This window comes from Vibrio sp. R10-SG-ISO4 (assembly GCF_059834135.1).
In genome coordinates, this window is sequence record NZ_JCBDHJ010000020.1 from 115,343 (window position 1) to 159,267 (window position 43,925).

Genomic DNA, 43,925 nt, shown 5'->3' on the forward strand with positions numbered 1-43,925 from the left:
GTCAAACTGCTCGATGAGCGACTGAGCATGCCGCAAATTGGCGTCATGATTGAAGTGCCTTCGATGATTTATCTGCTTCCGATGATTGCTGAGAAAGTCGATTTTGTCTCTATCGGGACGAACGACTTAACTCAATACCTGTTGGCGGTGGATCGCAATAACTCACGCGTGGCCGATGTCTACGAATCTATGCATCCATCGGTGGTGATGGCTCTGGATCACATTTGCCGTACCTGCGATGAGTTAGGCATTCCGGTGTGCATCTGTGGTGAGTTGGCGGGCGATCCGATCGGGGCGATGTTGATGGTGGGGTTGGGGTATCGAAGCCTGAGTATGAATACCTCGAATGTCGCTAAGATCAAATATCTCCTCAGACATACTCAAGTCGATGAGCTGCAACATTTGGCGCAAAATGCGCTGTCACAAGCTTATGGAAAAGACATCTATGCTATGATGCAGGCCTTTTTTGAGCAGAAAGGTTTTGCCGGCTTTATTCGCGCAGGTAAACGATAGGATAGGCAGTGTTTGTAGTATTTCTTGGCTTATTGCTGGTACTCGGTGCCTTTGTCGGCATGATGGCTGGCTTACTTGGTATTGGCGGCGGTTTGATTGTCGTTCCCTCATTGCTTTTCTTACTCCCGTTGGCGGGGATTGATCCAGATATCGCCATGCACATGGCCCTCGCGACCTCGCTTGCGTCGATTATCATCACTTCCGGTTCATCGGCCCTCAACCACTTTAAACTCGGTAATGTCGATATGTTCGTCATCAAGTGGCTGATGCCTGGTGTGGTGATTGGCGGCTTTCTTGGCGCGCACGTCGCAGAGTGGATACCGGCCGCTTACTTACCCAAAGTGTTTGGAGGCATTGTTCTGATGCTCTCTTTGCAAATGCTGTTTTCTCTCAAAGCGACTCAAACGAGAGAAATGCCGGGGCAGGCGGCAACGCTCTCGACGGGGATGGGAATTGGTGTGGTGTCGAGTCTGGCCGGGATCGGTGGTGGGTCGTTGTCGGTACCGTTTCTCAATCGTCATGGGATTGAAATGAGAAAAGCGGTCGGGTCGTCATCGGTCTGTGGCTGTGTATTGGCCATCTCGGGCATGTTGGGGTTTATTCTTAACGGCATGCAGACACAAGCACTGCCCGCGGGCAGCCTGGGCTACGTCTATTTACCAGCCTTAGTGGCGATCGCCTCCACCTCAATGTTGACCACTCGTTTTGGCGCGACATTAGCGACCAGTATGCCAACCACGAGGCTGAAAAAAATATTTGCACTGTTTTTAATGTTCGTTGCGGGAACTATGCTACTGTGACGCACTCTCAACTTCTATCTTGAACTCATTGAACACCACAAGAGAATCTCTCCTATGTCCCAGGGATATCTAGACTTTCCAAATATTGATCCGGTATTACTCTCCATTGGCCCACTCTCTATCCGTTGGTACGGTTTGATGTACTTGGTGGGATTTGCTTTTGCTCTTTGGCTAGCGAACCGCCGCGCAGATAAGCCCGGCAGTGGCTGGACACGAGAGCAGGTGTCCGATTTGCTGTTTGCTGGTTTTCTCGGTGTGGTCATTGGTGGCCGAGTTGGCTATGTGCTGTTTTACAACTTTGACCTCTTCCTTCAAGACCCGCTCTATCTGTTTAAAGTATGGACCGGCGGTATGTCATTCCACGGTGGCCTGCTGGGAGTCATTAGCGCGATGTTCTGGTACGCGAAAAAGAACGGTCGAACCTTCTTCGGTGTGGCCGACTTCATCGCCCCGCTGGTGCCGTTTGGTCTCGGTATGGGCCGTTTAGGTAATTTTATGAACAGCGAGCTGTGGGGGCGTGTGACGGATGTGCCTTGGGCGTTTGTCTTCCCAAATGGTGGTCCACTGCCGCGTCACCCGTCTCAGTTATACGAAATGCTGCTCGAAGGCATAGTGCTGTTCTTTATTCTCAACTGGTTTATTAAAAAGCCGCGTCCGCTTGGCGCTGTATCAGGGCTCTTCCTTGCCGGTTATGGTACCTTCCGTTTCTTGGTCGAGTACGTACGTGAGCCTGATGCGCATTTGGGCCTCTTTGGCGGGTTTATCTCTATGGGGCAAATCTTGTCTCTACCAATGGTGATCATTGGTGCCTTGATGGTCGCTTGGGCATATCGACGTGGGCTTTATAAAGACGAATTACCACAACAAACGAAGTAAGGATTGGCTGTGAAACAGTATTTAGATCTTTGTCAGCGCATCGTTGACCAAGGAGAATGGGTAGAAAATGAGCGCACGGGCAAGCGTTGCCTAACGGTGATCAATTCCGATCTCACTTATGATGTGGCGCAAAATCAATTCCCACTCGTGACCACTCGTAAGAGCTTTTGGAAAGCCGCTGTGGCGGAGCTGCTTGGATACATCCGAGGGTATGACAATGCCGCTGATTTTCGTCAGTTAGGCACAAAAACTTGGGATGCCAATGCCAACTTAAATACCGCTTGGCTTGAGAACCCTTACCGCAAAGGTGACGATGACATGGGACGCGTCTACGGCGTTCAAGGTAGAGCTTGGGCCAAACCCGATGGCGGTCATATTGATCAGCTGCGAAAAATTGTCGATGACCTGACTCGAGGCGTGGATGATCGCGGTGAAATCCTCAATTTCTATAACCCGGGTGAGTTTCATATGGGCTGTTTACGTCCGTGCATGTATAGCCACCATTTCTCTCTGCTTGGGGATACCTTGTACCTCAACAGCACACAGCGTTCGTGTGATGTACCGTTGGGTCTGAATTTTAATATGGTTCAAGTGTATGTCTTCTTGGCGATCATGGCGCAAATTACGGGCAAGAAAGCCGGACAAGCCTACCACAAGATTGTCAATGCACACATCTACGAAGACCAGTTAGCCCTAATGCGAGATGTTCAGTTGAAGCGTGAACCTTTGGCCGCGCCCACGTTCCACATCAACCCAGAGATCAAAACCTTGGAAGATTTGGAAACGTGGGTCACCTTGGATGACTTTTGGGTGGAAGGGTATGAGCACCATGACCCAATCCACTATCCGTTCTCAGTGTAATAGCCATTCGCACTGTAATGATTAACAAGAAACCAGCGTACTCGCTGGTTTTTTTGTATAAAAAAAGCCCTCAACCGAGGTCGAGGGCTTAGTATGCGATGGCAAGTGTGTTTAGGTTGTCAGTGCAAGGATAGCGCCTGGTAGGACTAAAAATACTGTCACCAAATAGGCGGCGACGACCGCTTTGTTCTTCACCGCCATGTCTGAAATCATGTCGGCGGCTTTGACCGGTAGCTCACGTAAGAACGGAATACCGAAGATGAACACGGTGGCCAATACGTTAAATGCGAGGTGCACTAAGGCAATCTGCAGTGCAAAAACCGCGAACTCACCCGAGGCTGCCGTTGCAGCAAGCAAGGCTGTGATACAAGTACCGATGTTCGCACCCAGAGTGAATGGGTAGACGTCACGGACTTTCAGCACGCCAGAGCCTACAAGCGGTACCATCAAGCTGGTCGTAGTAGATGAAGATTGAACCAGTACGGTCACTACAGAGCCAGACACGATGCCGTGGATAGGACCACGACCGATAGCGCTTTTCAAAATCTCACGAGCACGGCCAACCATCAAGCTCTTCATTAATTTACCCATAACAGTAATGGCCACGAAGATGGTCGCAATACCTAGAACAATCAATAGCACCCCACCCATGGTGTCGCCAAAGGTTGCCAACGGCTCCTTAACGGCATTCACAACAGGCTTAGTGATAGGTTTGATGAAGTTCAAGCCTTTCATGCTCATGTCGCCCGTTGCAAGGAACGGAGAGACCAGCCAGTGGGAGATCTTCGCAAGAATGCCAAACATCATTTCCAACGGAAGGAAGATAGCAACAGCAAGCAGGTTGAAGAAGTCATGAATCGTGGCACTGGCGAACGCACGTTTGAACTCTTCTTTATTGCGAATGTGACCAAGAGAGACCAAGGTGTTGGTGACTGTTGTACCAATGTTGGCACCCATGATCATTGGAATGGCGGTCTCAACAGGTAAACCACCTGCCACCAAACCGACAATAATAGAGGTGACGGTACTTGAGGATTGGATCAAGGCGGTGGCCGTCAAGCCAATCATTAATCCAGCAATAGGGTGTGACGCAAATTCAAATAGGACTTTAGCTTGATCGCCGGTTGCCCATTTAAAGCCGCTACCTACCATAGAAACAGCAAGTAGTAGTAGGTATAACATGAATGCCAAGTTAGCCCAGCGTAACCAGCGAGTCGTACTCGAGATTGGTGCTGCTGTAGTAGTAGCTTGGTTCATAATTTTCTCCGTGGACCGTTTAATACTTATTGGTCGGTTGTTGAAATTGAGGCTGATGTTAGAGAGGAAATATTTCAGTAATATTACATTTCTATGTAATGCGGTCTTTTTTGAGGGATAGCGAGGCTTATCGGTGTAATTCTTACGTTACGATTGAGTTAACTTATTGAAAATTATTAATTATTTCTGTATTGATAAAACTGTGCACGAGCGCATTTTTTGACAAAAAATTCAACTGAACGGCTTTCTCTCGTCAGCTTTATGACAGAATAGTGTCATAAAGTTATTGTAAAATTTCGGTATTAGTAGTGAAAAGTCAATGATCATTCGGTTTTGACGAGTTATTGTTGTCATCAACGAGTTTTGATATAACCCATATCTATTGTGCGCTTATTGAAGTTGTTCCCCCTATGTCTCATTTGAACTATAACCACCTCTACTATTTTTGGATGGTGTGCAAACAAGGCTCAGTGACGAAAGCTGCAGATGCCTTGTTTTTAACGCCGCAAACGGTCACTGGCCAGATCAAAGCGTTAGAAGAGCGCATGGATGGAAAGTTGACTAAGCGCAACGGACGCAGCATCGAGCCCACTGAACTGGGTCAATTGGTCTATAAATATGCGGACAGGATGTTTGGTCTAAGCTATGAGATGTTGGATATCGTCAATTACAGCCAACGTTCCAACCTGCTGTTTGATGTGGGGGTGGCGGATGCGCTCTCAAAGCGTTTGGTTAGCAAGATCCTGATGACCACGGTGCCGCAAGACAACAGTATTCATTTACGCTGCTTTGAATCGACGCATGAAATGTTGCTTGAGCAATTGTCGCAGCACAAGTTGGATATGATTTTGTCTGATTGCCCGGTGGACTCAAGCCAAAGTCCAGGTCTGTACAGTAAAAAACTGGGTGAGTGCAAGATGAGCTTTTTCTGCAGTGGCCAAGTGGCTGGGGCGAGTTTTCCCAGTGTGTTAGAGCATCGAAAACTGCTGATCCCCGGTAGTCGCACGGCAATGGGGCGCAAAGTGCTGCAATGGTTTGATCGTCAGGGTTTACAACCGAATATTTTGGGCGAGTTTGATGACGCTGCGCTCATGAAGGCGTTTGCTCGTTATCATCAAGACGTGATCTTTTTGGCGCCTTCTTTATATGTCTCGGAAGTGGATAGCGATCTGCCGCTGCAACACATCGGTGATATTGAGGAGCTAAAAGAAGAGTACTACGTGATATTTGCTGAGCGAATGATTCAACATCCGGCGGTGAAAAATGTGTGTGACGCAGATTTCAATTCTTTGTTTAATTTATAACCTTGCCTAAATGAGAATAGATTACTGTTCTTATTTAGATTACTATCAGCAGCCTGCGGCAAATGGGCCGAAACAGCGATAAAAGAGTATCACGTGCGGGAAGTGAGGGCTTCTTTGCTCATCGGGTTTAGGGGTAGGTAGTGATGAATCTGGAAGAGATGGAAAAGAACTCTGCTCAAGCAGTTGTCTTACTCAAAGCGATGGCGAACGAAAGACGTTTGCAGATTTTGTGTCTTTTGCATAACCAAGAGCTGTCGGTTGGGGAGCTATCCGCGCAGTTGCAGCTAAGTCAGTCTGCGTTATCTCAGCACTTAGCGTGGCTACGTCGTGATGAACTCGTGGTGACGCGCAAAGAAGCGCAGACGGTGTATTACACTCTTCTCAGCGAAGAAGTGAAGAAGATGATCGAGCTGTTGCACCATCTTTACTGTTCTTGATGCATGGCTTACCACAAGAACTGGTGTAAGGTTCGACAAATTTCAGATATAAAAAAACCGGCAATAGCCGGTTTTTTCTTCACTGGGAAATCAGAGTTCTATTATAGAGCTTTGATTGCAGCAGCGAAACGAGACTTATGACGAGCAGCTTTATTCTTGTGAATAAGGCCTTTAGTTGCCATGCGGTCTAGGATTGGTGTAACTGCAGCAAATGCTTCAGTTGCAGCAGCTTTGTCGCCTGCTTCGATAGCAGCAACAGTTTTCTTCATGTAAGTGCGCATCATAGAACGACGGCTAGCGTTGTGCTGGCGACGTTTCTCAGCTTGGATAGCGCGCTTCTTAGCAGATTTACTATTTGCCAAGGGTCTAACTCCCAAAAACTTTAGTTCGGTGACAATTTAAGGGCGAGGAATATCCCTCATTTGCGCCTAAATGTCAAATGATTTGTGCAAAAACCCATCGCAGCCAAACAAATTTTGGATTAGAAAGGTCTTCACGGTTAAGATGGCGGGGATTCTATCAGTATTTTTTTTTCAATGCTAATACTAATCTGCTCTCAATGAGTTATTCCCTAATAACCCAAGCACTGAATTGTTAGTATGAGCGAGTTCTTGAGGTAGTCGTGAGTAAACGTCTCTTAAAATCAGGCATGATTGTCAGTGCTATGACATTGATTTCTCGAGTGTTGGGCCTTGTGCGCGACGTCGTGGTCGCAAATTTGATGGGGGCAGGGGCGAGTGCTGATGTCTTCTTCTTCGCCAATAAAATTCCCAACTTTTTACGCCGCCTGTTTGCTGAAGGCGCGTTTTCTCAAGCCTTTGTGCCGGTATTGACCGAATATCACGCCAGTGGTGATGAGGAGAAAACCCGCCAACTGATTGCCCGCGCGGCCGGAACGCTCGGCGTCATTGTTTCTATTGTGACACTGCTTGGTGTGTTGGGCTCGGGTGTTGTCACGGCTCTGTTTGGTTTTGGCTGGTTTCTCGATTGGCTGAGTGGCGGACCATCGGCAGAAAAATTTGAGCTGGCCAGTCTGATGCTCAAAATTACCTTTCCTTATTTATGGTTCATCACCTTTGTTGCGTTGTCTGGCGCGATCCTCAATACGCTCGGTAAGTTTGCGGTCTCCTCTTTTACCCCGGTGTTTCTCAATGTAATGATCATCGCTTCGGCATGGTGGATCGCCCCTCAATTGGCGCAGCCTGAAATTGGCCTGGCGATTGGGGTGTTCTTGGGCGGTTTAGTCCAGTTTCTTTTTCAACTGCCGTTTCTTATTAAAGCCGGTGTGATGGTCAAGCCCAAGTGGGGATGGCGTGATCCCGGGGTCGTGAAAATTCGCACCTTGATGATCCCTGCGCTCTTTGGGGTATCGGTCAGTCAAATCAACTTGTTGTTTGATACCTTTATTGCCAGTTTTCTTCAAACAGGCTCGATCAGTTGGCTTTACTATTCGGATCGATTGCTGGAATTTCCTCTCGGCCTGTTTGGCATTGCCATTGCGACCGTTATTTTGCCGGCGCTATCTCGCAAACACGTTGACGAGCAGCGTGAAGGGTTTGCCCACACCATGGATTGGGGGGTAAGAATGGTCACGCTACTTGGGATCCCGGCAATGCTAGGGTTGATGGTGCTGGCCAAACCGATGCTGATGGTGCTATTCATGCGCGGTGAGTTTTCAGCGCAAGACGTCCAGTTTGCCTCGCTGTCTCTGGTGGCGTATGCCTCAGGGTTGCTGAACTTTATGCTTATCAAGGTGTTAGCTCCTGGTTACTACTCGCGTCAAGATACCAAAACGCCGGTCAAATACGGCATCATCGCCATGGTTTCCAACATGGTGTTTAACGCCATTTTTGCTTGGTTTTATGGTTATGTGGGCCTTGCTATGGCGACCGCGCTCTCTGCGTTTGTCAATATGGCGCTGCTCTACCGAGGCTTGCATCGCGCGGGGGTCTACCAATTGACCAGTAGAACGTGGTGGTTTGTTGGCAAGCTTATCGTTGCCGGCGGTTTGATGGTCGCGGCGATAAGTTCACAACTGGACAGCATGTCGGTGTGGCTGGAGTGGAGCCTTAGTGACAGAGTGGTGTCACTGGCGTTGTTAATCGGTCTTGGCGCAGGGGTTTACCTATTGTCACTACTGGTGATGGGCGTGCGAGCAAAAGATTTAAAAGCAGCGACAGAGTAACGCGGATTAGTATATAATCCGTCAGTTTCACGCTTTAGTAATCACAAATACACAGGTTTTATCAACGTCCAATGGAATTAATTCGAGGGATTCATAACATCAAAGCCCAGCATTATGGGTGTGTGTTGACGATAGGAAACTTCGACGGCGTACATTTAGGCCACCAGGCTGTGCTGCGTCAAGTGTCGCAACAAGCGAGCATGCTAGGCTTGCCGTCAACCGTGATGACTTTTGATCCGCAACCATTGGAGTTGTTTGCCAAGCACAATGCGCCAGCGCGTTTAACGCGTCTGCGTGACAAATTTGTCCAGTTAAGCAAATTGGGCCTTGAGCGACTGCTATGCGTGAACTTTAATCAAGAGTTTGCCAACCTGACGGCTGACGAGTTTATTAGCGACTTGTTGGTCAAGCGTTTGGGTGTTAAGTTTCTGGTCGTAGGCGATGATTTTTGCTTCGGTCGCGGCCGTCTTGGTAACTTTGAGATGCTGAAACTAGCGGGTAAAATCCACGGTTTTGAAGTGGTGAGTACGCAAAGCTTTTGTCTGCAAACCGACCGTGTCAGCAGCACCTTGATTCGTGATGCGCTTGCAAAAGATGACTTAGCGCTTGCCGCGACGATGCTTGGACGCGATTACAGTATTAGTGGGCGTGTATCCCACGGCCGAAAATTGGGAAGAACGATAGGTTTTCCTACCGCAAATATCCCTTTGAAACGTTGCGTATCGCCGGTCTCTGGCGTTTACGTCGTTGAGGCACGAGGTCTAGGCACGCAGCCGATTGGCGGCGTGGCCAACATAGGCAATCGCCCGACCGTCAACGGAGTTCGGCAACAACTCGAAGTGCATTTATTCGACTTTCAAGCCAACTTGTATGGCAAGCAGCTAGAAATCGTACTTTTACATAAGCTGCGCAATGAGCATAAATTTGAGTCATTCGACGCTTTAAAACAACAAATTGAATTGGATGCTGAGGCAGCAAGGGTGTGGCTGCGTCAGCATAACCGCTAAACGGTTTAGTCCACCGTTTGGCCTAATGTCTAACTTTCGCCCAACACAACGGAATTAAGAATCGATGAGTGAGTATAAAGATACCCTGAACCTTCCTGAAACAGGGTTTCCAATGCGCGGCAACCTGGCGAACCGTGAGCCAGAAATGCTCGAGCGTTGGTATAAAGAAGACCTTTACGGTGAAATCCGTAAAGCGAAGAAAGGCAAAAAATCTTTCGTTCTACACGATGGCCCTCCATACGCCAACGGTGACATTCATATTGGTCACGCACTAAACAAGATTCTTAAAGACATTATTATTAAATCGAAGACGCTTTCCGGCTTCGATGCGCCTTATATCCCTGGCTGGGACTGCCACGGTCTACCTATTGAATTGATGGTGGAAAAGAAAGTGGGTAAGCCTGGGCAAAAAGTATCGGCGGCGGAGTTCCGTGACAAGTGTCGTCAATACGCACAGGGCCAAGTAGAAGGTCAAAAAGAGAGCTTTAAGCGCTTAGGCATCATGGGTGAGTGGGACAAACCATACCGCACCATGGACTTTGCGACAGAAGCAAACATCATTCGTGCGTTGGGTAAGATTGCCGACAATGGCCACCTGCTAAAAGGCTTTAAACCGGTTCACTGGTGTACAGACTGTGGCAGTGCGCTTGCGGAAGCGGAAGTGGAATACAAAGACAAAGTCTCTCCTTCTATTGATGTGCGCTTTAAAGCGGCGGATGAAGCTGCACTGCTGTCGAAGTTTAACCTCAATGAAGGCCACGAAGGCGAAGGTGAGATTTCGATTGTTATTTGGACGACCACGCCGTGGACGTTGCCGGCGAACCGCGCGGTGTGTCTACGTGACGATCTAGAGTATGTCCTTATTCAAGTTGAAGGCGAAACAAAAGAGCGCATCATCGTCGCCGCTGAACTGGCGAAAGACGTGATGGACCGTGCTGGTATCGAGCATTTCCACAACCTAGGCTTTGCGAAAGGTGCGGATCTTGAACTGACTCAATTCCAACATCCGTTCTACGATTTCACTGTGCCAGCTATCCTTGGCGATCACGTGACTACTGAGTCGGGTACGGGTGTGGTACACACTGCGCCTGGTCACGGTCAAGAAGACTTCGCTGTGGGCAACAAGTACAACCTAGAAGTGGCAAACCCAGTAGGTTCAAACGGTGTTTACCTACCGGATACCGAGCTTTTTGCCGGTCAACACGTCTTCAAAGCGAACGATGCCGTGGTGGAAACGCTGAAAGAGAAAGGCGCACTTCTTCATCACCATGCTTACGAGCACAGTTACCCACACTGCTGGCGTCATAAAACGCCCATCATCTTCCGCGCGACTCCACAGTGGTTTGTGTCGATGGATCAAGCTGGTCTGCGTGCTAAGGCGCTGGAATCCATCAAGGGTGTTGAGTGGATGCCAGAGTGGGGCCAAAGCCGTATTGAAGGTATGATTGAAGGTCGTCCGGAGTGGTGTATCTCTCGTCAACGTACTTGGGGTGTGCCAATTGCTCTGTTTGTACATAAAGAGACCGCAGAGCTTCATCCAAATACGATTGAACTGGTTGAGAAAGTCGCTCAGCTTGTTGAACAGAAAGGCATTCAGGCTTGGTGGGATCTGGAGATTTCAGAACTGCTTGGCGAAGAAGCCGATCACTACGAAAAAGTACTGGATACGCTAGACGTATGGTTCGACTCTGGTGTCACCCACTACTCAGTGGTTGATGCTCGTGAAGAGTACAACGGCAACAGTGCAGACCTTTACCTTGAAGGTTCAGACCAGCACCGTGGTTGGTTCCAGTCTTCACTGATTTCATCGATAGCGATGAAAGGCGAAGCGCCATACAAACAAGTATTGACGCACGGTTTCGTGGTTGACGGTCAAGGCCGTAAAATGTCGAAATCCATCGGTAACGTTGTGGCACCGAAAGATGTGACCAACAAACTGGGTGCAGATATTCTGCGTCTCTGGGTCGCATCGACAGATTACACAGGTGAAGTGGCGGTTTCAGACGAAATTCTAAAACGTTCAGCGGATGCCTACCGTCGTATTCGTAACACTGCGCGTTTCTTCTTAGCGAACCTCAGTGGCTTTAACCCAGCGACAGACATTGTGCCAGCAGAAGAGATGGTGGCACTGGACCGTTGGGCTGTGGGTCGCGCATTGGCGGCGCAAGAAGAGATTGTAAAAGCGTACGGCGAGTACAACACGCACGCGGTGACACAGCGTCTGATGCAGTTCTGTTCTATCGAGATGGGCTCATTCTACCTAGACGTGATTAAAGACCGTCAATACACGGCGAAACGTGGTGGTCACGCTCAACGCAGCTGTCAGACGGCGCTGTACTACATCGTCGAAGCTTTGGTTCGCTGGATGGCACCAATCATGTCATTCACTGCCGATGAAATTTGGAATGAAATGCCAAGTGCTTTGCCAAGCGGTGAGTCACGCGACAAGTTCGTCTTTACCGGCGAATGGTTTGATGGCCTGTTTGGTCTTGCACAAGGTGAAGAGCTCAACAACGCGTTTTGGGCGGACATTCAAGCCGTTCGCGGTAGCGTGAACAAGCTGCTTGAAGATGCACGTAAAGAGAAAACCATCGGTGGTTCATTACAAGCGGAAGTTACGCTGTTCGCAGACGACGCGTTGGCCGCGAAAATCAATAAGCTGGAAGATGAACTTCGATTCGTACTCCTGACCTCTGCTGCTGTGGTGAAACCACTGAGCGAGAAAAGCGATGCGGCGCAAGCAACAGAGCTGGACGGTTTGTTCGTTGAAGTGCATGCCACTGATGCGAAGAAGTGCGATCGCTGTTGGCACCACACGCCAGACGTGGGCACGATTGCGGGTCACGAAGCCATTTGTGGTCGCTGTGTCTCCAACGTAGAAGGCGATGGTGAAACGCGTAAATTCGCGTAATTCATTGAACTGTAAGTCAAATAAACAGCCCCAGTATACACTGGGGCTGTTTTTAGGTAAGAGCATGAGTGAGCACGCATTGACATTAAAACAATCTGGCCTGCGCTGGCTGTGGTTGGCATTGGTGATTTTTGTCGCAGACATTGCGATTAAATTGTTGGTGATGGACAACATGGGGTATGGCTGGGCAAATCGTATCGAAGTCTTACCCTTCTTCAATCTTCTGTACGTTCATAATTATGGCGCGGCATTCAGTTTCTTGAGTGATCAGGCTGGCTGGCAGCGTTGGTTCTTTACTGCGATCGCGGTGATAGTGACGGGGCTACTTAGCTACTGGATGAGCAAGCTGCCGAGCACAGAAAAGTGGAACAACATCGCCTACGCGCTGATTATTGGTGGTGCGGTAGGGAACGTTTTTGATCGTATAGTCCACGGCTTTGTGGTCGATTATCTCGATTTCTTCTGGGGTGATTACCATTGGCCTGCGTTCAACTTGGCAGACAGTGCCATTTGCATTGGCGCCGCGATGATCATTTTGGACGGTTTTCGTAGCAAAAAGAGCCAAGCATGAGTCGTAAAGGTCTGTGACAGCAATAACCTTAGGCGTCGTCCGTTGATTCGGGCGGCGCTTTTTACTATAACTGGACGCAGAGCTAGAAACTGGACGCAGAACGAGAAAAGTGGTCGCAGAGTGAGACCGAAGAATGACAATAACAAGGAAGCCGTAACGAGATGACAATCGCCCAAGACAGCGCAGTAACGCTGCACTTTACCATCAAGATGAAAGATGGCTCTGTTGCCGACAGTACCCACAACATGGGCAAGCCCGCCAAGTTAGTGATTGGTGATGGCAGTTTGAGTGATAATTTTGAGCAATGTTTGCTTGGTCTCAAGCAAGGGGACAGCAAATCGATAGAGCTCGCCGCTAGCGATGCATTTGGCGTGCCCAATCCAGATAACATTCATCACATGGACCGAACAAAATTCGTTGGGGATGCTGAAGTTGAAGTGGGCACCATCATGGCATTTTCAGGCCCTGATGGCATGGAAATCCCCGGCATCATCACTGAAATCGCGGGCGACTCCGTCACGGTGGATTTCAACCACCCATTAGCTGGGCAAGATGTGACTTTTGAAGTTGAAATTTTATCAGTAGAATAACTGCCCAATTGAAGACGATGACTCGATGAGCAATGAAATGAAAATTCTGTTAGCGAACCCCCGTGGCTTTTGTGCTGGTGTTGATCGCGCAATCAGCATAGTTGAGCGTGCATTGGAGATGTATCAACCGCCAATCTACGTTCGCCATGAAGTGGTACACAACCGATTTGTGGTTGAAGGCTTAAAGCAACGTGGGGCCGTCTTCGTTGAAGAACTGAGTGAAGTGCCTGATGACAACATCGTCATCTTCTCCGCTCACGGCGTGTCGCAAGCGGTACGCAAAGAGGCCAAAGAACGTGCTCTGACTGTGTTTGATGCCACCTGTCCTTTGGTGACAAAAGTCCATATGGAAGTGGCGAGAGCGAGCCGCAAGAACATGGAAGTGGTGCTCATCGGCCACGCCGGTCACCCTGAAGTGGAAGGCACCATGGGCCAGTATGCCAGTCAAACAGGGGGCATGTACTTAGTTGAGACCCCAAGTGATGTGATGGCGTTGAAGGCGAAAGTCAAAGACCCTTCGCATCTTCACTATGTCAGCCAAACCACCTTATCGGTGGATGAAACCGCCGATGTGATTGATGAGCTGCGTCGCGTGTTTCCCGATATTCAAGGACCGCGCAAAGACGACATCTGCTACGCAACCCAGAACCGCCAAGATGCGGTGCGTGAAATGGCGCAAGATGTGGATGTGGTGATTGTTGTGGGTTCGAAAAACTCCTCGAACTCCACTCGCCTCAAAGAGTTGGCGGAAAAGCTGGGTACCCCTGGTTACTTGACCGATTGCCCTGAAGATGTGCAGCCGCAATGGTTAGAAGGTAAAGCGAAAGTCGGCGTCACGGCTGGGGCATCAGCCCCTGAAGAGTTGGTGAACCAAATCCTTGATCGCATTAAGACCCTTGGCGGCGCAAAAGAGATCGAAGAGATCCAAGGCCGCGAAGAGAACATGTTCTTTGAAGTGCCGAAAGAGTTGCAGATCAAACAAGTCGATTAAGGCAACGGACGGCTCTCGCGCTAATCCAACCAGCAGAAACATAACTAAGGCTCCCATTAGGAGCCTTTTCTTTGGCTGGCCATTCAGGCCAGCAGTGCGAAGCGAAGGTGGATTGAATTAGGCAGTCTTGGTGACGGTTTGCGGCGTTTTTTCATCCGCAAGCTCAGATTCCCCTTTGCCTTTTGAGGTTTTAATCACGTACACGGTCACGGCCAGTGCGAATAGGATACCCGCAATGGTAGACACTTGAATCGGCAGACCAAAGCCTAGCGTACTGTTGTTTAAGATAAAGGTGACACATACCGTGGTCATGAAGACCGCTGGTACTGTGGTAATCCAGTGCAGTTTGTTGTGACGAAGCAGATACGCCGACGCTGTCCAAAGCATCATCACCGCAGTGGTTTGGTTTGCAAAACCGAAGTAGCGCCAGATGATACCGAAGTCTACTTGAGTCAACACGCCACCAATCACGAACAGAGGCAAGGCCATCAGTAGGCGGTTGCGCAGTGTTTTCTGTTCCATGTTGAAGTACTCAGCCAAGATCAGACGGCTCGAACGAAACGCAGTGTCACCGGAAGTGATAGGCAGAATCACCACACCTAGGAAGGCGATGATGCCACCAAAGACGCCAAGCAGACCAAAAGAGGCGCTGTAGACAACGTTACCTGGGCCACCGTTTTTCACTGCTTCTGACAGTGACTCTAGCGAACCGAAGAATGAAAGCGCAATCGCACACCAGATGAGGGCAATCACACCTTCACCGATCATGGCTCCGTAGAAAACAAAGCGACCGTTTTTCTCGTTTTCCATACAACGTGCCATCAGTGGTGACTGAGTGGCGTGGAAACCTGAAATAGCGCCACATGCGATGGTGATAAACAGTGCAGGCCAGAGCGGCATGTCATTCGGGTTGAGGTTACTAAGCATGTCAGAGACTTGGAAATCACCCATGACAGTATGCTCGCTAGAGAAGGCGATTGCTGTCATGAGGCCGACAGACATAAAGATAAGTAGCGCGCCGAACAGTGGGTAGAAACGACCAATGATCTTATCTACCGGAACGATAGTCGCGATGATGTAGTAGGCGAAAATCGCAATCACCATGGTCGTCATGCTGACACTGAGGCTTGTTTGGTCGTTGATCAAATTGGTGATCATACCGGCTGGCGCAGAAACGAAGACCACACCCACAAGCAGCAATAAGACAATGGCAAAAATGTTCATGAAATGTTTGGCGCCATTACCTAGGTAGCGACCGGTAATCGTCGGTACGGAAGCACCGCCATTACGAATCGACAGCATACCTGAGAAGTAGTCATGGACAGCGCCGGCGAAGATACAACCGATGACAATCCACAGCATCGCAGCAGGGCCGTACAGCGCACCCATGATCGGACCAAAAATCGGGCCGACACCAGCGATATTAAGAAGTTGGACTAGATAAACTTTAGGGGTGGACATGGCCACATAGTCGACACCGTCCGCTTTGGTATGGGCTGGCGTCTGACGCTTTTCATTGATTCCGAATACTTTTTCGACGAAAGCGCCGTAGATAAAGTACCCGCCGATGAGTGCGGCGACACAGGTTAAAAACCACAACATAGCTCGTTCCTTAGTGTTAGTTTTATTGATACACCCTGTATGTTACTCCGCTGTTTGGCGAGTTTCGTGTGCTGGTTAGGTCAGTGGTTGTTTGGTGAGTTAAGTGGTCTGTATGGGTAATGAGTGGTTTTTTCGCGGCGGGAGTGGCTATTTATCGGCTTTAGTGGTGTAGTAGGTGTGTCTAGCTACTAATAATCATCATCAAAAAGGATATCGAGTGAGAATCGGACTGACGACGCTTTTCAGTGTCACTTCATTCAGTGCTATCGCGCTACTCATTGGTTGCAGTGCGTCTGTGGAACAGCTTGCCCAGCAGGGCGATTGGTATGAAATCGGCTATCAAGATGGTGTGCGAGGGAATAGCCAACGCACGCTCAAAGAGCTGTCTAGCTTGGGCGTTGTTAAACAGCACGATTACGATCAAGGCTATGGCGAGGGTGTACAAGAGTACTGTAACCCCAATTTTGCTTACCAGATTGGATTATCAGGCCAATATTACCAAGGTGCCTGTGAAGGCACCGAGTTTGCCCAGCAGTTTCGCATGGAGTGGAAGCGAGGCTGGGACGAATACAATAATTGATGATGGATAAGCAAGGTTCATCCACGATCGAGTGCACCGTGTTTACTCTTACATTCAATAATCCTTTACTGAATCGCCCTTTACTGAATAACCCTGCGCGCTACTGGTGTTTCTCGACGGCCGCGCGCAGAAAGCCTTGTTGGTAATGCAACTGCTCACGAGCCTCTTGAATACCCAGCCCAGTTAGAATCATTAAAATGGCCAGTTTGACATCAAACTCGGTCTCTTCGAGCGTACTTGTGGCCTGTGCTTTATCACAATCTGTCGCTTGCATGACGATGCGTGTCGCTCGCGCTAGCAACTTCTTGTTGGTGGCTTTTACGTCTACCATCAAATTCTGATAGCTTTTTCCAAGTCGGATCATACTGGCGGTGGTCAGCATATTGAGCACCAACTTTTGCGCCGTGCCGGATTTTAGCCGCGTTGAACCCGTCAGCGCTTCTGGCCCCACGACTGGGCTTATCGCAATCTCTGCGATCTCGGCAATGGGGGAGTCAGGATTGCAAGAGAGTGCAACGGTCGTTGCGCCCAACTCATTGGCGTAGGTCAGCGCACCGATGACGTAAGGTGTACGACCACTGGCAGCAATGCCCACCACCACATCACCTGGAGTTAAGTTGAGGGATTGCAAGTCACTTTCGCCAAGCTGCGGGTCATCTTCCGCACCTTCTTTGGCTTTAAACATGGCGTCTTGGCCGCCTGCAATTAAGCCGAGCACCATCTGATCCGATACGCCAAAGGTGGGCGGGCATTCGGAGGCATCAAGCACACCAAGGCGGCCACTGGTACCCGCGCCCAAATAGATCAATCGACCACCGACTTGAAACGCCTCGACGATTTTGTCGACCGCTTGAGCCACCTCGGGCAGCACTTTCTCCACGGCAAGCGGTACGCTCTTATCTTGTTGGTTTAAGCGTTTGACGATTTCAATCGACGGTTGTAGGTCAATGTCCATGGTGTCAGGGTTGCGCCCTTCAGACACAAGATGAGACAAGGCGGCAATCAAAGCATCGTTAGTCATAGTGTTCCTATTTTTCTGCCCAGTACATCACGCCAAGCGAGGCTGAGCGCTGAGCACCGGTGACATCGGGTAAATTACTCGGTAATCCATGTAGGCGGCGATAGGCTAGCCAAGCAAACGCCATCGCTTCCATATTATCACTGTCGACCCCTTTATCGCTTGTGGAGCACACTTGCCATTGTGGCAATAATGCGGCCAGTCTGCGCATCAACAGCGGATTGCGAACACCGCCGCCGCACACCAGCAACTCAGGATGGGGGCCTTCGGCGTATCGTGTGACTTCATTGGCAATGCTAACGGCGGTGAACTCACACAACGTACGCTGCACGTCTTCGGTGGGCAGTGAAAAAGGAGTGAGTTGTGCCATCAGCCAAGGCAGGTTGTAATGTTCTCGCCCGGTACTTTTCGGGGCAGGTTGGGTGAGGTAGGGATCGGTTAGTAAAGCGTCAAGTAAAGGGGGATGTACTTGACCTTGCTGTGCCCATTGCGCGTCTTTATCAAATGGGGCGCCGCGATGTTTGTCACACCACGCATCCATCAACATGTTGCCCGGCCCGGTATCGTAACCGATGACGGGTTTGCCTGGCCGAATCAGCGAAATATTGGCGATGCCGCCGATGTTGAGAACCGCTACGCTAGAATCTGTCACAGGAAACAGGGCTTGGTGAAAAGCCGGCACCAAGGGCGCGCCTTGCCCACCGAGCGCCATGTCTTTTCGACGAAAATCGGCGATCGTGTCGATACCCGTTTTGGCTGCAATGATATGGGCGTCGCCGAGCTGGGTGGTAAAGGGAGTCGGGCTGCTGGGTTGATGAAACACGGTTTGACCGTGATTGCCAATTGCAGCGATATCACGGGCTTTAGTGCCAGATTTCGCTAAGAGCGCTAGCGCTGCATCGGCATAAAGGTGGCCTAACTGATGGTCGAGCGCGCCAATCTCGTCTAATCGGGTCGGCTGACCAAGGCACATCGCCAGCACTTTTTGGCGTAGATGATCAGGGTAGGGGTAGTCGAGTGCATCGCGCAGCGTGACACTTTGGTCATCAATCTCGACAAGGGCACAGTCCACACCGTCCAGGCTCGTGCCTGACATGATCCCGATATATAACGCTTTTTCGCTCATGGTCAAATTTTCGCTTCGCCGACATGCTTTCCATTGTAAACCGAGAATAATCCTAATACTCTCGGCAGCATAGAGAAAAATACCATGGACTGGAGTCAATTGACATGGGACCATTATGGCTAGATGTGGCGGGGTACGAACTGACCGCTGAAGACCGAGAAATTTTGCGCCATCCCACCGTCGGGGGCGTGATTCTGTTCACACGCAATTATCACGATAGCGAGCAGTTACAAGCGCTGACCGCGTCTATTCGACAGGCGGCGAAACGACCTATCTTGATCGGCGTGGACCAAGAAGGGGGCCGCGTACAGCGTTTTCGCGATGGGTTCTCTTCCATTCCCCACGCTCAAGCGTACGCCGAGCATAAGAATGGGGAGCAACTGGCCCGTTGGGGCGGCTGGCTGATGGCCGCTGAATTGATCGCGCACGATATCGATTTAAGTTTCGCGCCAGTTCTGGATAAAGGGCATGAATGCCGTGCGATTGGTAACCGGGCATTCGGTGACGATGTGGAGAGCATCATTCGTCATAGCCGAGCGTTTATGCAGGGGATGAAGACGCTAGGTATGGCCACGACAGGCAAACACTTCCCAGGCCATGGTGGTGTGATTGCTGACTCTCATCTTGAAACACCGATTGATGAGCGCAGTTCGATTTTTGAACTCGATATGCAAGTCTTTAAGGCGCACATCGACGCTGGAGTATTGGATGCCATGATGCCGGCGCACGTGATCTACCCTCACTATGACGATCAGCCCGCCAGCGGTTCACGTTATTGGTTGCAGCAGGTATTGCGTCAGCAACTGGGCTTTGATGGCATTGTCTTTTCTGATGATTTGACCATGGAAGGCGCAGCGGTTATGGGGGGGCCTGCACAGCGCGCGCAGCAATCGCTTCAAGCGGGGTGCGATATGGTTTTGGTGTGCAATCAGCGCGATGCACAAGTGCAAGTATTGGATGGCTTGACCATTCAGGCAGTGCCTAAGGCACACACGCTACTCAAAACCCAGCGATTTACGCTCAGTGAACTGACCCGGAGTGATGAGTGGAAGCAAGCCTCCGAAGCCATGAAGCGCATGCTGGATCAGTGAAAACCGAGCCGCTCTTTGAGTGTTTTTAAATAGCGGCGGCTGACTGGAATCGGGTAACCGCTAACGGTGTAGATCTCCGCAAGGCCGTTTTCGAGCAACTTGATCTCCTTGATGGTTTTCAAGTTGACGAGAAACTGGCGATGGCAGCGTACCAGCGGGGTTTTTTCTTCCAGCACCTTTAACGTCAATTGAGAGGTCGCTTTTTGATGCCGAGTTTGTACATGGACGCCCGAAATATCGCTGTAAGCAAATTCGACCTCTTGCGTTGGGATGATCACGATGCGGTTCAAACCGATACAGGGAATTTGACTCAGCGCCTCAGGCGCCAAAGCGGATGGGTGCGGGCGGGGCTCTGTGTGTTTAAGTCGTTTGATGGTTTTTCCCAAACGACAGGGCTCAACCGGCTTGAGTAAGTAGTCAAACGCATTGTCCTCAAACGCTTGAATGGCAAACTCATCATACGCGGTGACAAATACCACCTTGGGCATGGTGTCGGGGTCGAGCATGCTCAAAAGCTCAATCCCTGTGATTTGCGGCATTTGAATGTCGAGAAAGACCACATCTGGCCTCAATTGGTTGATCTTCTTTAGCCCCTCAATGGCATTGCTTGCTTCACCTATGACGGTCACACATTCCGTTTCTTCAAGCAATTGGGTCAGCTCTTCGCGGGCAAATCGCTCGTCATCAATGACTAGTGCTGTCAGCATGTATCGTCCTTACTCATCAATCCGCATTACTTATCAATCCGCATCGGTTCTACGCTACCTTCAAAGGGCGAGGTATGATAAAGCTCATTTGTGTTAATTGGTTGGGTTTTACCTCAATATTGAGCGCTGAACCACGGCCAAATTTACTGGTGAGCCGTTTATCGACAATTTGCATCCCTAATCCTAGGTGGCCTGGCTCGGGTTCTTGATAACTGCCGGCGTTGTCTTCCACCACAATCCTTTCGCCCTGTGGCGTTGTTTCGTTGTATATCCGCACATGCCCGCCCTCGAGCAAGTTTGAGATACCATGCTTGATCGCATTTTCCACCAAAGGCTGCAAAGTAAAGGTGGGGACTTGCAGATTGAGTAACGCGTCGTCAATGTCGATTTCCACTTCCAACCTATCATCAAAGCGCGCTTTCTCGATCGTTAGGTAGGCGTTGACGTGCGCGAGCTCCTCTTTGAGTGTCACACTGGCGATGTTTTGCTTGAGGTTACTGCGAAAGAACTGCGACAAATGCTGAATCAGTTCACGCGCCTTGGCTGGATCGCGACGGATAACGGCACTGATGGTGTTTAATGCATTAAACAGAAAGTGCGGATTGACCTGCGCGTGCAGCAGTTTGATTTCCGCCTGCGAGAGTAGAGTCTGTTTCTGTTGGTAATCACCGTAGAGGATCTGACTGGAGAGTAACTGCGCGATCCCTTTTGCCATCGTCATATTGATGGTGGAGAAGAGTTTGCGTTTGGGTTCATAGAGCTTAATCGTGCCGATCACCTTATCACCAGAGCGCAACGGGATGATCAAGGCGCTGCCCAGCTTGCATGTGGTTGAGAGCGAGCATTGATAAGGTCGCTCGCTGCCATCGAGGTAGATGATGCTGTTTTGGTTGATGGCGTCATAGGTGCTTTGTGAAGAGATCGGCGTTTGCGGTTTGTGGTGATCATCGCCAATACCGACAAACGCGAGGATTTTTTCATTATCGGTGATCGACACCGCGCCGACGTTGGTCTCTTCATAGACAATGCGGGCGATTTTTTCTGCGTTCTGACTGGTAAAACCGGAGGCGAGGATACCGACAGAGCGCTCGGCAATGTTTAATGCTCGGCGTGAAAACGTCGCCGAGTACTCCTCAAAGATGGTTTTGCGGTCGTGAAGGATGCTCATAAACAGGGCTGCCCCCACCGAGTTGGCGATGATCATAGGCGCAGCGATGGCCGAGACGAGTGTGTAAGCTTGATCAAAGGGTTTCGCCACAATCAAGATGATCACCATCTGCACTACCTCGGCGACCAAAGTAATGGCAAACACCACACTGGCGTTAAAAAGCTGCTCTCCGCGACCTTTACGCAGCAAATAGGTGTGGAGAAGACCACCAATAAGCCCCTCCGCCGTGGTGGAGATCGCGCAAGCTAAATCGGTAAAGCCACCTAACGTATATCGGTGTAGCCCCCCTGTGAGACCGACAAAAAAGCCAACAACAGGGCCGCCAAACAGACCCCCCATAACCGCACCAATGGCGCGCGTGTTCGCAATGGCATCATTGATTTGTAGACCAAAGTAGGTGCCCATAATGCAAAATAATGAGAAGAGAATGTAGACACTGACCTTGTGGCTCAGCCGACTTGAGATGCTAAGTAAAGGAAGAAAAATGGGTGTCTTGCTGAGCATATAAGCCAACACAAGATAGACACACATTTGTTGCAGCAAAGAGAGGATCAGGTCCATAACACACCGTACGTCTGTTTTTGTATAGTGTATATCGTAAGCCAGCGGAAAGGTATCGCCGAGGCGGAAAGGCATTCTTGATTTAGAATGACCGCTCCGTTCAGAAAGTAATGAGTGTATATAATTATTTACACTTTGTGTTTTTTATTGTTTACGGTTGCATTCTTTTTTTACTCTGTTATTTTGTCGTTATTGCTTTGTATAAGCACCCAAATAAGAATGAATGTAAACTTAAGTGTACGGTGAGCGAGATGAAAAAGAGTGAGTTAAGTAATATCAATATTACGGACGAGCAGGTCCTAATTACCCCTGAGCAGTTGAAAGAGAAGCTGCCGCTGAGTGACAAAGCGCGCCGTTTTATTCAAGAGTCTCGTCAAACCGTTGCCAACATTATCCATAAAAAAGATCACCGTCTATTGGTGGTGTGTGGTCCTTGTTCTATTCACGACGTCGATGCCGCAAAAGAGTACGCGCAGCGACTGAAAAAGCTCAATGAGCAACTCAGCGATCAACTCTACATTGTGATGCGTGTGTACTTTGAGAAGCCGCGCACGACCGTCGGCTGGAAAGGTTTGATCAATGACCCGCATCTTGACGGCTCTTTTGATATTGAACATGGCCTGCATGTAGGACGTCAACTGTTGGTGGAGCTGGCAGAGATGGAGATTCCACTGGCCACTGAAGCGCTCGACCCTATCAGCCCACAGTACCTCGCTGATACCTTCAGCTGGGCGGCGATCGGTGCCCGCACGACGGAATCTCAAACTCACCGTGAAATGGCCAGTGGCCTTTCGATGCCGATTGGCTTTAAAAACGGTACCGATGGCAGCCTGTCTACTGCCATTAACGCGATGCAAGCGGCCTCTTCAAGCCACCGTTTTATGGGCATCAACAGCGAAGGCCAAGTGGCGCTGCTTACCACACAAGGTAACCCGAATGGTCACGTGATCTTACGAGGCGGCAAACAGACCAATTACGATTCTGTCTCCGTAACGGAATGTGAGCAAGACATGGCAAAAGTGGGTCTTGACGCCTCGTTGATGGTGGATTGTAGCCACGCCAACTCTCGCAAAGATTTCCGCCGTCAACCACTGGTGGCGGAAGATGTGATTCACCAAATTCGTGAAGGCAACAAGTCAATTATTGGTTTGATGATTGAGAGTCACCTAAATGAAGGTAACCAGTCATCTGACATCCCGCTAAGTGAGATGAAATACGGCGTCTCTATCACGGATGCGTGTATCAATTGGGACGCAACTGAGGCACTATTACGTCACGCTCACAAAGAGCTGGTTCCATTTCTACAAGACCGCTTAGCGAAGTCATGCTTCGCAAGTTAAAAAGGGATACGAAGGGATATTGATGGCTGTAGAACTTAGCGGGTTGCGTGATGAGATTGACGCAGTCGATAAACAGATATTAGCTTTACTGGCGCAGCGCCTCGCATTAGTAGAGAAAGTGGGAGAGGTAAAAAGCCAGCACGGTTTGCCCATTTATGCGCCTGACCGCGAAGCGGCGATGTTGGCTTCCCGCCGAGCCGAAGCGGAAAAGATCGGGGTTCCTCCTCAGTTGATTGAGGACATTTTGCGCCGCACTATGCGTGAGTCCTACGCCAGTGAAAAAGACTCCGGCTTTAAGTGTTTGAACCCAGAGCTACGTTCGGTGGTGATCGTTGGTGGTAATGGTCAGCTTGGTCGTCTGTTTGGCCGCATGTTTACCTTGTCGGGCTATCACGTCAAAGTGCTTGGTAGTCAAGATTGGCCGAATGCGGACGAGATCCTCCACAACGCGGGCATGGTGGTCGTGACAGTGCCGATTCATCTCACTCAAGGGGTGATTGATAAACTGGGTAATCTGCCCCATGACTGTATTTTGTGCGATCTCACCTCGATTAAGTCTAAGCCGCTGCAAGCGATGATGGCGATTCACTCTGGCCCTGTCGTCGGTTTGCATCCGATGTTTGGTCCTGATGTGCCGAGTTTAGCCAAGCAGGTCATTGTCTATTGTGATGGTCGTGGTGAAGAGCAGTATCAGTGGCTGCTCAAGCAATTTTCAATTTGGGGCGCGAGTTTGTGCCAAATTGATGCCAAAGAGCACGATCAAGGCATGACCCTGATCCAAGCTTTGCGCCACTTTACTTCGTTTGCCTATGGCCTACACCTTAGCCGAGAAAATCCGAATTTGGACAAGCTACTGACGCTGAGCTCGCCGATTTACCGTTTGGAGTTGGCCATGGTTGGGCGATTGTTTGCGCAAGATCCCAACCTCTATGGCGACATCATCCTCTCTTCGCAAGAGAATATTGAGATGATTAAGCGCTTCCATCGCAGTTTCGGTGAGGCATTAGAAATTTTGGAAGGTAAGGACAAACAAGCGTTTGTCGACAGTTTTAACAAAGTGAGCGAGTGGTTTGGAGACCATTCTCAGCAGTTTATGAATGAGAGCCAAAATCTACTTAAGCAAGCGAACGATGCGATTCATCGTGGCTGAGCTACATTCTTGTTATAAAAAAAGCTGCCTAGGCAGCTTTTTTTGATCGCGTTGCATTTATCTGCACATCGACCACCCATGTACTTATTGCACGCTGGTGTGCTCAGGTTCCGAGTCGTCCGCTTTTACGGTATTGACCGAGTCATCAACGTACGGGCTTTGCGTCAAGCTCACTTGCAGTCTGACGGTGTTATCAATCAACTGTACCAGCGGAGCCCACTTCACTTTGTTCTCTTTTTCAAACAAGTAGTGGAAGTTGTCCGGGGTCCAATCCATGGTGTATTGCGGGTTGAGCGCTCGCCCTAAAAAGCGGATCTCGTAGTGCAAATGAGGACCCGTTGAGTTGCCAGAATTGCCACAAGTGGCGATCTGCTCGCCTTTGCTGACAAACTGACCGCTGCGTACTTTAAACTTGGCAAGGTGCGCGTAGGAGCTCATAAAGCCAAACGAGTGACGTAAGGTGAGGAAGTTACCAAACCCTTTGTTGCTCGGTCGCACGGTTTCTACCACACCATCGGCCGGTGAATAGATAGGCTGACCAGGTTTGCAGGTGAGATCTATCCCGGTGTGTGTATGGCGCTGCCCTGTAATGGGGTTTGTGCGCCTCCCGTAAGACGAGGAGACACGCAGGTACTCCATCGGTGAGTCATTGGGGATCAGACGAAACATCGTCGCACGCACCGCAGAGTCTATTGCTGCAGCATCAATACGGCTTTCCAGTGGGACTTCTTCCAGTGGTGTTTCTTGATTGTCATCAACCAAACCGAGCACCGCTTCCACATCGTACACGCGTCGACCCAATACGCTAATCTGAGTCTTCTTCGCTTCAAGCTCTTGCACCAACTGATGGGTTTCGTCTTGCTGCTGGCTGTAAAGCTGCTCGAGTTGACGCTTTTCTTCACTCACTGCTGCCAGTGCTTGCGTGAGCGCCGCTTGCTCGCTTTGGCTTGTTTGCCAGTAGGTGTATACACCAGTGCCTGCGGCCATGACACCTACAACCGCTAGGGCCAATGTGGTCGCGACAGCACGACGAGATAGGTAAAAACGCGAAATACCAGCCGGCGCTGGTATCGAAATAGTAATTTTGTTCGACATATGGGTTCTATTAGGCTTCTTCACCTAAATCGGATAAATGTTCAATATCCCTATGGAGAAGATCGTCATCCCCAACATTGAGTTCGACCAGGCGTTTTAGGTGTCCGATACTCTCAATATCAATATGATCGATCGCAAGACGGATGATATTGTTATTGAGTCCAACCACCTTGGCGACAAGTTGAATCTCGACATCACTCCCTGGAAGTGAAAATTGTACATTGACGTCCTCTTCGCGGCTCAGCGTCGAGGCAGCATCACATGCGAGTAATACACCGTGCAAAGAAAGATCACGAATTGATGCGTCAATACGATGCGATCCTTGAACTAACACGGCAGGGGCTTGATAAACCACCCGTGAAAATCGGCGACGTTCTTTCATCTGTTGCTTCTCCCATGACTATGTGTTGAGTCTAGCAGACAAGCGATAAAGACAAACCCTCGACCCTTCTCATTGTTGACCTACTCAACAGAATATTTTGCCCATCAGGCCCAATGCTCTGAGATGGCGCGAACCATCAGTGAGTCGCTATCGTCCTCAATATGAAAGGCCGCTAATCTTAGCGGCCTTTGGGTAAAGATCAAGCGGTAATCGATTACTTGGCGATACGCTTGTACTTGATACGGTGTGGTTCGGCTGCTTCAGGCCCCAAGGTCTTTTTCAGCCATTCCATGTATTCCGTGTAGTTGCCTTCGTAGAAGTTCACTTGGCCTTCATCACGGTAATCAATGATGTGCGTAGCGATACGGTCAAGGAACCAACGGTCGTGCGAGATCACCATGGCACAGCCAGGGAATTCAAGCAGCGCTTCTTCCAATGCTCGTAGGGTTTCCACGTCGAGGTCGTTGGTTGGCTCATCGAGAAGCAACACGTTGCCGCCCGCTTTAAGCAGTTTCGCTAAGTGGACACGGTTGCGCTCACCACCCGACAACTCGCCAATCACTTTCTGCTGATCGCTGCCTTTAAAGTTAAAGCGAGAGCAGTACGCGCGAGCAGGGATTTCGAAGTTGTTGATCTTGATGATATCCGCGCCTTCCGAAATCTCTTGGTAGACGGTTTTCGAATCGTCCATCGAGTCACGGAACTGATCGACGGATGCCAACTTGACGGTTTCACCCATTTCGATAGTGCCTGAATCTGGTTGCTCTGCACCACTCAACATCTTAAACAGCGTTGATTTACCCGCACCGTTGGCACCGATGATGCCGACAATCGCCCCTTTTGGCATGCTGAACGACAGGTCATCAATCAATACGCGGCCGTCGAACGACTTGCTCAGGTTAGAGACTTCAATCACCTTGTCGCCAAGACGCTCACCTGGTGGAATAAACAGCTCGTTGGTTTCGTTACGCTTTTGGCGATCGCCGCTTTGCAGCTCTTCAAAGCGAGCCATACGCGCCTTAGACTTCGATTGACGGCCTTTCGGGTTTTGACGAACCCACTCCAGCTCTTTCTCAATGGTCTTTTGACGTGCTTTCTCTTGTGACGCTTCTTGTTGCAGACGCGCGTCTTTTTGCTCTAGCCATGAGGTGTAGTTACCTTGCCATGGAATACCTTCACCACGGTCCAATTCAAGGATCCAACCTGCGGCGTTGTCGAGGAAGTAACGGTCGTGGGTAATCGCCACAACGGTGCCAGTGTAATCGACAAGGAAACGCTCTAGCCACGCGACGGATTCGGCATCCAAGTGGTTGGTCGGTTCGTCGAGCAGCAGCATATCTGGCTTAGAAAGAAGTAGGCGACAAATCGCCACACGGCGGCGTTCACCACCCGATAGATGAGCAATTTTTTGATCCCACTCAGGCAGACGCAGTGCATCCGCGGCGCGCTCCAGCGCGTTTTCGAGGTTGTGGCCTTCTTTGGCTTGAATCAGCGCTTCTAGCTCACCTTGCTCTTTTGCGAGGGCATCGAAATCCGCATCGGGTTCTGCGTAAGCCGCGTAGACTTCGTCCAGACGCTTCATTGCGCCAGCGACATCAGATACCGCCTCTTCGACGATTTCACGTACCGTTTTCGATTCATCGAGCACAGGTTCCTGTGGCAGGTAGCCGACATTCAGGCCCGGTTGTGGACGCGCTTCACCATCGATGTCGGTATCAATACCCGCCATGATGCGTAGTAGGGTCGACTTACCAGCACCATTGAGGCCCAAAACACCGATTTTTGCGCCAGGGAAAAAGCTCAGAGAGATGTCTTTAAGAATTTGTCGCTTTGGTGGCACCACTTTGCTCACGCGCGACATGGTATATACGTATTCAGCCATTGCCGATCGTTCCTAACTATTCAATCTACGTAACTCGTCATTTTATACCAAGCGAACGCGTTTTGTTACTCCCGAGAGGGAGGAAATCGGTTCAACGTCAGTCAAGCCTTGCCACTCAATGTCACTATTGTGTGAATTTATTATTATTTACATCTGAGCTCTTTACAGCAGGGGGGAGGATCGAGTTAATTTAGAGAGAGGTTTTCCCTTCAAGGATGAGGCTTTATGACGCTGAGCGATTCCCGTTTGTTGTCCTACTTTTCTCGAACCGCGGTCTGGTTTTGTGCGGTTGTGGGCAGCGCCACTTATGCTACTTCAGCGGTAGCCGACCTCGCCACTCAGCGAGCGTTGTACGATCAAGCACAAGATTTGCTCGATGAGAAAAAGGTTGATGATTATCAGGCTCTAAGGCCCGACATCGCCGACTATCCCTTAACGCCCTACGTCGATTATCGCGCTTTCTTAGTCAACATTGGAAATCGCTCCTCCGCAGAGGTGAACCAGTTTATTGAGCGCTATAAAACGCTGCCTTTTTCTGGGCGTATCAGCGCACCGTATTTGGACGCCTTAGCCAAAGATAACCAATGGCAGCGCTTTCTTGAATTTCAGACAGCGCTGCCGAGAGGCGAGAGTTATCAGTGTCACTATTACTGGGCTCATTACCAAACAGGCAACAAAGCGTTAGCATGGCAAGGCGCGAAAACGCTATGGCGATCCGGTTCCAGTATTGCGGATGCGTGTGACCCGCTTTTTGCCGCTTGGGATACGCATGGCCAACGCAGTGATCGTGATGTGCTCGATCGGGTATTACTCGTGTTTGACTCTGGAAATGGCAGCTTACTCAACTACTTGGTCAAGCAACTTGAGAGTGAGCAAGCCAAAATAGCAGGACAACGAGCGCAATCGCTGTTTCGCGATCCCGCAACCTTGGCAAAGGCGGCAGCGCAGTTTCCTGATGAACCGTTTTATCATCAGTTAGTTAGTAGCGGCATGAAAAAGCTCGCGCGTCGTGACGTTGTCAAAGCGCAGCAAGAGTACAGTGACGTGATAGCGGCAGTGTCGCTACCCACCGAATCTCAGCAGAATTTGGCCGATTTTATTGCTTTTCGTTTGATGAATCGTGACGAGCCGGAGCTGATCGCGTGGCGTGATGATGTGATAGCGCACAGTGCTAACCTCTCTTTGCTCGAGCGGCGCATCCGTTTGGCGATAGGTGAAGATGACTGGCCAGCGGTCAGTCGTTGGCTTGATGCACTACCTGTGAGTTATCAAGAGACACTCCGCTGGCAATATTGGCGCGCGAGAGCGGAAATGGCCGCCGGTCAAATGAGCCAAGCGAATCAGCGTTTAGAGGCTATTGTTGGTCAGCGAAACTTCTACAGCGTGGCAGCCGCGCAAGCGCTTCAGCGTTCGATTGTCTATCCCACCTCCACCATTACATTGGCGCCCGAGCTGGTTGAGCCGTTTGAGACGACTCTCGTGCGGATCGAGGAGTTGATTGATCGCGATAAAATTACCGCGGCCAAAAGTGAGTGGCGATGGCTGCTTGGGCGGGTCAATAAATCGCAGCGAGAGATGCTGGCCGCTTATGCATCGTTCAAAGGTTGGCACCATTTGACCGTTACTGCCAGTATTCAGGCCAAAATGTGGGATAACCTAGAAATTCGTTTCCCGATTGCGCATCGCTGGTGGTTCAACTTCTATGGCGATAAGCACAACATTGATCCTATCACCCTAATGTCACTGGCCCGCCAAGAGAGTGCGATGGATGTTGAGGCCCGTTCGCCGGTCGGTGCACGCGGCATTATGCAGATCATGCCGTCCACGGCCAAATACACGGCGAGAAAATATCAGTTAACTTATCAAGGCAGTGCGGATCTGTACGAAGTGGGCAAAAACATCGAAATCGGCAGCCATTACCTAAAAGGGCTGCTTGACGATTACGACCATAACCGCATTCTGGCGTTTGCGGCGTATAATGCGGGGCCGAATCGAGTCAAAACATGGCGTGAGCGCAGTGACGGTAAGCTGGACGTGTTCGCTTTTATTGAAGCGATCCCCTTTAAGGAAACGCGCGGCTATGTGCAAAATATTTTGATGTTTGAAACTTACTATCGTGAAGTGTTGGGTGAGGACGGACACTTTTTGAGCCAAAAAGAGCTGCAAGCGAAGTACTGAGACCGTGACGCTTGAATCCAAAGGTAAAGCTTGGGAATATTGACGCTATCAATGGTCGTACTGAAGTAAACGCAATGGAACCAGAGTACAAAGAGTGGCAACAGATCCTAGACCTTGTCGCCAAAAGCAGTGAGTCTCATCAGCATGAGATGCTACTGACGATGCTGCTGACGCCCGATGAAAGGGAAGCGTTGGTCGCGCGGGTCAATATTTTCCGTGAGTTACTGAAGGGGGAATTGTCACAGCGTCAAATCAGTCAGATGCTGGGGGTAGGGGTAGCTACCATCACGCGCGGCTCGAATGAACTCAAATCCAAATCCGCGCAAGATAAAGCCGCGTTAGCGGCTCTGCTCGAGCGCGGTGAGACCGATTAAGACTCCCTACCACTCACCGGGAAGTGGTCTGGATTCATAAATGGGATGAGCGCCAAAACAAGCGCTTGATGGTACACGGAGCTGCGCGTCAACAAATCGTGGGTCAGTAGGCTGATAGCGCCGCCTTTTTGCTTAATGTTTTCAGTGCCAAAGACCTCATCCATCACATCGCCAAGTTCATTGGCGTCTTTGAGCTTGTCAAGGACCACCGGTGGCAACATCAAGCTCGCTGAACGCGATTCGCCGCGTTGTTGTTGAGACTCAATCACCATCCATGCAAAGGTCACTTGTCCTTCAATACCGGCTTCTAGCCCAACATAGAAATCCGCATCTGCTACTGCCTGCTTGGCGTTGGTCACACGTTGGCGAGCACCTTGGTACGTCTCTTGATTGCTCATCGGTTGGTCAGCGACGCCGCTTGGCACGCTAACGCCAGAGAATTCAAACGATTGGTTTGGAAACGAGGCAAGAAACGCACTTTTTACCGCGTTGATCTTCGCCGGGTTAAGCGAAGCGACAATAACCTTCTTCACGGTCATCAATAACCTCTTCTGGTGCTAAGTGGATTAGGCTGAGCTGCGCTAAGGTCAAAGGCGGAGACAAGTAATAGCCTTGCATATAGTCACATTCATAACTGGCTAGCCACTCGTGATCCTCTTGCGTCTCAATGCCCTCAGCGGTGACTATCATAGATTGTGAGTGGCAAAGATCAACCAAGGGTTTGATCACTTTACGGTTATCGGTTTTGACTAGCGTGGCTAAGAACTCTTTATCAAGCTTGATCTTTTGCACTGGGTACTCGACCAGTTGAACGATGGAGGTATAGCCAGAGCCAAAGTCATCAATGGCGAGCTTAAAGCCCATAATTGACAACTCATGAAGCAGTAGATAGCTCTGGGAGTCTGAGGCAAAGGTCTCGGTAATTTCAAAATCGATCAAGCTAGGAATCACGTGATACTTATCGCTCATTGTCTGAATAAACTGGGCGAGTTGTAACGAGTCGAGTTCTGCTGACGACAGGTTTATAGAGACTTGAACCGGGCCGTCAAAGCTACTCTGAATATCGGCAAAGTCTTTGAAAGCTTCTTCAATCACCCAACGATCAATACTGCCAAATAGGCCGGTTTGCTCAGAGATTGGAATAAACTCACTGGGTTCGACCCGCCCCAACTTAGGCGATTCCCAGCGCAGCAGCGCTTCGACCCCGCGAATTTCACTGCCATCGCGATTGTAATAGGGCTGATAGAGCAAAGTGAACTCTTTGTCGTACTCACCACTGCGCAGCGCGCGCTCAATTTTCTCTTTGCGTCGTACCACGTCATCGAGCGCTTTCGAGTAAGGTGCCACTTGGTTTTTGCCGGCTCGTTTGGCTTGATACATGGCCGTGTCGGCATTGGAGAGTAACTTGGCCAAGTCTTTACCATCATCGGGGTAGGAGGCGATACCAATACTGGCCGTGATTGGGAAAGAGCCCAAAGGGGAGTGAGTATGGCTTTGAATCGGTTGCAAAATCGCGTTGGCGATGTAGGTCGCGTAATCGCCTCGTCTGCCAGCGGCAATAAATATGGCAAATTCATCACCAGAAAGGCGAGAGGCGAGGGACTTGACGCCAAAATTGCTTTCCAGTTGGTCGCACAGCGTTTTCAGGTGCTGGGCGAAATTGACCAGTAGCGTATCGCCGATGTGATGGCCGTACTTGTCATTGACGTACTTGAAGTTATCGAGGTCTATGTAAAGAATCCATGCGTGAGTGACGGCCAGAGTATTGGAAAGGCTGCGTTCAACGCACATCTGAAATTGGTAGCGGTTGGCCAACTGAGTTAAATGATCGTTCTCTGCCATCGCCTTGGTTTTTTGATAGCTCGAATCGAGCTCACGATACATGTCGTAAAAACGCATCGACAAGCGACCAATTTCGTTGTCACTGCCCAACCTGTCGATGTTGTGTCGCTTGTGTTGCTCCACCTCTTGCAATTGGTGATCAAGGCGGGTGATGGGACGAATGACATGTCGATAAAGTAAAAACAGTAAGATCAGCACGGTAACCAAAGAGGACGCACCAAACGAGAGCAGTAGCTTATGTTCGATTTTGGCCAATTTTTCGGTCAGTAGATAGTGCGCTGGGTCAAGCACGGCGAACAAGCCATGTTTAAGCTCGACCGACTGGGTTAAACCAGACTTAAAAATGGGCTTGGGGGCATAGAAAATGCTGCTGTCGTTATCAAATTCGATGATGTGTTTGAGCTGATCATATTTGTCGAGTGTCAAAGCCACCACGACAAAAAATACCCGCTCCTTGTTATAACTCAACGGCACATTGAGGGTGCTTTGGTCGAGCACATCATAACGAATCAGAATGCTTTGGCCTTGGAAGTTTTTTGCAAACCCTAGATGGCGCGTTTGGCCGCTATTGTTGTAGGTCTGCTCAACATAGTCGCGCACGTTGTCATCGAGCGTTGCGAACGGGTCGGATTGGTTGTCCGAATAGAACTCCACGTTTTGTTCGCTATCGAGAATCGCGACGGCAATCGAATCATCGTCGCTGGTTTGCAGCTGCTTGACGGATAGCTGCAAATTGCTGATCAGATTCATTTCTCGATAGGGGTTTTCGGGTTGGGTCAGGTAGTAACGGATGATGTCGCTTTTGGTCAATGAAAGTGAGTAGCTGTTGAGTAATGCAACGGAGTGACGAAAGTGACCGGCGAGCTTTTCCATCGTGAGTTGCAGATAACTGTTCTCACGTTTAATTAGCGCATCTTTTTGGTTGACGTAGATGCTATAGCTAGATACCGCCGCGCTCATCAGCACCACGGGGGCAACCAGCAGTAGGACTCTAGTGCTGAGCTTCATGACGTTTGAGAATACTATTAATAATTTTTGCCCTTAGGCTTATGTTGGCCGCGGTGAGCTCGCTGTCGATCAGCGCCCCGTCGACCCTGCTTGATTCTGGAAATAATGATGCATCATTTATGTACCATTCTGGCAACAGTTTCAATGCACTTAAGTTGGGCGTTGCAGCTTTAATATCTGTTGCATTTATTGCAGCAACATTGGGATCCATCAGGAAATTCACAAAGGCTTTGGCGGCGTCTTTGTTGGTGCTGCTTTTCGGAATCGCCAGACAGTCGACCCAAATGAACAGCTGTCCTTCAGGGATCACAAAGCCCCATTTCCCTTCACCGTAGAATCGATTGAGAGAATATTGATCTCCGCTGTAGGCTAGCGCCATGTCCAGTGCGTTAGCATCCGCTTGGCTACGGATATAGCTGAGGATGTACTCAAAGGTCAGCACTCGGTCACTAAATTCAATTAACTGTGGGTATGCCTTTTGTAATGTGTCCGGGTTGTCTTCGATCGGAGAGAGACCAAGCGCATAAAACAGCGGAAGAAAGCTTTCGATGCTGTCGTTGATCATGCCGATCTTACCTTCGTGCTCTTGGGGCGGGTAGACGAAGTCATGCCATGTTGCGGGAGGATGGTCCACCGCCGAGTGCCGAAATGCAATGCCCACCGTCCCCCAAAAGTAAGGAACGGCATGGGGGCCGCAGACTTGATTCCATTTCGCCGCATTATGTTGACGGTTGGGGAGGTCAGCTAGGTCCTCAAACATGTTGAGGCGACCATAGATTTGCGCAGAGACGTTATCAAGTACGACAACATCAAACGGCAACTGGTCTGTGCGGAGCATTAATAAACTGCGTTTGTCGTCATTGTCAAAATGGTCAAGGCGCAGCGGGGTAGAGCTTTGTTGTTGCCATTGGTCAATCACGTTCGGGGACAAGGTGTCCTCCCACATGTAGAGATTGAGTGGATTGGCGTACGTAATGGCGCTACAAAAGAGCGGAGCAATGAATGAATAAAGAGCGAGCCTCATAACTGACTTTATTGAGTTGATGAATGAAAGTCAGCGGGTGCTGACACCTTGCTATGCAACTTAATGTACTCATAGTATGAGCATTTGCACTAGGTGTCAGCTTTAATCGTCAATTTATTGATTAGGCTGTGAGCAAAGTTACAGCAATTTCACTTGTGTAGGTTTGACATTTTCACTCGGATAGCAGCCCAACACTTTAAGATGTTTGGTAATCCGAGTGAGTTCGTTCAGGGCTTGCTGCATTTCTTGAGAGTCCAGATGCGCCTCGAGATCGACGTAGAACATCTCCTCCCAAGGGTTGCCCATGATAGGCCTTGATTCCAATTTGTTCATGTTGATGCCGTAGCGTTGCAGCACTAGTAGGGTTTCCACCAGGGAGCCCGCTTGCTGAGACGTGGACATGATCAAAGTGGTTTTTGCCGGAATTTGCGCCGACACTTCGACAGGCTTACGCGCAACAACGATAAAGCGAGTGTGGTTCTCGGTTTGATTGGCAATGTTGCCTTGAATTGCTTGAAGGCCATACAACTTACCGCTCGAAGCATTCCCGATGGCAGCGACGTCGCGTCGGTTCATTTCTTGAACTTTTTGCATCGCATCGGCCGTGCTCGCGCAAGACTCTAGCTTAACGCCTTTCAGACGGCTCAAAAACTCGCTGCATTGCTGGTGGGGCTGTGGGTGAGAGTACAAGGTTTTGATCTCTTCTAAGCGGATGTCCTGCGTGGCCACCAAGCAGTGCTCAATCGGTAATGTCAGCTCACCGACAATATAGAGAGTGGTGTGTTGTAGTAAGTCATACACCTCATTGATAGAGCCTGAACTGGTGTTTTCAATCGGAAGTACGCCATAGTCTGCATGACCGGACTCCACAGTGTTTGCCACTTCTTTAAAGTGATCGCAGTTTAATTCAATTAACTCAGTGTTTTTACGGCTGAAGTATTCTCGGCTCGCGAGGTGGGAGTAGGAGCCCTTGGCACCAAGAAAAGCAACCCGAGCCAACGGTTTGCGGCTCAGTTCTGGGTTAGCGAGGTTTTGTAGATACGATTGCTGGAGGAGTACAGAGTCTTCAATGATGGTGTGAAACAGTTTGGTGATGTATTGCGCATCGAGCTGATACTTCTCTTTGCCATTATTGATGAGCTTAACCAGCAACTGCTGCTCGCGTACGGCGTCACGCACTGGTTTGGATGTTTGAACTTTACTCTTCGCAACCTCAATGCTCATCTCACGGCGTTCAGAAAGGAGTTTAAGCAGTTGGTCGTCGAGTTCGTTTAAGCGTAAACGAATGTCATCAAGTGAGTATTTTTGTTCAGTCATCCTAGTATTCCTTATAAAAAAAGCCTCCCGATGGGAGGCTTTCTGTTCGTTTTTGACTTGTTTTTAAAAACGAGCGAGCCTCCAGTCTAGTGGAGAAAAAACAAGTCAAAAAAGAACAGTGGTGAACGGTGCATAAAAGTCGATTCCAAATGAATGTTCAACCACAATAAGCAACGGAGTATGGAGCGTCAAGCAAAAAAATAGCGCCCGCCGGGCGCTATTCTCAAATCTTCTCAGTCTGCTGATTACTCTTCGACTTCTTCCAGTTGTGGCTTGTCCGTACGACGTGCCTCAGGTTTGTGGCGGAGTTTATTAAGCTGTCGTTCTAATTTCTGTTCTACCTCGTTAACGGCAGCGTACAAATCTTCATGGGTAGCAGAAGCGATAAGTTGGCCTTTAGGAACCGTGATGATAGCCTCGAATTTTTTCTGTTTATTCGGTTCTTCACTAAAGGTGGCTTGGCAACCGATAATGTCTACTTGCCATTTTTCTAGCTTCTGGAACTTGCTCTCAATGTGATTGCGGATTGCAGAGGTGATGTCGATGTTTTTACCAGTGATGTTTACTTTCATAGATGCTTTCCTCTGTGTCATCCCTCATGGGTTAACTCCAGATTACTCACCGCAGGTATAAATAAAGTGATCTAAATCACTATTGTGTAGGCTATTTTTTGGATTAAATTCAAACGTGATCTAACTCAAAGAGTCGATTCATCACCGCTCAAAAAAGCTTGTTTAACCATAAAAACTCATTAGATTGGAAGAGGAAACACGCTAAAAATCATCCGCTTTTTAGGGACGGTTTACGGTCAAAATAAATCATTGGTTGCATTTTAATCGCATCAATAGTGTGACATCGCGCTCTCTTTCTCTTCTTCTCTCGATTTTCCTGATACACCTCTGACGACAGCCAGCGTACCCATCATCGTATTCTTCTCATTCACTTTGCTTGCTCTCACTATGTAATCTGAAGGAAAAACTGTGGTTTGAAGAAACAAAAACGCCGCGCAAGTTGCGCGGCGAGTAGAGAAGAGAACGGATGGCTTAAGAATCCGGATTGAGCTCGATTAGCGCCTCAGTTCGCTTCACGGCATCCTCTAATCCGAGTTGTTGATAGGCTTCAAGCTGAATCTGCAATGATTTGCGAGCGGCTTCAGTATCAGGATAAGTACGCTGCAACTCTTGGGTACGGTTGATGGCGGCAATCCATGCCTCGCGGCGAAGGTAGAAATCCGCGGTCGCTAAATCGTAGTTGGCGAGGCGATTTTTGAGCGCGTACATGCGTTTTTGAGAGTCTGCTGCGTATGGGCTGTTTGGGTAACGCTCAAGAAGACGCTTAAAGTCTGCGAATGCTTTTTTCACCGGCTCAGGATCTCGGTCACTACGATCGATATTGAGCAGATCATGCATAAAGTTGCGATCTTGCGCCATGTGAGAGAGTCCGCGCATGTAGAGGACCCAGTCCAATTTCTCATGGGTTGGGTTCAAACGCGTAAAGCGCTCTATGGTCGCCAAACCGAGCGCCAAGTCATCGTTTTTGTAGTAAGCGTAAATAAGGTCTAGCTGAACCTGCTCTGAGTAAGCGCCGAATGGATAACGTGAATCTAGAGCTTCAAGTTGCTCAATAGCGGTGAGCCAGTTCCCGCTTTGCAAAGAAAGTTGCGCTTCAGAATACAGTTCTGATGGTGGCACATCAGGAACGATCTCCTCGCTGCTCGAGCAGCCAACCAATATGGATAATGCCAATAAGCCAGATAATGTATGCTGTTTCATGTCAGGATTCGATTCCTTGAATTAAATATTTAGTACGCCGCCGTTACTTTCTAAGCGGTAACGGATACAATGGCGCTTATTTTTTCATAGTAGAGACTATTAGTCTCACAGTTTTTAAAAAAGTTCGATATGGCTCAGCAGATTGAATTAACCAATACAGTAAAAGATAGCCAGCTAGGTCAACGCCTCGATCAGGCGATTGCCGAATTGTTTGCCGATTTTTCGCGCTCACGTCTAAAAGAGTGGTTACTCGAAGGCAAAGTGAGTGTGGACGGCCAAGTGGTCACCAAGCCGCGCACCAAAGTGATGGGCGGTGAAGAGATCACCTTACAAGCGGAACTCGAAGACGAAGAACGTTGGGAAGCGCAAGATATTCCTCTGGATATCGTTTATGAAGATGACGATATTATCGTGATCAACAAACCGCGTGACTTTGTGGTTCACCCAGGTGCTGGTACGCCAGATGGCACTGTGCTCAACGCGTTACTGCATCACTACCCAGCGATTGCGGAAGTGCCTCGTGCCGGGATCGTTCACCGCTTGGACAAAGACACCACGGGCCTTATGGTGGTGGCGAAAACGGTCCCAGCGCAAACGCGGCTGGTTCGTGCTCTGCAAAAGCGCAATATTACTCGTGAGTATGAAGCGATCGCGATTGGTCGTATGACCGCGGGCGGTAAGGTCGAGCAGCCGATTGGCCGACACTCAACCAAACGCACACTGATGGCCGTGAGCCCAATGGGGAAACCTGCGGTGACGCATTACCGCGTGGCCGAGCATTTCCGCGAACACACGCGCATTCGCTTGCGTTTGGAGACCGGACGTACACACCAAATTCGTGTTCATATGTCGTACTTGCAGCACCCGCTATTGGGTGACACCGCTTATGGTGGCCGCGCTCGCATTCCTTCTGGCGCAACCCAAGAGCTAACGGAGAAAATCCGTGGTTTTGATCGTCAAGCATTGCATGCGGTCATGTTGCGTTTTGCGCATCCGATCACCGGTGAGGAGCTCGAGTTTCATGCGCCTGTTCCTGATGACATGGTTGAGATGACCCTAGCGCTTCGCCTGGATGCTCAAACCCACGGTGTGGAAGAAGAGATTTAAATGTCTATGATCATCCCCAACTGGCCAGCGCCAGCGAACGTAAAAGCGTTTGCCTCAACTCGAGAGGGGGGCGTTTCTATGCCTCCTTATCAAGGGTTGAATGTGGGGATGCATGTCGGAGACGATCCTGAGTTGGTGGTGCAAAACCGCCAATGGTTGATGGCGCATTCAGGCATGCCGTCGGCGCCGGTTTGGCTCAACCAGACCCACTCTACCCATGTTGTGACGCTCGACTCGGCGACCGATACGGTTTTGGATGCCGATGGGGCGTTGACTCGACAAACCGGCATCGTATGCAGTGCGATGACCGCCGATTGTTTGCCGGTGCTGCTGACCAATCGTGAGGGTACAGAGGTTGCCGCGGTGCATGCAGGGTGGCGAGGCTTACTTGACGGGATTGTTGAGAATGCGGTGCGCTTGATGAGTGGCGAATTGATGGCCTGGATTGGTCCTGCGATCAGCGTTGAGGCGTTTGAAGTAGGTCAAGAGGTCCGTGATCAATTTGTTGCTCATGATTCACAAGCCCAAACGGCGTTTTTACCTGGCCGACAACCTGGCAAGTACATGGCGGATATGAATCGCCTTGTTGAACAGCGCCTTCAATCGGTCGGCGTGATGGCCATCTATCAAAGCGGGCTGTGTACCTATCGTGATGCTGACCGTTTTTACTCCTACCGACGCGATGGCTTGACAGGTCGACAAGCCAGTTTTATTTGGCTTGAATCATAATCCCACCTGTTTATTAGGGAAACTCCTCCCTGCTACCTTGAAATTGCCCTTGTGCGTATCCATCTTTCTTTATGATGAATGTCGTTCACCTCATTTGAGTTAGGAAGGTAGGTATGCGTCTTGACAGATTTACGAGCAAATTCCAAATCGCGATATCTGACGCCCAATCGTTGGCGCTCGGCCGCGACCATCAATACATAGAACCCGTTCACCTAATGGTAGCGCTGATGGATCAGGACGGTAGCCCGATTCGTCCTTTGCTCACCATGCTCAACGTGGACGTGATGCATCTACGCTCAAAATTGAGTGAAATTCTTGACCGCTTGCCCAAAGTCAGTGGCATTGGCGGTGATGTGCAATTGTCGAGCGCAATGGGCACGCTGTTTAACCTGTGTGACAAAGTGGCGCAAAAGCGTAAAGATGCGTACATCTCATCAGAAATTTTCTTGCTGGCGGCGATCGAAGACCGCGGCCCACTTGGCAGTTTGCTTAAAGAGCAAGGTCTTACTCAAGAAAAAATCGCTGCAGCGATAGATAAGATTCGCGGTGGACAAACCGTCAACGACCCCAATGCCGAAGAGTTACGCCAAGCGTTAGAGAAATTCACGATTGATCTCACCGAGCGTGCCGAGCAAGGCAAGCTTGACCCGGTGATAGGCCGTGATGATGAGATACGTCGCACCATTCAAGTCTTGCAGCGCCGCACAAAAAACAACCCGGTGATCATTGGTGAACCTGGTGTGGGTAAAACCGCCATCGTTGAAGGGTTGGCACAACGTATCATCAATAACGAAGTGCCAGAGGGATTGCGTGGGCGCCGAGTACTCTCCTTGGATATGGGCGCACTGGTTGCAGGGGCTAAATACCGTGGTGAGTTCGAAGAGCGTTTGAAATCCGTCCTTAATGAATTGTCTAAAGAAGAGGGGAACATCATCCTCTTTATTGATGAGATTCATACCATGGTGGGTGCGGGTAAAGGCGAAGGTTCAATGGATGCCGGTAACATGCTTAAACCCGCGTTGGCTAGAGGCGAGTTGCATTGTGTCGGGGCAACCACCTTAGATGAGTACCGCCAATACATCGAAAAAGATCCTGCGCTTGAACGACGCTTTCAAAAAGTGCTGGTGGATGAACCGTCAGTGGAAGATACCGTGGCTATCTTACGCGGTTTAAAAGAGCGCTATGAGTTGCATCACCATGTGGAAATTACTGACCCTGCTATTGTGGCGGCGGCGAGTCTCTCGCATCGATACGTATCGGATCGCCAATTGCCTGACAAAGCGATCGACTTAATTGATGAAGCCGCATCCAGTATTCGAATGCAGATTGACTCGAAACCCGAGTCGCTCGATAAGTTGGAACGTAAAATCATTCAACTTAAAATTGAGCAACAAGCGCTGACCAACGAACACGATGAAGCCAGTGAGAAGAGATTGCAGATCCTCAATGAAGAGTTGAGTGAAAAAGAGCGAGAGTTTGCTGAGCTGGAAGAGGTGTGGAACGCAGAAAAAGCGGCCTTATCGGGTACTCAACACATTAAAGGGGAACTCGAGCAAGCGAGAATGGATATGGAATTTGCCCGCCGTGCGGGTGATTTAAACCGCATGTCTGAGTTGCAATATGGCCGAATCCCAGAGTTAGAGAAGCAGCTTGATTTGGCAACCCAAGCCGAAATGCAGGAGATGACACTGCTACGCAATAAGGTCACCGACAATGAAATTGCCGAGGTGTTGTCAAAACAGACGGGCATTCCTGTGTCGAAGATGCTTGAAGCAGAGAAAGAAAAACTGCTGCGAATGGAAGATGTTTTGCATAAGCGTGTGATTGGCCAGACTGAAGCTGTTGAAGTGGTATCGAATGCGATTCGCCGCAGTCGCGCGGGCTTATCCGATCCGAACAAACCGATTGGTTCGTTTCTATTCTTGGGGCCAACCGGTGTCGGTAAAACCGAGCTGTGCAAAACCCTAGCGAACTTTATGTTCGACAGTGAAGACGCCATGGTTCGTATCGATATGTCCGAGTTCATGGAGAAACACTCTGTGGCTCGTCTTGTTGGTGCGCCTCCGGGTTATGTGGGCTATGAAGAAGGCGGCTACCTAACAGAAGCGGTGCGTCGTAAACCTTATTCGGTCATCTTATTGGATGAAGTGGAGAAGGCTCACCCTGATGTGTTTAACATCCTGCTTCAAGTATTAGATGATGGACGATTGACGGATGGACAAGGTCGCACGGTCGATTTTCGTAACACCGTTGTCATCATGACATCTAACCTTGGCTCTGCTCGCATCCAAGAAAGTTTTGGTCAGGTCGATTATGAGGGCATGAAGCAGCAAGTGATGGAGGTGGTCAGCAAACATTTCCGCCCAGAGTTTTTAAACCGTGTGGACGAAAGCGTGGTGTTCCACCCATTAGGTGCAGATCATATCAAGTCAATTGCTTCAATTCAGTTAGCGAGACTGTCTGCTCGCATGGAAGAAAAAGGCTTTATGCTTGAGGTGTCTGACAAAGCGCTCGATCTCATTGCTCAAGTTGGGTTTGACCCTGTCTATGGTGCAAGACCATTGAAACGGGCGATACAACAGAGCGTTGAAAACCCGCTAGCGAAATCTATCCTCGCGGGTGAGGTGATACCAGATAAACCCGTGAAGCTGGTGGTGAGTCACGATCAAATTATTGCTCACCAGTAACTTTCCTCTAACAGAAGGGCCGAAACGGCCCTTTTTGCTGCTATTTAAATCGCATCGGTCAAAGCTTGAGCGAACGACGCAAATATTACGACTTTTTTCTAAATGCCTCTTGCCTCGATGCGATTCCTGCCTATAATGCGCCTCCGTTGGCACGGAAAAGCATACGATGCAATCGAGCCAATAGGTCGAAGAAACGCGATGAAAATTAGTTTCTGAAATTAAGCGAAAAGTGTTTGACACTAAAAGTTAAATCGCTAAAATGGCCGTCCGTTTCGAGTGAGCCTAACGGCAAGTGAGAAGCACCTAGCTCTTTAACAATATAAACCTATCAATCTGTGTGGGCGCTCGTTGATGATAATCCAATTAGAAGCTTAGGCTTCAAATTAGGTTTCAATGAACTGAGTGACCATCTGAATGACTTTCCTTGTTAAGGAGCGGCATTCAAGCACAGTCAATTCAAGCTTTCTAGGAACTAGCTTCTAGTCACTAGGAACTTATCAGTATTCATTGAGCCGACAAAATCTTAAATTGAAGAGTTTGATCATGGCTCAGATTGAACGCTGGCGGCAGGCCTAACACATGCAAGTCGAGCGGAAACGACTTAACTGAACCTTCGGGGAACGTTAACGGCGTCGAGCGGCGGACGGGTGAGTAATGCCTGGGAAATTGCCCTGATGTGGGGGATAACCATTGGAAACGATGGCTAATACCGCATAATAGCTTCGGCTCAAAGAGGGGGACCTTCGGGCCTCTCGCGTCAGGATATGCCCAGGTGGGATTAGCTAGTTGGTGAGGTAAGGGCTCACCAAGGCGACGATCCCTAGCTGGTCTGAGAGGATGATCAGCCACACTGGAACTGAGACACGGTCCAGACTCCTACGGGAGGCAGCAGTGGGGAATATTGCACAATGGGCGCAAGCCTGATGCAGCCATGCCGCGTGTATGAAGAAGGCCTTCGGGTTGTAAAGTACTTTCAGCAGTGAGGAAGGTTCATGCGTTAATAGCGTATGGATTTGACGTTAGCTGCAGAAGAAGCACCGGCTAACTCCGTGCCAGCAGCCGCGGTAATACGGAGGGTGCGAGCGTTAATCGGAATTACTGGGCGTAAAGCGCATGCAGGTGGTTTGTTAAGTCAGATGTGAAAGCCCGGGGCTCAACCTCGGAATTGCATTTGAAACTGGCAGACTAGAGTACTGTAGAGGGGGGTAGAATTTCAGGTGTAGCGGTGAAATGCGTAGAGATCTGAAGGAATACCGGTGGCGAAGGCGGCCCCCTGGACAGATACTGACACTCAGATGCGAAAGCGTGGGGAGCAAACAGGATTAGATACCCTGGTAGTCCACGCCGTAAACGATGTCTACTTGGAGGTTGTGGCCTTGAGCCGTGGCTTTCGGAGCTAACGCGTTAAGTAGACCGCCTGGGGAGTACGGTCGCAAGATTAAAACTCAAATGAATTGACGGGGGCCCGCACAAGCGGTGGAGCATGTGGTTTAATTCGATGCAACGCGAAGAACCTTACCTACTCTTGACATCCAGAGAACTTTCCAGAGATGGATTGGTGCCTTCGGGAACTCTGAGACAGGTGCTGCATGGCTGTCGTCAGCTCGTGTTGTGAAATGTTGGGTTAAGTCCCGCAACGAGCGCAACCCTTATCCTTGTTTGCCAGCACTTCGGGTGGGAACTCCAGGGAGACTGCCGGTGATAAACCGGAGGAAGGTGGGGACGACGTCAAGTCATCATGGCCCTTACGAGTAGGGCTACACACGTGCTACAATGGCGCATACAGAGGGCGGCGAACTTGCGAGAGTAAGCGAATCCCAAAAAGTGCGTCGTAGTCCGGATTGGAGTCTGCAACTCGACTCCATGAAGTCGGAATCGCTAG

36 protein-coding genes, 1 rRNA gene, 1 pseudogene and 1 other annotated feature (1 of these 39 cut by a window edge) are annotated in these 43,925 nt (G+C 49.7%); of the genes and pseudogenes, 22 read left to right on the forward strand and 16 right to left on the reverse strand.

Going from position 1 to position 43,925, the window contains the following annotated elements:
• The 4 genes in view from ptsP to AC6R03_RS15400 are tightly spaced (at most 54 nt apart) and all read left to right on the forward strand, a layout consistent with a single transcriptional unit that may run on beyond the window.
• On the forward strand, positions 1 to 513 hold the 3' portion of the coding sequence (gene ptsP / locus AC6R03_RS15385) for a phosphoenolpyruvate--protein phosphotransferase (protein ID WP_500630101.1). Its footprint begins 1,734 nt before the window's first position; only the last 513 of its 2,247 coding nucleotides appear in the window; its start codon lies beyond the left edge, outside the window; the stop codon is at positions 511 to 513.
• Positions 514 to 521: 8 nt separating this feature from the next.
• Positions 522 to 1,313, forward strand: a complete 792-nt coding sequence (locus AC6R03_RS15390; protein WP_500630100.1) for a sulfite exporter TauE/SafE family protein — start codon at positions 522 to 524, stop codon at positions 1,311 to 1,313.
• A 54-nt stretch (positions 1,314 to 1,367) separates the two neighbouring features.
• A complete protein-coding gene (lgt, locus tag AC6R03_RS15395; protein WP_334554044.1) occupies positions 1,368 to 2,189 on the forward strand; it encodes a prolipoprotein diacylglyceryl transferase in 822 nt (273 codons plus the stop codon).
• A gap of 9 nt (positions 2,190 to 2,198) precedes the next feature.
• The gene (locus tag AC6R03_RS15400; protein ID WP_500630099.1) at positions 2,199 to 3,050 is read left to right on the forward strand and encodes a thymidylate synthase; all 852 of its coding nucleotides are present in this window, start codon (positions 2,199 to 2,201) and stop codon (positions 3,048 to 3,050) included.
• 111 nt (positions 3,051 to 3,161) lie between these two features.
• Here the strand turns inward: AC6R03_RS15400 and AC6R03_RS15405 are convergent, their stop codons facing one another.
• On the reverse strand, positions 3,162 to 4,307 hold the full coding sequence (locus tag AC6R03_RS15405; protein ID WP_487901857.1) for a Na/Pi symporter: 1,146 nt from the start codon (positions 4,305 to 4,307) through the stop codon (positions 3,162 to 3,164).
• Between the two features lie 410 nt (positions 4,308 to 4,717).
• On the opposite strand from AC6R03_RS15405, the gene nhaR reads away from it, so the two are divergent.
• Positions 4,718 to 5,611 (forward strand): transcriptional activator NhaR, encoded by an 894-nt coding sequence (gene nhaR / locus AC6R03_RS15410; protein ID WP_500630098.1) that lies wholly within the window; start codon positions 4,718 to 4,720, stop codon positions 5,609 to 5,611.
• Between the two features lie 143 nt (positions 5,612 to 5,754).
• A complete protein-coding gene (locus tag AC6R03_RS15415) occupies positions 5,755 to 6,048 on the forward strand; it encodes an ArsR/SmtB family transcription factor (protein ID WP_500630139.1) in 294 nt (97 codons plus the stop codon).
• 101 nt (positions 6,049 to 6,149) lie between these two features.
• On the opposite strand, the gene rpsT is transcribed toward AC6R03_RS15415, so the two are convergent.
• Positions 6,150 to 6,410: a 30S ribosomal protein S20 gene (gene rpsT, locus AC6R03_RS15420; protein WP_004744855.1), complete on the reverse strand. Its 261-nt coding sequence runs from the start codon at positions 6,408 to 6,410 to the stop codon at positions 6,150 to 6,152.
• 260 nt (positions 6,411 to 6,670) lie between these two features.
• On the opposite strand from rpsT, the gene murJ reads away from it, so the two are divergent.
• The 6 genes from murJ (at position 6,671) to ispH (ending at position 14,303) form a co-directional block, all read left to right on the forward strand.
• A complete protein-coding gene (gene murJ / locus AC6R03_RS15425; protein ID WP_500630097.1) occupies positions 6,671 to 8,233 on the forward strand; it encodes a murein biosynthesis integral membrane protein MurJ in 1,563 nt (520 codons plus the stop codon).
• Positions 8,234 to 8,304: 71 nt separating this feature from the next.
• A complete protein-coding gene (ribF, locus tag AC6R03_RS15430; protein WP_500630096.1) occupies positions 8,305 to 9,240 on the forward strand; it encodes a bifunctional riboflavin kinase/FAD synthetase in 936 nt (311 codons plus the stop codon).
• 64 nt (positions 9,241 to 9,304) lie between these two features.
• Complete coding sequence (gene ileS / locus AC6R03_RS15435; RefSeq protein WP_500630095.1) at positions 9,305 to 12,151, forward strand: isoleucine--tRNA ligase; 2,847 nt, start codon at positions 9,305 to 9,307, stop codon at positions 12,149 to 12,151.
• 64 nt (positions 12,152 to 12,215) lie between these two features.
• Positions 12,216 to 12,722: a signal peptidase II gene (lspA, locus tag AC6R03_RS15440; RefSeq protein WP_500627990.1), complete on the forward strand. Its 507-nt coding sequence runs from the start codon at positions 12,216 to 12,218 to the stop codon at positions 12,720 to 12,722.
• 161 nt (positions 12,723 to 12,883) lie between these two features.
• Entirely contained in the window at positions 12,884 to 13,312 is a 429-nt protein-coding gene (gene fkpB, locus AC6R03_RS15445) for an FKBP-type peptidyl-prolyl cis-trans isomerase (protein ID WP_500630094.1), read from the forward strand.
• A 25-nt stretch (positions 13,313 to 13,337) separates the two neighbouring features.
• Positions 13,338 to 14,303, forward strand: a complete 966-nt coding sequence (ispH, locus tag AC6R03_RS15450; protein WP_334554063.1) for a 4-hydroxy-3-methylbut-2-enyl diphosphate reductase — start codon at positions 13,338 to 13,340, stop codon at positions 14,301 to 14,303.
• A 117-nt stretch (positions 14,304 to 14,420) separates the two neighbouring features.
• Here the strand turns inward: ispH and AC6R03_RS15455 are convergent, their stop codons facing one another.
• Entirely contained in the window at positions 14,421 to 15,905 is a 1,485-nt protein-coding gene (locus AC6R03_RS15455) for a carbon starvation CstA family protein (RefSeq protein WP_500630093.1), read from the reverse strand.
• Positions 15,906 to 16,128: 223 nt separating this feature from the next.
• On the opposite strand from AC6R03_RS15455, the gene AC6R03_RS15460 reads away from it, so the two are divergent.
• Positions 16,129 to 16,485: a DUF2799 domain-containing protein gene (locus AC6R03_RS15460; RefSeq protein ID WP_487901928.1), complete on the forward strand. Its 357-nt coding sequence runs from the start codon at positions 16,129 to 16,131 to the stop codon at positions 16,483 to 16,485.
• 100 nt (positions 16,486 to 16,585) lie between these two features.
• Here the strand turns inward: AC6R03_RS15460 and murQ are convergent, their stop codons facing one another.
• Complete coding sequence (murQ, locus tag AC6R03_RS15465; protein ID WP_500630092.1) at positions 16,586 to 17,506, reverse strand: N-acetylmuramic acid 6-phosphate etherase; 921 nt, start codon at positions 17,504 to 17,506, stop codon at positions 16,586 to 16,588.
• Positions 17,507 to 17,513: 7 nt separating this feature from the next.
• Positions 17,514 to 18,629: an anhydro-N-acetylmuramic acid kinase gene (locus AC6R03_RS15470; protein ID WP_500630091.1), complete on the reverse strand. Its 1,116-nt coding sequence runs from the start codon at positions 18,627 to 18,629 to the stop codon at positions 17,514 to 17,516.
• Positions 18,630 to 18,715: 86 nt separating this feature from the next.
• On the opposite strand from AC6R03_RS15470, the pseudogene nagZ reads away from it, so the two are divergent.
• Positions 18,716 to 19,720, forward strand: a pseudogene (nagZ, locus tag AC6R03_RS15475) (beta-N-acetylhexosaminidase); the annotation flags it as partial.
• Here the strand turns inward: nagZ and btsR are convergent.
• Both btsR and AC6R03_RS15485 read right to left on the reverse strand, forming a co-directional pair.
• Entirely contained in the window at positions 19,714 to 20,427 is a 714-nt protein-coding gene (gene btsR / locus AC6R03_RS15480; RefSeq protein ID WP_500630090.1) for a two-component system response regulator BtsR, read from the reverse strand. The pseudogene nagZ and the gene btsR overlap by 7 nt on opposite strands.
• A gap of 49 nt (positions 20,428 to 20,476) precedes the next feature.
• Positions 20,477 to 22,156, reverse strand: a complete 1,680-nt coding sequence (locus tag AC6R03_RS15485; RefSeq protein WP_500630089.1) for a LytS/YhcK type 5TM receptor domain-containing protein — start codon at positions 22,154 to 22,156, stop codon at positions 20,477 to 20,479.
• A 251-nt stretch (positions 22,157 to 22,407) separates the two neighbouring features.
• On the opposite strand from AC6R03_RS15485, the gene AC6R03_RS15490 reads away from it, so the two are divergent.
• Complete coding sequence (locus tag AC6R03_RS15490; RefSeq protein ID WP_500627984.1) at positions 22,408 to 23,496, forward strand: 3-deoxy-7-phosphoheptulonate synthase; 1,089 nt, start codon at positions 22,408 to 22,410, stop codon at positions 23,494 to 23,496.
• Positions 23,497 to 23,518: 22 nt separating this feature from the next.
• Entirely contained in the window at positions 23,519 to 24,646 is a 1,128-nt protein-coding gene (tyrA, locus tag AC6R03_RS15495; RefSeq protein WP_500630088.1) for a bifunctional chorismate mutase/prephenate dehydrogenase, read from the forward strand.
• 84 nt (positions 24,647 to 24,730) lie between these two features.
• On the opposite strand, the gene AC6R03_RS15500 is transcribed toward tyrA, so the two are convergent.
• From AC6R03_RS15500 to ettA, 3 genes are all read right to left on the reverse strand, one after another.
• On the reverse strand, positions 24,731 to 25,741 hold the full coding sequence (locus AC6R03_RS15500; RefSeq protein WP_487901869.1) for a M23 family metallopeptidase: 1,011 nt from the start codon (positions 25,739 to 25,741) through the stop codon (positions 24,731 to 24,733).
• 10 nt (positions 25,742 to 25,751) lie between these two features.
• Complete coding sequence (locus tag AC6R03_RS15505; RefSeq protein WP_487901870.1) at positions 25,752 to 26,123, reverse strand: PilZ domain-containing protein; 372 nt, start codon at positions 26,121 to 26,123, stop codon at positions 25,752 to 25,754.
• 214 nt (positions 26,124 to 26,337) lie between these two features.
• Entirely contained in the window at positions 26,338 to 28,005 is a 1,668-nt protein-coding gene (gene ettA, locus AC6R03_RS15510; protein ID WP_334554083.1) for an energy-dependent translational throttle protein EttA, read from the reverse strand.
• Between the two features lie 225 nt (positions 28,006 to 28,230).
• Between ettA and sltY the strand changes: the two genes are divergently transcribed.
• Both sltY and trpR read left to right on the forward strand, forming a co-directional pair.
• Positions 28,231 to 30,183, forward strand: coding sequence for a murein transglycosylase (sltY, locus tag AC6R03_RS15515; protein ID WP_500630087.1), 1,953 nt, complete (start codon positions 28,231 to 28,233; stop codon positions 30,181 to 30,183).
• Between the two features lie 74 nt (positions 30,184 to 30,257).
• The gene (gene trpR / locus AC6R03_RS15520; RefSeq protein ID WP_334554086.1) at positions 30,258 to 30,557 is read left to right on the forward strand and encodes a trp operon repressor; all 300 of its coding nucleotides are present in this window, start codon (positions 30,258 to 30,260) and stop codon (positions 30,555 to 30,557) included.
• Here trpR and yjjX read toward each other — a convergent pair.
• The 6 genes from yjjX to AC6R03_RS15550 form a co-directional block, all read right to left on the reverse strand.
• Positions 30,554 to 31,090 (reverse strand): inosine/xanthosine triphosphatase, encoded by a 537-nt coding sequence (gene yjjX / locus AC6R03_RS15525; RefSeq protein WP_487901872.1) that lies wholly within the window; start codon positions 31,088 to 31,090, stop codon positions 30,554 to 30,556. The two genes, trpR and yjjX, sit on opposite strands and share 4 nt — an antisense overlap.
• Positions 31,062 to 33,407 (reverse strand): putative bifunctional diguanylate cyclase/phosphodiesterase, encoded by a 2,346-nt coding sequence (locus AC6R03_RS15530; RefSeq protein ID WP_500630086.1) that lies wholly within the window; start codon positions 33,405 to 33,407, stop codon positions 31,062 to 31,064. The genes yjjX and AC6R03_RS15530 overlap by 29 nt, the downstream gene beginning before the upstream one ends.
• Entirely contained in the window at positions 33,391 to 34,431 is a 1,041-nt protein-coding gene (locus AC6R03_RS15535; RefSeq protein ID WP_500630085.1) for a polyamine ABC transporter substrate-binding protein, read from the reverse strand. The genes AC6R03_RS15530 and AC6R03_RS15535 overlap by 17 nt, the downstream gene beginning before the upstream one ends.
• A gap of 138 nt (positions 34,432 to 34,569) precedes the next feature.
• Positions 34,570 to 35,748, reverse strand: a complete 1,179-nt coding sequence (pheA, locus tag AC6R03_RS15540; RefSeq protein ID WP_334554092.1) for a prephenate dehydratase — start codon at positions 35,746 to 35,748, stop codon at positions 34,570 to 34,572.
• A 13-nt stretch (positions 35,749 to 35,761) separates the two neighbouring features.
• Positions 35,762 to 35,879, reverse strand: a sequence feature (Phe leader region).
• A gap of 114 nt (positions 35,880 to 35,993) precedes the next feature.
• The gene (gene hpf, locus AC6R03_RS15545) at positions 35,994 to 36,320 is read right to left on the reverse strand and encodes a ribosome hibernation-promoting factor, HPF/YfiA family (protein ID WP_487901925.1); all 327 of its coding nucleotides are present in this window, start codon (positions 36,318 to 36,320) and stop codon (positions 35,994 to 35,996) included.
• Between the two features lie 471 nt (positions 36,321 to 36,791).
• Positions 36,792 to 37,520, reverse strand: a complete 729-nt coding sequence (locus tag AC6R03_RS15550; protein ID WP_334554096.1) for an outer membrane protein assembly factor BamD — start codon at positions 37,518 to 37,520, stop codon at positions 36,792 to 36,794.
• A gap of 129 nt (positions 37,521 to 37,649) precedes the next feature.
• Between AC6R03_RS15550 and rluD the strand changes: the two genes are divergently transcribed.
• The 4 genes from rluD to AC6R03_RS15570 all read left to right on the forward strand — a co-directional run.
• Entirely contained in the window at positions 37,650 to 38,627 is a 978-nt protein-coding gene (rluD, locus tag AC6R03_RS15555) for a 23S rRNA pseudouridine(1911/1915/1917) synthase RluD (RefSeq protein WP_500627977.1), read from the forward strand.
• A gap of 6 nt (positions 38,628 to 38,633) precedes the next feature.
• The gene (gene pgeF / locus AC6R03_RS15560; RefSeq protein ID WP_500630138.1) at positions 38,634 to 39,356 is read left to right on the forward strand and encodes a peptidoglycan editing factor PgeF; all 723 of its coding nucleotides are present in this window, start codon (positions 38,634 to 38,636) and stop codon (positions 39,354 to 39,356) included.
• A gap of 113 nt (positions 39,357 to 39,469) precedes the next feature.
• The gene (gene clpB / locus AC6R03_RS15565; RefSeq protein WP_500630084.1) at positions 39,470 to 42,043 is read left to right on the forward strand and encodes an ATP-dependent chaperone ClpB; all 2,574 of its coding nucleotides are present in this window, start codon (positions 39,470 to 39,472) and stop codon (positions 42,041 to 42,043) included.
• Positions 42,044 to 42,568: 525 nt separating this feature from the next.
• A 16S ribosomal RNA gene (locus AC6R03_RS15570) occupies positions 42,569 to 43,925 on the forward strand; the annotation flags it as partial.

Bases quoted from the DNA above. Each gene is read 5' to 3' on its own strand.
- clpB (WP_500630084.1), top strand. From the start codon at position 39,470: ATGCGTCTTGACAGATTTACGAGCAAATTCCAAATCGCGATATCTGAC.
- AC6R03_RS15405 (WP_487901857.1), bottom strand. From the start codon at position 4,307: ATGAACCAAGCTACTACTACAGCAGCACCAATCTCGAGTACGACTCGC.
- pgeF (WP_500630138.1), top strand. From the start codon at position 38,634: ATGATCATCCCCAACTGGCCAGCGCCAGCGAACGTAAAAGCGTTTGCC.
- trpR (WP_334554086.1), top strand. From the start codon at position 30,258: ATGGAACCAGAGTACAAAGAGTGGCAACAGATCCTAGACCTTGTCGCC.
- AC6R03_RS15500 (WP_487901869.1), bottom strand. From the start codon at position 25,741: ATGTCGAACAAAATTACTATTTCGATACCAGCGCCGGCTGGTATTTCG.
- lgt (WP_334554044.1), top strand. From the start codon at position 1,368: ATGTCCCAGGGATATCTAGACTTTCCAAATATTGATCCGGTATTACTC.
- nhaR (WP_500630098.1), top strand. From the start codon at position 4,718: ATGTCTCATTTGAACTATAACCACCTCTACTATTTTTGGATGGTGTGC.
- hpf (WP_487901925.1), bottom strand. From the start codon at position 36,320: ATGAAAGTAAACATCACTGGTAAAAACATCGACATCACCTCTGCAATC.
- tyrA (WP_500630088.1), top strand. From the start codon at position 23,519: ATGGCTGTAGAACTTAGCGGGTTGCGTGATGAGATTGACGCAGTCGAT.
- AC6R03_RS15470 (WP_500630091.1), bottom strand. From the start codon at position 18,629: ATGAGCGAAAAAGCGTTATATATCGGGATCATGTCAGGCACGAGCCTG.
- ispH (WP_334554063.1), top strand. From the start codon at position 13,338: ATGAGCAATGAAATGAAAATTCTGTTAGCGAACCCCCGTGGCTTTTGT.
- AC6R03_RS15485 (WP_500630089.1), bottom strand. From the start codon at position 22,156: ATGGACCTGATCCTCTCTTTGCTGCAACAAATGTGTGTCTATCTTGTG.
- pheA (WP_334554092.1), bottom strand. From the start codon at position 35,748: ATGACTGAACAAAAATACTCACTTGATGACATTCGTTTACGCTTAAAC.
- ribF (WP_500630096.1), top strand. From the start codon at position 8,305: ATGGAATTAATTCGAGGGATTCATAACATCAAAGCCCAGCATTATGGG.
- AC6R03_RS15415 (WP_500630139.1), top strand. From the start codon at position 5,755: ATGAATCTGGAAGAGATGGAAAAGAACTCTGCTCAAGCAGTTGTCTTA.
- AC6R03_RS15535 (WP_500630085.1), bottom strand. From the start codon at position 34,431: ATGAGGCTCGCTCTTTATTCATTCATTGCTCCGCTCTTTTGTAGCGCC.
- rluD (WP_500627977.1), top strand. From the start codon at position 37,650: ATGGCTCAGCAGATTGAATTAACCAATACAGTAAAAGATAGCCAGCTA.
- AC6R03_RS15530 (WP_500630086.1), bottom strand. From the start codon at position 33,407: ATGAAGCTCAGCACTAGAGTCCTACTGCTGGTTGCCCCCGTGGTGCTG.
- AC6R03_RS15455 (WP_500630093.1), bottom strand. From the start codon at position 15,905: ATGTTGTGGTTTTTAACCTGTGTCGCCGCACTCATCGGCGGGTACTTT.
- btsR (WP_500630090.1), bottom strand. From the start codon at position 20,427: ATGCTGACAGCACTAGTCATTGATGACGAGCGATTTGCCCGCGAAGAG.
- murQ (WP_500630092.1), bottom strand. From the start codon at position 17,506: ATGACTAACGATGCTTTGATTGCCGCCTTGTCTCATCTTGTGTCTGAA.
- AC6R03_RS15490 (WP_500627984.1), top strand. From the start codon at position 22,408: ATGAAAAAGAGTGAGTTAAGTAATATCAATATTACGGACGAGCAGGTC.
- fkpB (WP_500630094.1), top strand. From the start codon at position 12,884: ATGACAATCGCCCAAGACAGCGCAGTAACGCTGCACTTTACCATCAAG.
- AC6R03_RS15550 (WP_334554096.1), bottom strand. From the start codon at position 37,520: ATGAAACAGCATACATTATCTGGCTTATTGGCATTATCCATATTGGTT.
- ileS (WP_500630095.1), top strand. From the start codon at position 9,305: ATGAGTGAGTATAAAGATACCCTGAACCTTCCTGAAACAGGGTTTCCA.
- sltY (WP_500630087.1), top strand. From the start codon at position 28,231: ATGACGCTGAGCGATTCCCGTTTGTTGTCCTACTTTTCTCGAACCGCG.
- ettA (WP_334554083.1), bottom strand. From the start codon at position 28,005: ATGGCTGAATACGTATATACCATGTCGCGCGTGAGCAAAGTGGTGCCA.
- AC6R03_RS15505 (WP_487901870.1), bottom strand. From the start codon at position 26,123: ATGAAAGAACGTCGCCGATTTTCACGGGTGGTTTATCAAGCCCCTGCC.
- lspA (WP_500627990.1), top strand. From the start codon at position 12,216: ATGAGTGAGCACGCATTGACATTAAAACAATCTGGCCTGCGCTGGCTG.